This window comes from Pyxidicoccus caerfyrddinensis, assembly GCF_010894405.1.
GTDB lineage: Bacteria > Myxococcota > Myxococcia > Myxococcales > Myxococcaceae > Myxococcus > Myxococcus caerfyrddinensis.
This window is the reverse complement of sequence record NZ_JAAIYA010000013.1, coordinates 171891-227771: the sequence shown is the minus strand read 5'-3', so window position 1 is coordinate 227771 and position 55881 is coordinate 171891. Positions and strand designations below refer to the sequence as shown.

Genomic DNA, 55881 nt, shown 5'->3' with positions numbered 1-55881 from the left:
GCCATACCACCGAGGAGCAACCGCATGATGGAATTCCACACGGGCCGCCTGTTCGACCACGTCCACTTCCGCGTGAAGGACTTCGACGCGAGCAAGCGCTTCTACCGCGCGGTGATGGACGTGCTCGGCGTCCCCGTTTCCGACGACAACGAGCACACCTTCTCCGCCGACGAGCTCTACATCTCCCCCCTGGAGGCGGGAACCCCGCCCTCCGGGCACGGCCTCCACCTGGCCTTCCAGGCGAAGGACCGCGAGACGGTGCACCGCTTCCACTCGGCGGCGCTCGCGGCGGGCGGCCGCGACAACGGCGCCCCCGGCCTGCGCCACTACCATGCGAACTACTATGCCGCCTTCGTGCTGGACCCGGACGGCAACAACATCGAGGCCGTGTTCCAGGGCCCGACGCGTCGCACCGCGGCCTCCGTGCTCATTTCCCCTGCGGACTGACGGCGCCTGTTTCCCGCTGGCACTTCCGCCCGTGAAGAGGTCGACGCTTCGGCGCACCGGGCGTCCAGAGCTGGACGTGCCGGATGCGCGCTGACGCGGCGGTGACATGCAGTGACTACTCACAGGTCATGGCGGCGTCACCCCGAGGCATCGAAGCGCTGTTGATGGAAGAGTCCGTGAAGCCCCGGCTGCGGGGCCTCTCGCACCTGCTGGCGGCCGGGGCGGCGCTCTACGGCTGCATCCGGCTCGCGCTGGCGCCGGCGCAAGGGGCCCAGTACACCGCCGCCCTGGTGTTCGGTATCAGCCTGGTCCTGATGTTCGGCGTCAGTGGGACGTACCACTGGCCCACCTGGAGCCCCGCCGCCTACGCGCGCCTCCGGCGGTGCGACCACGCGGCCATCTACTTCCTCATCGCCGGCAGCTTCACGCCCATGGCCGCGCTCGAGACGCGGAGCGGCTGGAGCACACCGCTGCTCTTCCTGATGTGGGGCTGCGCGCTCACCGGCGCGACGCTCGCCCTGCTGGGCATCTCCGCGTCGCGGGGCCTGCGCTCCGCGCTCTACGTCGCGCTGGGCCTGCTGGCCTCCCCGGTGGTGGCGCAGCTGCCGGCCATCATCGGCCCGACACGCGTCGCGGGGCTCGTCCTCGGGGGCGTCCTCTATGCCCTGGGCGCCGTGGTCTACGCGAAGCGCTGGCCGGACCCCAAGCCCACCTTCTTCGGCTACCACGAGGTGTTCCACCTCATGGTCATCGCCGCGGCGGGCGCGCACTACGCCGTCCTCACCAGCTTTCTCTGGAGCCGCTGAAGGCCGCCTACAGCGCGCGCACCATCACCGCGGGCAGACCCGGCACCTTGAGGTACTCCACGCGCACGGAGCGCACGGCCGCCTCCGGCCAGCCCGGCTGCGCGAGCGCCGCCAGCACCTCCGTCACCGGGTACTGGAAGGACTCCACGTGGGTGGGCCCGGCCATGGGCTCCAGGCCCCACGCGAGGGAAATCCGCAGCCGCTCGCAGCGGGCCAGGTCCGACAGGTACGGGGGCAGCGTCCCGCGCGGGGCCGCCTCCAGGTAGCGGCAGAAGGCGATGGCCTCCTCGCGGTTGAGCAGCTCCGGGAGCGCATCCTGGAGGAAGTCCCGCAGCACCGGCAGCAGGCCCGGCCGCACCGCGGGGTCCGCCCACGGCAGGTGCTCGTGCACGCGCGACAGGCGGTGGCCGTCCAGCATCCGCCCCGCCCGCTCCACCACATTCGCGTCCGCGCCCGCCAGCGCCTCGCGCTCGCGCGGCGTCAGCGCGTACGGCGCCATGGCCGCCTGCGCGTCCTGCAACCAGGCCTGGCGGAAGCGTGCGTCCACATGCAGCCGCGCCAGCACCTCCAGCGTCTCGGGGTAGCCCATGATGTCGTCTCCTTCAGGCCGCGCTCGCCCCGCAGCGCTTCAGGATGGTGCGCGCACGAGCGAGCTCCTCCACCAGCCGCGGGAAGGGCGGAAAGCCGCTGTCCATCTCGAAGTTCACCCCGCGCACCGGGCAGCGCGGCGCCACGTACTCCAGCAGGCGCCAGACCTCATCCGGTGACACGTTGGAGTGGCTGTCCACGTAGACGCCCTCCATCGTCACCCCACCCGCCAGGTGAATCTGGACCACCCTGTCCAGCGGGAGCCGGTCCACGAAGGCGTACGGGTCGAACTTGTGATTCACCGCGTTGGCGTGGACGTTGTGCAAATCCAACAGCAGGCCGCAGTCCGACTCCTTCACCACGCGCGTGAGGAAGTCCGCCTCGTCCAGCGTGCTGAGCGGCGTGTCGAACAGCCAGGCGATGTTCTCCACGATGAAGGGCATGCCCAGCTCCGCCTGGATGCGGCGGATGTTGCGCGTGCACATCTCCAGCGCCTCCTCCGTGAAGGGCACCGGCGTGAGCGAGCGCACCGGCAGCTCGCCCGCGCGCGTGAAGCACAGGTGGTCCCCGTGCCAGACGGAGCGCGTGGTGCCGAGGAAGCGCTTCAAGCTCTCGCGGTAGCCCGGGCCGTCCACGCCGTCCGAGCCCACGGACAGCTCCAGCCCGTGCCCCGCCAGCGGGAAGCGCTTCGCCAGCACCTCCAGCCGCCGCACCGTGTCCTCCGTCAGCGGGAAGAAGTGCTCGGGCATCACCTCCAGCCAGTCCACACCCGGGTTGCCCCGGGCGAGGTGCGGCTGGAAGTCCCAGCGGTAGCTGAGCCCCACTCCGAGGAACGGAATCGACGACACGGCCCGCCTCCCTACTTCTTCCTGCGCGCCATCACCTGGAAGTGCTGGCCCTGGAGCGCGAAGCCCTCGTGCGCGAGCTTCTCCTGCATGGCGATGATTTCCTCGCGCGCCGCCCAGACGTCGAACTCCGGCCCGCGCTCGGCCTGCATCGCCTCCAGCATCTCGAAGTACATGACGGGCTTGCCGAAGATCTCCTCCACGTCCGCGCCCGCGGCCTTCACGCCGTCCTGCAGCTCCTTCACGGTGAACAGGTGCACGGGCAGCCCGTACGGGCACTTGCCGCGCCCGGTGAGCAGCATCTTCAGCGCCTCGGCCTTCTTGCCGTGCTTCAGCTCGAACATGAAGTGCTCGTGCCGGTTGTCCACGCCCATGATGACGGGGCCGCCCGGCTTCACCACGCGCACCAGCTCGCTCATCGCCTTGGGGTACTGGTCCAGGCAGTAGGACACCGGGTCGCCCTCGCTGAAGACGAGGTCGAACTCCGCGTCCTTGAAGGGCAGGTCCGCCACCGTGCCCTCGATGAAGGAACAGCGCTCCAGCAGCCCCTTCGATGCGAGGTACTCCTTCGCCTTGACCAGCATGCCCGCGGAGATGTCCAGCACGGTGACCTGGTGGCCGGCCTCCGCGAAGCGCGCGCTGAACTTGCCGCCGCCGCCGCCCGCGTCCAGCACGCGCCAGGACGTGCCGGCCGGGGGTAGCACCTTCGCCACGGCCGTCCAGGTGAGCTCGTCGTAGACCACCCAGAACAGCTTGTGCGCCGCCTTGGTGTACTTGCTGTCGTTGTACGTCGAAGACACCTGGTCGTAGCGGCTGGAGATGTCCTGCGGCTGGGGCTGCGAGGCGTTGGCGGTGCTCATGACGGGTTCACTCCGGCTCTTCAGTACGTGAAGGAGATCTTCGAGAGGATACGGCGCTCCTGCGAGCCGTTGAAGGGCTGGTCCGAGTAGACCAGGAACAGGTCACTCCACTCGCGGTAGTGCCAGCCGAAGACGGCGTCCAGCAGCGTGCCCTTCACGTTGCTGTAGTCCGCCAGCTCGGACACCGCGCCCTGCTGGAACGTCACGCGGGTGTAGAGGTTCGGGTTGAACTGGTAGCGCAGCTGCGCATAGCCGCTCCACGAGTGGCCGGTGCCGGAGGTGCCGAACAGCTCGCTGTTCTCCGGCACGTCCTTGCTCTCCGTGTAGAAGCCGCTGAACTTCGCCTGGAGCCGGTGCCCCATCTTCAGGTTGATCGCGGCGTTGATGCCGCGCGTGGGGCCACCCAGGAAGTTACCCGTGAAGGCCGTCAGCGTCAGGCTCTGCCAGTCGTTGGGGAAGAGGATGAAGCCGCCGGTGGCGATGCGGTCCTTGAAGCCCTCGTTGTCGTCGTAGACGTAGTCCGCGTAGAGGGCGAAGTTGTGGTTCAGGTACGGCTGCACGTTGACGCGGTTGCGCAGACGGGTGCGCACGTGCTCGTGGTTGCGCCGCCAGAGGCTGTCCCAGGTGAGGTTGATCTGCGGCAGGAAGCGCAGCTTGGGGAACGGCGTCAGGTACAGGTGCGTGTTGTAGCCCTGCTTGTCGAGCACCGGCGTGTAGCCCAGCGGGTTGGCGTACCGCGCGCCAATGTCCTCCAGGTGGATCCAGAACTCGGAGTTGGTGTCGAAGCGGTGGATGGCGAGCTTGTACGCCTCCGAGTTCTTGTGGCCCGCCACGTCGCTCCAGCTCTTCAAGATCTGCGCCTGGATGAAGAGCTCCTCCCAGATGTGGATGTTGGCGTCGAGGCCCGTGGTGCGGAACCAGCCGTACTTGTCGCCGTTGCGGCTCACCGCCACCAGGTTGATGGCCGAGCGCTTGCCGATGTCCTGCTGGAGGCGAAGGACGCCGGAGTTGAGGTTCTCCCTGTCGTTGGAGCCGTCACCCGGGTCGTCCCGGTGCTGCACGTCGAGCAGCGAGAAGCCCAACCCGCCCACCTTGCCGGTGAACTGCGCGCCGCCGAGCACCTGGTCATGCGGCCTCATGGCGATGCGGCGGGAGGTGAAGATCTTGATGGGCGCCAGGAAGAGGTGCTCGCTCTCCACGAAGAAGGGACGGCGCTCGGGGAGCAGCGGCTCCTCGGTGTCCAGCAGCAGCCGGTCCTGGTCCGCCTCCACGTCGGAGAAGTCCGGGTTGACGGTCAGCTTCAGGGCCAGGTTCGACGTCGGGTCGACGCGCGCATCGAAGCCGAAGTTGGGCTTGAACACCTTCCGGTCCGCGGTGGTCTGCAGCGCGATGTCCGTGGCCACGTACGGGGTGATGCCCCACTTGCGGCGCCCCTCGATTCCCTTCAGCCCCTCGAGGTGCGGGAAGCGGCTCACCTTGGCGCTGTTGACGCCGTCCGGCGTCCAGTTGCTCCACTCCTGGGTGCGGGCCTGCTCCCGGTCCAGCATCAGGCCGAACGTCACCTCCTCGCCCTCCGGGACATCCGGGAACTGGAAGTTGGCGAAGGGGATGCGGACCTCGGAGTACCACCCGTCCTTGGTGACGGAGCCCATGGTCTCCCACTCGCCCGCCCAGGACGTGGTGAAGGCCTCGCCGTCCGCGACGATGCGGCCGTCGGTGCGCACACCCAGCGGGTTGGTCCAGAAGTAGTACGCGTTGCGGTGGTCCTTGTACGTGTCCAGCATCACCGTGACGTTGTCCTCCTGGTGGAGGAAGGACTCGTTCTGGACGCTGTAGGCGGTGATCTTCGAGGCGTCCTTGTCCAGGCAGTAGAACAGCACGTACAGGTTGTGCTTGTCGTAGAGGATGCGGACCTTGGTGTCGTCACGCGCGGGGTTGCCGTAGTCGATGCGCGTGAGGTGCCAGCCGGAGACCTCCGGGGCCGTCAACCACACGGCCTCGTCCGGCTTTCCGTCGATCTTGATGGGCTCGCTGGTGAAGGTGGCCTTGTAATTGTAGTGCTGCTTGTCAGCGGGCGAATCGGCAAGGGCCAGAGCGGGCAGACACGCGACGAACAGCGCGGCGCCCCAGGCACAGGTAGACGGTTTCATCCGGGCTCCTGGGATGGGGTGAGGACGGGGGTGTGGGCGACAGCGGCCGGTGCGGCGCGCTCGGGAGCCCAGGCCATGCCGGCCAGGGACAAGAGCAATGCACCGGAGGACAACAGGAAGGCACTGGAGAGCCCGGCGTGCCGGGCGACGAAGCCATAGGTGAGCGGGGCGAGCACCTGCGCGAGCGCCGCGCAGCCGCCGAGCGCGCCCATGAAGCGGCCGCGCTCCGAGGCCGGGGCCACCTCCACCACCACCGCCTGCGCGGAGGGGCGGTGCAGGCCGTCCGGCACCGCCAGCAGCGCCCAGGCCACCACCATGACAATCAGCCCGTACGGCGCCGGAATCCAGCCGGCGAAGCCGAGCACGGCGCTCATTACCACCATGCCCGCCAGCCCCGCGAGGATGAGGCCGTTGCGCTTGGGCAGCGCGTCCGACAGCCGCCCGCCGAAGGGCTGGGCGAAGGCATAGACGAGCCAGGAGACGGCGACCAGCGGCCCCACGGCCTCGGACGGCGCGCCCAGCTTCATGGCGTAGAGCGGGATGTAGATGGGGAACAGGTTGAGCGCGAAGGCGAAGAAGAACTGCCAGGCGAACAGGCCCGCCAGCCGCGGCGAGCCACGCACGTAGTCCAGCGGGGCGCGCACGGCGTCCAGCGCCAGCTTCCACTCCCCTCCAGAGGCGCGGGCCTTGGACGGCTCGCGCGCGGGCTCCTCCAGCCGCAGGAGCAGCAGGCTGCTGATGAGGAACAGCCCGCCGGCCAGGAAGAAGGTGTACTGCGTGGACAGCCACCGGATGACGAAGGCGGAGGCGCCCAGCGCCAGCACGAACATGAAGCTGGTGCTCGCGTCCAGGAGGGCGAAGATGGTGGCGCGCTTCTTCACCGGCGCGAAGTCCGCCACCAGCGCGCCATTCACCGGCTGCGCGCTGCGCGCCAGGAGCAGCTTGAGCGAGAGCGCCGCGGCCAGGGGCAGCGGGTGCGCGAAGAGCGCCATCACCGGCACCAGCAGTGACGTCACCAGCGACAGGCCCACCACGAAGCCCTTGCGGCTGTAGCGGTCCGACAGCGAGCCCATCACCGGCTGCAGGAAGATGGGCACCAGCGAGCCCACCGAGTACACGAAGCCGATGCCCTGCAGGTCCAGCCCGCGCGACTGGAGGTAGAGCGGCATCACCGGGTTGAGCAGCCCTCCGGCCACCGTCCCCACCAGGCCGGACACGAGCAGCACCCGCAGGTTGCCCAGTCCGCGCGTCAGCTCGTACATCTCGCGCACCGCGCGAAGGCCTCGGGTCAACATGCCGCCACCCCTCCAGATTCCGTCGTGGCCGCGGGAGCGGCCACCGTGGTGCCCGCGGGAGCGGCCTGACGCAGCGGCAGCGCGCCGAGCACGGACTCGGCGGCCACGGTGAGGCTGGCGACGGGGCGCACGTCCAGCGCCGTCAGGGGCGCGGCGTCCCACTGGCTTCCGGCGGGCACCCACACCGGTACGCGCCCGGCGGCCGCGTGGATCTGGCGCACGTAGCCGTCCGCCACGGCCAGCTTGCCCTGGAGCTTCTCGAGCGGCGCGGACACCAGCGCATCGCTGGCGTCGAGCGCCACCCCGGTGGCGAGGAAGGGCGCGGGCAATTCACGCCCGGCGAGCAGCGCCACCCACGCGACGAACAGCGGCAGGGACGCGCTGCGTCCGTCCAGCAGGACCTTGCGGCCGCGAACGGAGAAGAAGAAGTCGCTCTCGTCCCAGGGCAGCGCGTAGCGCCCGCGGCCCACGGCCGCCAGGTGGCGCAGGTGCTGCTGCCAGGCCGGCGCGTAGCCGGTGTCACGCGACAGGTCCACCCAGAGCCGGCCTTCGCCCGGGCGCACCGCCACGTCGACGGACACGACGCGGAACAGCGGCGCGCCATGGAGGTCCGCCTGGGTGAGCAGTAGCAGTTGCGTGGACGAGGAGGGCACGGTGGGGTGTGGAGCGCGAAAAGGGGTGTGGAAGGGACGGGCGGGACGCGCCCTCCGAAGAGGCCGCTACCCGCCCGTGAGCTGCAACTACTCCGCGACTTCGCGGGTGCTGATCGTCATGGTGCCGCCGCACGAGCACTTGTCGGACGAAGCGGAAACGCGAACGATCTGGGCCTTGACGTACATGGTGGACCTCTTTCGGGTGTGGGGTGAAACCAGCCGCGGGCCGGCGAACCGGACCGCGGCCGGGGTGCTACCGGGGAGAACTACTCCGCGGTCTGCGTGAGGACGGTCATCGTGCCGCCGCAGGAGCACTTGTCGGACGAAGCGGCAACGCGGACGATCTGGGCCTTGACGTACATGGTGAACCTCTTTCGATGGTGTGTGTTGGGTGCTGCAAGACGGCGGGAACGGGAAGGTCACCCTCCCCGCCCCCACCGGTGAGGACTACTCCGCCTTGACGGTGGTCAGAGCGGCGGACATGGTCCCGCCGCAGGAGCACTTGTCGGACGAAGCGGCAACGCGAACGATCTGGGCCTTGACGTACATGGTGAACCTCTTGAGTTGTTGCGGGTGGAAGGGCTTGCGCCCGACTACTGGATGACCGCGGTGGTGCTGGTGTCGAGCGACATGGTGCCGCCGCACGAGCACTTGTCAGACGACGCGGAAACGCGAACGATCTCAGCCTTGACGTACATGGTCAGTCTCCTTCGAGTTGTGAGTAGACCTGCGCCGGTACTACTCGGCGACGGTGGCCTGGCTCAGCACCTGCATGGTGCCGCCGCAGGAGCACTTGTCGGACGACGCGGCAACGCGGACGATCTGGGCCTTCACGTACATGGTGACCTCATAGGGGTGTTGCGGGTTGAACCCGTCCCCGCTCCCATGCAACCGGGTGCGTGGCCGGGGCACTGCGAACGACACGAGCGGGAAGAAAGCCCTCCCGTCCGCATCGTCACTACTACTCGACCCCCCTGACACGGGTCAGGGTGCCGCCGCGGGAGCACCTGTCGGGCGACGCGGCCGAAACGAAAACGGGCGGGGAGGAACCCTCCCCGCCCGAGCCATCGAATTACTCGATGGACGTGCGCACGGTCATCGTGCCACCACAGGAACACTTGTCGCTGACAGCGGCAACGCGGACGATCTGGGCCTTGACGTACATGGTGGACCTCTTTCGGTGAGTTCGATGAACCGCGGTGGAACTACTCGGCGACGGTGAGGACCGACATGGTCCCGCCGCAGGAGCACTTGTCGGAGGAAGCGGCGACGCGAACGATCTGGGCCTTGACGTACATGGTGAACCTCTTCGTGTTGGGGTTGGGGCCTGTGCAATGAAACACAGCGTTCCGCGTCACAGGCGTCGTGTGCGTTTTATCGAAAAACAAAACACACACAGCTGGCGGCTCTTCGTGCGCAAGGCGCGGCCATGGCCAGACAGGCCAAGGGAAGAACCCAATAGGTCATCTCAGAGGGGGGTGAGACGCGTTTCGTCTCTCAGGAAGCCGAAGTGGGCTCGCAGAGCCCGAGTTCCTGGAACTGCGTTACAGTACTCCGGACGTCTTCAGCGATTTCATTTTGCGGCGCATTGCCGCCCAGTCCGCTGGAGAGGGCCTGCACCGCGTCGTCGAGCGTGCTTCCACTGCGGCACAGCTCGAAGATACGGGCAGCGGTCTCATTCACCCGGAAGACCTCTCCGCCCTCGGTATCCATGAGGAAGAACGCATCCTGCTGCTGCTGGACGATGACGCCGGCCGCTGCTCGTGGAAGGACCAAGGTGCGCTCTCCTGGTGATCGCAGCTTTCTCAGACCCTACTAAAAACCCCCTGAGATCCTGACAAGCTGCGCTTCGCTATTTCCGTGTTTCTAAATCCTTCCACTCACATAGTCAATACCTCACGGACCCAGAGGTGAAAAATGACCTCAACCTCATGAAATCACAGGCTGAAACACGAAGGCCCCCCGAGATGACTCATCGCATGCATGCGATGTGTCACCTCGGAGGGCCTTATGCCGCGGGCCGCCAGTATCAGTAAGACCAGGGGAAGCGCTTGAAGTCGCGCTTGCGCTTCTGGACGAAGGCGTCGCGTCCCTCCTGGGCCTCGTCGGTTCCGTAGGCCAGGCGCGTGGCCTCACCAGCGAAGAGCTGCTGCCCCACCATGCCGTCGTCGGGGAGGTTGAAGGCATACTTCAGCATCTTGATGGCGGTGGGGCTCTTGGTGTTGATCTCCGCGGCCCAGTCGAGCGCGAAGTCCTCCAATTGCGCGTGCGGCACCACGGCGTTGACCATGCCCATCTGGAACGCCTCCTCCGCGGAGTAGTTGGCGCCGACGAAGAAGATTTCCCGCGCGCGCTTCTGGCCCACCTGGCGCGCCAGCAGCGCGGAGCCATAGCCGCCGTCGAAGCTGGCCACGTCCGCGTCGGTCTGCTTGAAGACCGCGTGCTCCTTGCTGGCGATGGTCATGTCGCAGACGACGTGGAGGCTGTGCCCGCCGCCCACCGCCCAGCCCGGCACCACGGCGACGACGGCCTTGGGCAGGAAGCGAATCTGCCGCTGCACCTCGAGGATGTGCAGGCGCCCCAGACGTGCCGGGTCGGACTCGCCCTCCTCGCCTTCGTACTTGTAGCCGTCCTTGCCGCGGATGCGCTGGTCCCCACCGGAGCAGAATGCCCAGCCTCCGTCCTTGGGCGACGGGCCGTTGCCGGTGATGAGCACGCAGCCCACGTCCGTCATGAAGCGCGTGGCCTCCAGCGCGCGGGACAATTCATCCACGGTGCGGGGACGGAAGGCGTTGCGTACCTCGGGCCGGTTGAAGGCGATGCGGACGGTGCCCTGGTCCACCGCGCGGTGGAAGGTGATGTCCTTGAACTTGAAGCCCTCGACTTGCTTCCAGCGAGCCGGGTTGAAGATGGCCGAAACCATGGATTCGTCTCTTGGGGAGAGGGGTTGAACGGCCGCAGACGCTAGGCCCCGTGGCAGCGTCCGTCCAGGGAAGCGAGTGCTGCCCCCGGGGCGGGGGATGCGCACGCTTCACGGTGGCGGGACGACTCGCCGCGCAGGGGGTGGCAGCAGATGAAGCGGACGACCCTGGGGTTGCTCGCCGGGCTCATGTTGGGCGCCCCGGCGCTGGCGCAGGCTCCGACTCCGGCACGGGCTCCCGAGCCGGACACGGAGAGCGTGCAGGGCGAGGAGCACGCGCTCTCCGGCCGGGTGGTCCGCGCGGGCGCGGGCATCCTCTATATAGAGAGCGCCCAGGGCCCGGTGGTCCCCCTGCGCGTGACGCACGCGACCCAGGTGCAGGGCCAGCGCATCCCCCGGGCGCAGGGCGTCGAAGCACACCTCCGAAAGGCGCTCCCACCCGGCACATCGGTGCGCGTCACGTTCGACGTACGCACCTTCGAGGACGGGACGCCGGCGAACGTCGTGAGGACGCTGGAAGTTCAGTAGCCGCCAGCGCGCGCTCTGGAAGCCCGCGCACGGAATCCGACAACGCAGTGTGAGCAATCTGTCCTGCGCTCGCGCCCGGGCTCCGTCCCGGGGGCCTGTGGGCGTCGGTTGCCGTCCAAAGGCACGAAAGGCCGTCTTGGCTCGGCTTACCGGGGCCGCCGAGAGTCGCTGGATGGCGCGCGGGGGAAGGGAGGCCGGAGCCTCCCGGAGCGCGCCGCAAGCGAGGACGGAACATGGCTGTGGGACCTCGGTTCCTGTTGCACCGGCGCACCGTGCTGGCCGCGATGCTGGGTGGCGCGGCGGCGTCCCTCCTGGGCTGCGGAGAGGACTCGGTCACCCACCCTCCTCCGGGCCCGCCGCCCGAGGGCGTGTCCATTCCCGAGGTCCGCGCCGGTGAGGACGTGTTCGCCTACGTCCAGCGCATCAAGGGCGGCTTCGACGAGACGCTCTACAAGCAGGTGCTGGGCGCCGCCAATGCCTTCAAGGAAGGCGACGCGCTGGTGGGCGTGGCCGCCGCGGACGACACGTCCCGGAAGAACGCGCGCCAGCTGCTGGAGAACACGCGCCTGGTGGACCTGGGGACCCACCCACTGCGCGAGGACCAGCTCCACGCGCTGCTCGTGGAGTCCGAGGACCGGGTGGCCGCGTCGGCCTCACAGGACTGGACTCTGGGCCGGCTGAAGCAGTTCCTGCTGGAGAGCGGCGAGGCGGACATCCACGCCCTCGTCCCGGGGCTGGGCAGCGACGTCATCGCCTGCGTCGTCAAGCTGATGAGCGACGAGGAGCTCATCGCGGTGGGACGCAAGGTGTTCAACCCGCTGCCGGGCAGCCACGTCGGCGCGCGGGGCTACCTGGGCGCGCGAATCCAGCCCAACTCGCCCACCGACAACGTGGACGACATCCGCTGGCAGGTGTTCGACGGCTGGGCCTACGCGGTGGGCGACGTGGTGCTCGGCTGCAACCCGGTGTCGTCCTCGCCGGAGTCGGTGGCCGCCATCGAGTCCGCGCTGCACGAGCTCTTGGTGACGTTCGGCCTGGAGGGGGTGCTGCCCCACTGCGTGCTGGCCCACATCGACGTGCAGGCGGAGGTGGAGCGCCTGCACCCCGGCACCACCGGCATCTGGTTCCAGAGCATCGCCGGCAGCGACACGGCCAATGCCACCTTCGACATCTCCGTGGAGAAGATGCTGGGGTACGCGGCCGGCCGCACCGGCCAGTACGGCCTCTACTTCGAGACGGGCCAGGGCGCGGACTTCACCAACGGCTCCGGCCACGGCTACGACATGGTCGTCCACGAGTCGCGCAAGTACGGCTTCGCGCGCGCGCTGACGCAGCAGGTGGCCAAAGCGCAGGAGGGCGCGGGCCGCGCCGCCGCGCCGTGGGTCCACCTCAACGACGTGGCGGGCTTCATCGGCCCGGAGGTGTTCCGCACCCGGGAGCAGCTCGTGCGCTGCTGCCTGGAGGACATCGTCATGGGCAAGCTGCACGGGCTGACCATCGGCCTGGATGTCTGCTCCACGCTGCACATGGATGTGTCGCTGGATGACCTGGACTGGTGCCTGGAGCGCATCATGCCGGCGAACCCGGCGTACCTCATGGGCCTGCCCACCAAGAACGACCCGATGCTGGGCTACCTCACCACTGGCTTCCAGGACCACGTCCGCCTGCGCGAGAAGTTCGGCTACAAGGTGGAGGACCGGATGTGGGCCTTCTTCCAGCGCCTCGAAGTCATCGACGCGCAGGGCCGGCCCACCGAGCACTTCGGCGACCCCGTCTGGGTCTACCTCCAGTACCTGCGCGCGAAGGGAGACACGCGACCCGAGCCGGAGATTCGCGCGGAGGCCGCGCAGCGCCTGGACGAGATTCGCGCCCGCGGCGTGCCCATGGCGGTGGGCCACGGGGCGAACGCGTGGGATCTGGAGCCCGCGCTGGAGCAGGAGATGCGCCGCGTCTACGCCGACGCCAAGACGAGCCTGTGGACCGAGCTGTCCGAGCCCTTCATCGCCGCCATGCCGGACGCCGTGCGGCTGGTGACGAAGTCGAAGGACCGCAAGGAATACATCCTCCATCCGGAGACGGGCGAGCAGCTCGACCCCGCGTCGCTGGACGCACTGCGCTCGCTGCGCGTGCGCCATGCGGGCAAGTATGACGTGCAGGTCCTCGTGTCCGACGGGCTCAACGCGCTGTCCATCATGGATGACGGCCAGCTCCGGCCGTACCTCGTCGCGCTGCGAGACCTGCTCACCCAGGCCGGCTACACCCCCGCGCCGGAGCACCTGGTGCTCACCGCGGGCCGCGTGCGCGCGGGCTACCGCGTGGGCGAGGCGCTCTTCGGAGGACTGGGCGACGCGACGAAGCACCGCGCCCTCATCCACCTCATCGGCGAGCGCCCCGGCACCGGCCACCACACCTTCTCCGCCTACATCACCGCGCCCCCGGTGGCGGTCTGGACTCAAGCCGGCCGCGTGGACCACAACATCACCCGCGTCGTCTCCGGAATCGCGCTCACGGCCCTGACACCGTCCCTGGCTGCTCCGGAGACGGTGCGCCTGCTCCAGCTGCTCACGCCATAGGGAAATGATGCGCTCGAGGGCGTGACTCACGTCAGACTCGCCGGGTAGGTTTCATGGCAAGCCCACGCCATGACACCTGCCCAGAAAGTCTCCGTCGTCCTCGAGCGCCTCCATGCAACCCACCCGGATGCGCGCTACGAGCTCAACTGGTCCACGCCCTTCGAGTTGCTCGTCGCCACCATCCTCGCGGCGCAGTGCACGGACGAGCGCGTCAACCGCGTCACCGCCACCGTCTTTCCGAAGTACCCCAGCCCTCGCGCGCTCGCGGACGCGGACACCGCCGCGCTGGAGGAGGACCTGAAGCCCACCGGCTTCTTCAAGCAGAAGACGAAGTCCGTGCAGGCCATGAGCCGCGCGCTGCTGGAGGACTTCGGCGGCGAGGTGCCCCGCACCGTGGACGAGCTGGTGACGCTGCCCGGCGTGGCGCGCAAGACGGCGAACGTGGTCCTCAACACCGCCTTCGACTTGCCCTCGGGCATCATCGTCGACACGCACGTCGCCCGCGTCAGCCAGCGCATGGGGCTGACGAAGCACGACAAGCCCGACGTCATCGAAGAAGACCTGATGAAGCTGGTGCCCCGCGAGCAGTGGACCTTCTTCGGGCCCGCCACCGTGCTGCACGGCCGGTACACCTGCACCGCGAAGAAGCCGAAGTGCGAGGAGTGTGTCTTCAAGGACTTCTGTCCTCGCATCGGCGTGTGAGTGCGCACGTCGCGCTGTCCGGACGTGGGACGCGAGGGCGTTTCACCGTCCGCCCATGGGACGCGCGGCGTCTTCGAGCGCTCCGGCTCCGTGGATGCGCGGACGCACGGAATACAGGCGGCCGGGCTCGGGTTCGGCCGCCTCTTGAAGGGACATGACCCCTGCCCCTTCCAACGTCGTGGCACCCATCGCCGAGGCCCGCCCGATTGATTCCAGCGAGCGGCTGGCGCTCCTCGACACGCTGCGCGGCTTCGCGCTCTGCGGCGTGTTCCTCTCCAACGTCTTCATGTGGTTCAGCGGCAGGGCGTTCATCCCGCGGGAGCAGATGCTCGCGATGATGGCGAGCGCCTCGGTGCTGGACACCGTCACCTCGCAGGCCTTCATGCTGCTGGTGTTCGGGAAGTTCATCACCATCTTCTCCTTCCTCTTCGGCCTGGGCTTCGCGGTGCAGCTGGGCCGGGCCGAGGAGCGCGGCGCCTCCATCACCCCGCTCTACTCGCGGCGCCTGGGGGTGATGCTGATGATGGGGCTCACCCACCTGTTCCTGCTCTGGTACGGCGACATCCTCAGCACGTACGCGGTGCTGGGCTTCGGGCTGCTGGTGTTCCGGCGGCGCTCGGACCGGACGCTGCTCATCGGCGCCGCGCTGCTGGCCCTCGTGTGGCCCGTCATCGGCACGCTCATCGTCAAGCTGCCGCAGCTGCTCGCCGACACGCCGGAGGCCGGGGCTGCCATCGCGAAGGCGTCAGGGGAGCACTCCGCGGCCCTCAAGGCGCAGGCCCTGGCCTCCTTCTCCGGTGGGAGCTGGCTGGATGTGGTCAGAGACGGCGGTCGCTTCTACGTGATCGACTTCCTGCCGATGATTCTCACCACCATGCTCGCCACCTTCGGCCGCTTCCTCCTGGGCCTGCTGGCGGGGCGGCGCCGCATCTTCCACGACGCGCCTCAGCACCTGGGCCTGTTCCGCCGGCTGCTCGGGTGGGGACTGGTGGCCGGGGTGGTGGGCAGCGGCGCCGGGCTGGTGCTGCAACAGCTGATGCTCCGCAAGATTCTCACCCCGGAGACGCTGCCCACGTGGGTGCCCTTCGCCATGGCGCCGCTGCGGCACCTGGGCGAGCTGGGCTTCGCGAGCGTCTACGTGTCGGGCATCACCCTGCTCTTCCAGCGCGCCGCGTGGCAGCGGCTGCTCGGGGTGCTCGCGCCGGTGGGCCGCATGGCGCTGACGAACTACCTGTCGCAGACGGTGATGAGCGTGCTGTTCTTCTACGGGTACGGCCTGGGGCAGATAACGAAGGTGGGCCCCGCGGCGTGCTTCGGGCTGTGCCTGGCCGTCTTCGCCGTCCAGGTGGCGTGGAGCCACCTCTGGCTGTCGCGCTTCCGCTTCGGCCCCGCGGAGTGGGTGTGGCGCTCGCTCACGTACGGGAAGGCGCAGCCGATGCGCCGTGATGACGTCGCGGGCCGCCGCGCCACCGTGCCCGCGTAGCGTGGGCCCGGCGCTCCGCTCCACGTGGCGCACCCCGCCGCGTGGAGCGGACCTTCGTTGCTACTGCCCGTCGCTCACGCCGTCGGGCGCCAGCTCGGGCTCGGGGTCGCCCACGGGCTCGTCCGGGACGTAGCCGTCGCCACCGCCCTCACCGTCGCCGTCCGCCAGGGTGTCGTCCATGGGCGAGCGGATTTCGGAGGGCTTGCGGAACTCGACCACGTTGCTCACGGCCGTCCGCGCGCTGCTGGCGCAGCCGTAGGTGGACGCATACGCCCTCAGCAGGACGGTGGAGTCCCAGTTCTTGTCGTCATCCAGCGTGAGCTCGGAGATGACCGTCTTGGTGGCGCCCGGCGCGAGGTTGAAGTTGCTGGAGCTGGCCTCGTCGATGTCGCCCGTGCTCTCCGCGCTGTCGTAGAGGCGCAGGCACACGCTCGAGCCGAGGCGGGCCGTGCCCGTGTTCGTCACGGTGAACGTCACCACGACGGAGTCCGACGGGGATTCCTGGCTCAGGCCCACGTCCTTCAGCTCGAAGACGGCGACGCCATCCTCGGGGTCCGTGAGCTTCAACCACTCGGGAGCCTCCGCGGGCGCAGGTCTGCCCGTCAGGTCCAGGTGGCTCACCGGGCTGAGGACGGTGTCCCCCGTGAGGCTGTAGCAGGCCGACCCGGCGTAGAGCCGGACGGTGCGGACCTCACCCCAGACGTCCTCGGCGATGCTCGTCACGTCCTCGAAGCCGTCCGACTCCCCACCCCGCAGGCTGATGGGGCCCAGGTTGGTGTAGGAGAGCTGATAGCCGTCCTTGTCATGCAGCGAGAGGCAGCTGTTCCCGCGCGCCCGCTTCGCGCCCACGTTCTCCAGCGTGTACGCGAGCTTCACGCTCGCCGCGGTCCGGGTAATCGTCACGTCCTTGAAGCGGAACGGCGTGCGCGTGTCCGTCAGCGTCACCGTGCCCGCGTCCTTCGCGGCCTGAGCCGCCGTGGCCTGCCCGGCATCCGGCGTGGAGGCTTCCGCGGGCGCGGGCTCCTGCTTCTTGCAACCACCCAGTGCCACGGCACACAGCAACGCGACGGCCCGGCCCGGGCGAACGCGAGAACCTTGTCTGCGCATGAGGAGTCCCCCTCGTGAGGTGCCCACGCTCTTAGCGCGAGTGTCCCGCACCCGACAATGCCCCCGCCCGGTCTCCGGGGCTGCAGACGAGGGTCCGCATGGCGCCACTGCGGGGCGGCCGGCTTCGGGTTAGGTACGCCCGGTGACGAACCTCGACCTGTTCGCCCCGCCCCCTCCCCCCACCGGCCCGGGTGCACTGGACTCGCTGCTGAAGGTGTCCCGCATCTACCTGGAGCCGGCCGTGGAGGAGCACCTTCGCGGCAGGGAAATCCTCGCGCGCTTCCCGGACGCGGAGCGGGTGCCGGTGGCGTCGCACCAGAACATCCCCGGCCTGTTCGGCAACGAGGGCAACGCCGAGGCGTGGAACCGCATCAAGGGCAGCACCCTGGTGCTGGGCGTGAAGAAGACGATGTCCTTCACCCCCAACGGGCGCAGCTGCGACTTCATCCCGCCGTCCACCGCCAATGGCTGTGTCATGAGCTGCGCGTACTGCTACGTGCCGCGCCACAAGGGCTACGCCAACCCCGTCACCGTCTTCGTCAACATCGACCGAATCATGGCCTCCGTCCGCCGGCACGCGCAGCGGCTGGGGCCGAAGACGGAAGCCAACAGCGTGGACCCGCGCTACTGGGCCTATGACATCGGCTGCAACAGCGACTGCGCGGCGGACGCGGCCCTCAGTGACAACGTGAGGGACCTGGTCCGCCTCTTCACCACGCTGCCCAACGCCATGGGCACCTTCGCCACCAAGCTCGTCAACCGCGAGCTGCTGGACTACGCGCCCAAGGGCAAGACGCGCATCCGCTTCAGCCTGATGCCGCACGCGAAGGCGAAGATGCTGGACGTGCGCACCAGCCCCATCTCCGAGCGCATCGCCGCCATCAACGACTTCGTGGCCGCCGGCTACGAGGTCCACCTCAACTTCTCTCCCGTCGTCGTCTACGACGGCTGGCAGGCCGAGTACGACGCGCTCTTCCAGCAGGTGGACGACGTGCTCTCCCCCGAGGCGAAGGCCCAGCTCGCCGCCGAGGTCATCTTCCTCACCCACCACGCCGGCCTCCATGAGGTGAATCTGCGCTGGCACCCCAGGGCGGAAGCCCTGCTGTGGACGCCCGAGACGCAGGAGGCCAAGGTGTCCCAGGGCGGCGGTGCCAACGTGCGCTACCGCACCGGGCTGAAGGGCCGCCTGGTGGCCGAGCTCGAGGAGCTGCTGGCCCGCCGCATGCCCTACTGCCGGGTGAGATACGCGTTCTGACCCGCACGCCGTGTCCGGGCCGTGACTAACGGGGCCCCGGCTGTGGCAGACTCGGTCGGACCATGTGGGATTGGGTCCGCCAGCTGGCGGAGTGGTCTCGTGAAGATGCGCCCTTCGCCGTCGCGACGGTGACTGTGTGCCAGGGCAGCACCCCCGCCGAGCCCGGCGCGAAGCTGCTCGTGCGCGCGGATGGGACGTTCCACGGCACCGTGGGCGGCGGCCACCTGGAGCAATTGGTGCTCGCGGACGCGCGCGCCTGCCTGGAGAAGGGCGAGGCCCGCTCCTACCGCTATCCGCTGGGCGCCAAGCTGGGCCAGTGCTGCGGCGGCGTGGTGGACGTCTTCGTGGAGCTCGTGAATCACGGGCCGCGCCTCTACCTCTTCGGCGCCGGCCACGTGGGCCAGGCGCTGTGCCGCACGCTGGAGGGCACCCCCTTCCAGGTCCACCTCGTGGACGAGCGCCCCGAGTGGCTGCACGGCGAGCGCATCCCCGCGTCGGTGGTGCGCCACGACGAGCCGTGGGACGCGTTCGCCGCCCGCGCCTCGTGGGATGCGCGCCGCACGTACGTGGCGGTGATGACGCACCGGCACGATTTGGACCAGGACATCATCGCCCTCGCGGTGGAGCGGCCGGCGCGCTACCTGGGACTCATCGGCAGCCGCACGAAGTGGGCCCGCTTCCGCCAGCGGCTGGAAGCGCGGGGAGTGCCCACGCGGAACATCGACCGGGTGCACTGCCCCATGGGCGTGGAGATTGGCGGCAAGTCGCCGCAAGAGGTCGCGGTGAGCATCGCCGCCGGCCTGCTGCAGGTGCACCACGGCCTCAGCGTTGACACACGCTCCGAAGCTTCGCTTCCGGAGCAGCCCCGCGTGCGCGGGGTATCTGCTGGAGAATGAGCACCATGTTCGAGTTCCTGCTCAACGGAACGACGGTTCGCGTCGACGGCGTCTCCCCCAACACCACCCTGCTGGACTTCCTGCGCACGCGCGGCTCCACCGGGACGAAGCAGGGCTGCGCCGAGGGAGACTGCGGCGCGTGCACCGTGGCCATGGTGGACCGCGACGCCCAGGGCAACCGCTGCCTGCGCGCCTTCAACGCGTGCATCACCCTGCTCCCCATGGTCGCCGGTCGCGAAGTCGTCACCGTCGAGGGCGTGGGCCGCCGCGAGCAGCCCCACCCCGTGCAGCAGGCCATGGTGAAGCACTACGGCTCGCAGTGCGGCTTCTGCACGCCGGGCTTCATCGTCTCCATGGCGGAGGCGTACTCGCGCAAGGAGGTCTGTACTCCCGAGGCCGTGGCGGACCAGCTCTGCGGCAACATCTGCCGCTGCACCGGCTACCGCCCCATCCGCGACGCGATGATGGAGGCGCTCGCCACGCGTGACGCCGGCACCGCGCGCGAGGCGCTCCCGGGTGTCACCCTCGGCAACCCCGCCGCGCCGCTGCCCGCGCTGCGCTACGAGGCGCGGGGACAGACGTTCCTCCGCCCCACCTCGTGGGAGGAGTTGCTCGCGCTCAAGGTCGCGCATCCCGAGGCGCTCCTCGTGGCCGGCGCCACCGAGCTGGGCGTGGACATCACCAAGAAGGCCCGCCGCTTCCCGTTCCTCATCTCCACCGAGGGCGTGGAGTCGCTGCGCGCCATCCGCCGCGAGGCGGACGGGTGGTACGTGGGCGGCGCATCGTCCCTCGTGGAACTGGAGGACGCGCTCGGCACCGAGCTCCCCGAGGTGACGAAGATGCTGAACGTCTTCGCCTCCCGGCAGATTCGCCAGCGCGCCACGCTGGCCGGCAATCTGGTGACGGCCTCGCCCATTGGCGACATGGCGCCCGTGCTGCTCGCGCTGGACGCGCGGCTCGTCCTCGCCTCCGTGCAGGGGGAGCGCGTCGTGCCGCTGGCCGACTTCTTCCTCGCGTACCGGAAGACGGCGCTGCGGCCGGATGAAGTCGTGCGCCACATCGTCATCCCGCATGCGTCCACTCCGGCTGGCGGACGGCGGCTGTCGGACTCCTTCAAGGTGTCCAAGCGCCGCGAGCTGGACATCAGCATCGTCGCCGCGGGCTTCCGCGTGGAGCTGGACGCGGAGGGCGTGGTGCGGCTCGCGCGGCTGGCCTACGGCGGCGTCGCGGCCACGCCCGTGCGCGCGCGCCGCGCGGAGGAGCTGCTCACCGGCCAGCCCTGGACGCGTGAGACGGTGGCGCGGGTGCTGCCCGTGCTGTCGGAGGAAATCACCCCCATCAGTGATTTGCGCGGCAGCGCGGAATACCGGCGCGGGCTGGTGGTGAGCCTGTTCCAGAAGTTCTTCTCCGGCGAGCGCAGCCCCTCGCTGGACGCCGCCCCGCGCTTCACCCTGGGCGAGCCGGGGGCCTCCGCGGATGCGGGCCGCGAGCTGCGGCACGAGAGCGCGCTGGGCCACGTGACGGGCAGCGCGCAGTACGTGGATGACCTCGCGCAGCGTCAGCCCATGCTGGAGGTCTGGCCGGTGTGCGCGCCGCATGCGCACGCCCGCATCCTCCGCAGGGACCCCATCGCCGCGCGGAAGATGCCGGGCGTGGTGGCGGTGCTGATGGCCGAGGACATCCCCGGCACGAACGACACCGGCCCCATCCGCCACGACGAGCCACTGCTCGCGGACCGGGAGGTGCTCTTCCACGGGCAGGTGGTGGCCCTGGTGGTGGGCGAGTCCGTCGACGCCTGCCGCGCCGCCGCGCGCGCCGTGGTGGTGGAGTACGAGCCACTGCCCGCCGTCCTCACCGTGGAGGACGCCATCGCGCAGGGCAGCTACCACACCGAGCCGCACGTCATCCGCCGGGGGGACGTGGACGCCGCGCTGGCCAGCAGCCCCCACCGCCTCACCGGCACGCTGTCCATCGGCGGCCAGGAGCACTTCTACCTGGAGACGCACGCCGCCTTCGCCGAGCGCGGCGACGACGGCGACGTCACCGTGACGTCCTCCACCCAGCACCCGTCGGAGGTGCAGGCCGTCATCTCCCACGTGCTGGATTTGCCGCGCAGCCGCGTGGTGGTGCAGGCCCCGCGCATGGGCGGTGGCTTCGGCGGCAAGGAGACGCAGGGCAACGCCCCCGCGGCCCTGGTGGCCCTGGCCGCGTGGCACACGGGCCGGCCGGTGCGGTGGATGATGGACCGCGACGTGGACATGACCGTCACCGGGAAGCGCCACCCGTTCCACGCCACCTTCGAGGCCGGCTTCGACGGCCAGGGGAAGCTGCTCGCCCTGCGCGCGCAATTGGTGTCCAACGGCGGCTGGTCGCTGGACCTGTCCGAGTCCATCCTCGACCGCGCCCTCTTCCACCTGGACAACGCCTACTACGTGCCGGCCCTGGCGTACTCGGGCCGCGTGGCGAAGACGCACCTGGTGTCCAACACGGCCTTCCGTGGCTTCGGTGGCCCGCAGGGCATGCTCGTGTGTGAAGAGGTCCTCGCCCGCGTGGCCCGCGCCGTGGGCCTGCCCCCGGAAGAAGTGCGGGAGCGCAACCTCTACGCCGGCTCGGGTGAGACGAACACCACGCACTACGGGCAGGAACTCGAAGACGAGCGCATGCCCCGGCTCTGGCGCGAGCTGAAGGAGTCCTCGGACTTCGCGCGGCGGCGGCAGGAGGTCGACGACTTCAACGCCCGCTCGCCCCGCATCAAGCGCGGCCTGGCGCTCACGCCGATGAAGTTCGGCATCTCCTTCACCGCCACGTTCCTCAACCAGGCCGGCGCGCTCGTGCACGTGTACCGCGATGGCTCGGTCATGGTGTCGCACGGCGGCACGGAGATGGGGCAGGGCCTGCACACCAAGGTGCAGGGCGTGGCCATGCGCGAGCTGGGCCTTCCCGCCAGCGCCGTGCGGATGGCGAAGACGGCCACTGACAAGGTGCCCAACACGTCCGCCACCGCGGCCTCCAGTGGCTCGGACCTGAATGGCGCGGCCGTGCGCAATGCCTGCGTCACCCTGCGCGAGCGGCTGGCCCCCGTGGCCGCGCGGCTGCTCGCCGAGAAGCACGGGCGCGGCGTCGCCCCCGAGGCGCTGGTGTTCCAGGACGGACGCGTGGGTCCTCCGGGCGAGCCCGAGGTGGCCCTGCCCTTCGCGGCGGTGGTGGAGGCCGCGTACCTGGCGCGCGTGGGGCTGTCGGTGACGGGCTACTACCAGACGCCGGGCATCGGCTACGACAAGGCACGCGGCCGGGGCCGGCCGTTCCTCTACTTCGCCTACGGCGCCGCCGTGTGCGAGGTGGAGGTGGACGGCTACACCGGCATGAAGCGCGTGCTGCGCGTGGACCTGCTGGAGGACGTGGGCGACTCGCTCAACCCCGGCGTGGACCGCGGGCAGATTGAGGGCGGCTTCGTGCAGGGGCTCGGGTGGCTCACCGGGGAAGACCTGAAGTGGGACGCCACCGGGCGGCTGCTCACGCACTCGGCCAGCACGTACGCGGTGCCCGCGTTCAGCGACGCGCCCGTCGACTTCCGCGTGCGGCTGATGGAGAAGGCGCGGCAGCACAACACGATTCACGGGAGCAAGGCCGTGGGTGAGCCGCCGCTGATGCTCGCCATGTCCGCCCGCGAGGCGCTGCGCGACGCGGTGGCTGCCTTCGGCCAGGCCGGTGGCGAGGTGGAGCTGGCCTCGCCCGCCACGCACGAGGCGCTGTTCCTCGCCATCCAGAAGCGGTTGGCTCGCGGCGCCCGTGAGGACGGGCGCGAGGCGGCGTAGGCCCTCCAGGGGTCAGGACGCGGGCTCCTCCGGGACGTCGTCGCACGGGCTCTCCACCTCCGAGGGCCCCTCCAGTGGAAGCGTGACGGTGAAGGTCGCGCCCTGGCCCGGGGCGCTCTCGGCCCGCACGCAGCCGCCGTGGGCCTCCACAATCTGCCGGGTGATGTAGAGCCCCAGGCCCAGGCCCCCGTAGTGCCGCTCCGACACGGCGCGCTCGAAGCGCTGGAAGATGCGGTGGAGCGACTGCGGCTCGATGCCGATACCCTCGTCCCGCACCTCGAGCCGGGCCGTCCCCCCGCTGGCGGACACCCGCACGTGCACGGGCCTTCCCGCGCCGTACTTGAGGGCGTTGGAGAGCAGGTTGGAGACCACCTGCTCCAGCCGGGAGCGGTCCCACCTCCCGAGGATGGAAGGGTCGGCCTCGAGGAAGATGCGGGACTGGGCTCGTTGCGCCTGTGGCTCGTAGCGCTCCACCAGCTCACGGACGAGCGCCGACAGGTCCACCAGCTCCAGCTCCAGTTGGAGCCGGCCCGCGCGGATGCGTGACACGTCGAGCAGCCCGTCCACGAGCTCCGCCAACCGGCGGACCTGCCGCTGCGCCAGCTCCAGGTCCGCGCGCATCCGCTCCGCCGAGTCCCCCAGCGACTCCACGGGCAGCGTGCGCTTCATGCCCTGCAGCTTGAGCGCCAGGGGCGTGAGCGGCGTCTTCAGCTCATGGCTGGCGATGGAGAGGAACTCGTCGCGCAGCCGGATGGCACGCTGCGCCTGCGCGTAGAGGCGGGCAATGTCCACCGCCGCGGCCGCCCGGTAGGCCAGCTCCTCCGCCATGCCCCGGTCCTCATCGCCATACAGGCGGTCGGGGTCCCCCGAGGCGAAGACGATGATGCCCAGCACATGCCCGCGCGAGGTGAGGGCCACCGCCAGGACGGACACCGCCTCCATCGCCTCGAGCAGCGCGCGGTGCATGGGCCCGAGCGCCCGCGTCTCGCGGATGTCGACGAGCACGGCCTGCCCGGAGGTCGACAGCGCGTCGAAGAGCGCGGTCCAGGCGGGCGTCGGGGCCTCTCGCAGCGCCTGTTGGACATGCGAGGCCCTGGACGGGTCGCGATGCGCCACCTCCAGCCACCGGGGCGTCCCCTCCGGCTGAATCAGGCTCACCATGCAGCAGGTGGCCACCGAGGAGGCCGCCAGCTCCGCCACGCGCATCAGCAGGGTCGTCTCGTCAGCAAGGCTGCTGGCCAGCAGCCGGCTGGCCCGGGTGAGGAAGGTGAGACGCTCCTCGGAGCGCTTCCGCTCGGTGATGTCGCGGGAGATGCAGCCCAGCCCCGTCTTCTGGCCGCTCTCCGAGTCCCGGACCAGGAAGTACTGGGTGAAGACGGGGATGGCCTTCCCGGTGCGCAGGTTGACGGCCCGGAGGTCGCCCACCCACCGGCCCTCCCGCTCGATGGCGGGGAACACCTCCTGCTCGATGATGCGCCGGTCGTCCGGATGCACCGTGTCGAGCACCGAGAGGCCCTGGACCTCCGCGAGGCTCTCCAGGCCCAGCAGCCCGCGGCCCGCCTCGTTGATGTACAGGGCCCGCCCGTCCACGTCGTGGATGCAGATGACGTCGGGCGAGCTCTCCACCACCGACACCAGGCGGCCACGCTCCAGCTCCGCGTGCTTGCGCGCCGTGACGTCCTGGACGACCGCCAGCACGCGCAGGGGACGCCCGGACTCGTCGCGGAGGAGGGTGGCGGCAATCTCCACCCACATGTCTCCGCCATCCTTCCGGACCCAGCGGCGGGCGTTGATGGCGGGAATCGCGTCCCCCCCCACCAGCCGTGCGAGCCCCGCAGAGCCCTGGGGCCGCTCCTCGGGGTGGACGAGGTCGATGTAGTTCATTCCGACCAGCTCCTGGGCGCTGTAGCCCGTCACCTCGCACAGCTTCGCGTTCACGACCAGGAGCCGGCCGGCGACGGGGTCCACCTGCGCCATGCCCGCGGCGGCGAGGTTGAAGAAGGCGCGGAACTGCTCCTCGCTCTCGCGGAGCGCCAGCTCGTGCTTCCGCTGCTCGGTGATGTCCACCAGCCAGCCCACCCACTCCCGCACGCGGCCGTCCGGGCCGAGCACCGGGACTCCGCGCGACAGCATCCGCCGCCAGCGCTCGTCATGGCGCAGCAGGCGGTACTCGGAGGAATACGGCGTGGGCCTGCGCAGCACCTGGGCCCAGTCCTTCCAGACGCCCTCGCGGTCCTCGGGGTGGATGAGGTTCATGTAGCCGTGGCCGCGGTACTCCGCGAAGGTCTTCCCGGTGAAGGCCTCCCACGAGACGCTCGGCTCGACGGCGGAGCCCTCGGGCGTCAGCGTCCACATCACGCTCGTGGTCGCCTCCAGCAGGGCATGCAGGCGCTGCTCGCTGCGCAGCAATTCCCGCAGCCGGCCCTCCACGGTCGCCCGGACCTCCCGCTCGCGCCGGAGCTCCGCCTTCCATTCCGAGGCCAGCGAGGCTTCCGCGTCGTCCCGCCGCTCCGGGCCTTGCTCCAGGAGGGAGCGGAGCGTGCGGACCACCGCGTCCCGCGAGAGCGGCCGCACGGCGTACGCCAGGGTGCCCGACAGCGCTTCCGTGAGGAGCCGGCCCTCCGGGCGCTCGGAGGAGACGAGCAGCAGCAGTGCCGGCCCTCCCCGCTCTCGCATGGCCCGCTGGACGCTCCGGGTCCAGGCGGCCGAATCCTCCGCCTCCGTGTCGAGCACGAGCAGCCCGAAGGACTCTTCCCGGAGCAGCGTCGCGGCCTGCTCCGCCGTCTCCACCTCCACGGGCTCGCGGCCCAGGACGGTGAGCGCCGACCGCAGGCATGCACCATCCTCCGCGCCCAGCCGAGGCAGGAGGACCTTCTCTCGCACCAGCGCAGCCGCGGCCCTTCGCGAGGGCCCCTCACCCGCCCGGTGAACACGGTGCATGGTGAAAGTATGGAGATGCTCCCGCGCCGCTGACAGGGGCGGCGCGGGTGGCAGGCCTTCGACGAGACAGGCGGCAGACGGGAGGCCGTCAGGTCGGCCCCGTTGACGACTGCCTCAGCTCGCGCTTCGCAGCTCCGCGACCTGGGGCACGGCGACCACGGGCGTCGCGTCCTGGCCGAAGTGCTCCCCCGCCCAGCGGGACAGGTGGCCGATGCACGCGTCGATGGCGCCGCCGGTGGTGAAGATGTGGTTGGTGCCGCGCAGCCGCAGTCGCTCCAGCATGGCCACCTTCAAGTCGGAGAAGGCCGCCCGGTGGATGCGGTCGAAGAAGACGTCGCGCAGCTTGCCCTCGGCGGTGATGACGAGCACCGGCACGCCCCGCTGCACCACGCGCTGCCATGCGCGCACCAGTGGCACGTTGGCCACCGCCGGCAACCTGCCCCAGTCCATCAGCCAATCCAGCAGCAGCTGGCGCGGAAAGGGCACGTAGCGGAACAGCCGCGCGTACTCGTTCTCCCGCGTCAGCATCCGCATCCAGCCCCAGTACGAGAAGACCTTCGACGTCACGCGCCGCAGCGGCAGCCGCGAGCGCCACGTCCGCTTCTCCGCGTCCTCGAGAGGCGTCTCGCCGTCCGCGTTGGCCGCCTCCTGCTCGGACAGGTAGAACTCGGGCTCGAACAGGAACACGCCCGCGACGCCCTCCGGCGCGCGGTCCGCCAGGTAGAGCGACGTCGTCGCCGCGCCGCACAGCCCGCCCATCACCAGGCCGTCGAGCCCGTGGCGCTTCAGCAGCTCCGCGTGGATGGCCTCCGCCACCTCCACGAAGCCGCCGCCGCAGACGAGCTGGTACAGCTCCGCCGTCGTGTCCGGCAGCGGGCCGTCCGAGTCTCCCAGGCCCGGCAGGTCCACGCGGAAGCACGGGAAGCCCTGCGCGGCGAGCCGGTCCGCGGCCCGCGCCGACAGCCCGCCATGGCCCGAGCGCGGCACATGCCCCGGGTTGAGGAAGAGGAAGCCCACCCGCCCCGGCTTCGCCGCCGCCGCGGGGTGGTACGTGCCCCAGAGCCGGTGGCCCTTCACGTCCAACTGGAACAGCTCCCTCATGACGACGCCCCCTTGCTCACTTCCACCGCGCCAACTCCGGCCGCGAAGCTCGCGCCGTCGTCGAACAGCTCGCCCAGCTCCGGCAGCAGCCGGTTGCTCGTCGTCCAGAAGAAGGGACGCGGCGCGCGCACCGAGCGGCCATGGCCCGGCGCGAGGCAGCGCTCCGCCGGACGTCCATCCAGGTGCACCGCCCGCCACGGCCGCGCGTCATCCCGCGCCGGCAGCGCCAGGTCATACGCCTCCGCGCTCCGCCAGAAGCCGCGGGACCAGGGGAAGCCCTCCACCTCCATGAAGCCCCCCGCCTCCAGCTCCGCCACGTAGTCCTCGCGCGAGCGCGCCTGGCCGCCCGTGCCCTCCAGGTTGTCCGCCGCCACCTTTCGCCGCAGCACCTCCATCAGGTGCGCGCGGCCGGACTCCGGTGGGTCCCACAGCAGCAGGCCGTCCACCTTGTCCGTCTGGAATACGCGCGCGGCCAGCAGCGCTCCCAGGCGCAGGCCGTGCAGCACCACCGGCACGCCGGGACGCTCGCGGCGCAGGTACTCGAGCCCCGCGCGCAGGTCCGCCTCCCAGCACGGCAGCGTCATGTCCTCGAAGCGGCCCGTGCTCTCGCCGGTGCCCCGGTAGTCGAGCCGAAGCGCGTCCACGCCCCGGGCGGCCAGGTGCCGCGCCCACCGCGTCCAGACGATGTACGCGTGCGCGCGCTCCAGCCCCAGCGGCCCCGCCAGCACCACCGCGGCCCGGCAGGACCCTGGCGCCCGGTGGTGGACGAAATAGAGCGACTGCTCACCCTGGGAGAGATACCCGGGCGCTTCGGTCAATGCCTGCATGAGGTGGCTGTTCCCCCCGTAACGCAGCGGATGGTACGGATCCGCAACAGCCAGAGTCAAACAATCCCTATCGCGTGGTTGCCAATGCACGGGACGCCACCCCTCGGGGTGGGGTCGGCCCGCCCCCGCGCTGACGTCAGTGCAGCGCCGCGAGGAGGACGAGGAGGCCGTTGAGGCCCAACCCCATGGACATGTACGCGGGGCTGGAGCGCGAGCTGCCCACCGCGATGTTCAGGTGGCCGAGGGGACCGAGGCACAGCTTCGCCCCCAGCTCACCCCCGACGTTGGGGCCCTGGCCAGGGATTGCATCGAGGGCGCCGCCCACCATCAGCCGCGCGTAGGACAGCAGCCAGGACGACAGGAAGTGCTGGTAGCCGATGAAGCCGTTGAGCTCCGAGGCGCCCGAGCGCGCGAAGGCGATGTTGCCGCCAAAGGTCAGCCGCCGCTCGAAGAGCGCCAGGGGCTGGATGTTCAAGGAGATGTCATTGCCAACCCCGTTCGCCGCATCCACCCGGTACGCGAAGACGAACTCGAAGTCGGGCTTGTCCAGCGCGGGCGCCTCCCGCCTCAGGCGCGCGGCGGCCTCCAGGTCTTGCGTGCCACCCCGGGCCTCGCGCAGCTCCGCCAGTGCCAGCGCGCCCGGCTCGCCGTCCGCCTGGTAGGCCTTGGTGAGTGGAGGCTCGGCGCCGTCGAGGTCCCCGCCCTCCATCCGCAGCCGCCCCAAAGCCAGACAGGCCTGCGTGTCTCCGGCGTCGCACCCCAGGCCGAAGGCCCTGTCCGCGCCGGCGATGTCACCCTGCTGGAGCAGCTCATCACCCCACGGGCCACACCCCGACGTCCTGCCCTGCTCGCAGGCCGACATGGGAGACATCACCTGCGTGGTCGCGCACGCGGCGCAACCCAGGGACACCAGCACCGCCACGAGCCACACGCGCCTCATGAAGGTCATTCAAGCATGGAGTCGGGGGACGCCGCCTCCCGCCCCGCTGCTATGGACGGATGTCCAGAAACGCCAGGTCCTTCCGCTCGCGCAGTGGGACTCCAGGGCGGGATGACGGCTGCTAGATGACATCCAGGGCTTCGGGCCTCGCGGTGCTCCCCTGCCCGCCCTCCATCCTGGCGAGGCAGACCGGCCGGCCCTCAAAGGCCCGTGTGCCCCCTGGCCTCCGCGCGGATCAGCGCAGAACTTGAGTCCACACAGGAGGACCGGTGGCTCAAGTCGCTTTCCAGCACGACTGTTTCGTTCCTGCCCCGCATTCGCGGCTCCCCAGGGGGGAGCCTGTATGAAAGTGCCCGAGCTGCTGGAGCATCTTCCGGGAGTCGGCCCGTTGCTCGCTCGCATGCCGGGCGCGCACGAAGAGGCCCTGCCCCGCCGCGAGCCCACCGTGACGTTCCCCGACTTCGAGGCCGTGCCCCGGCCGACGACGGAGCGGGAGCTGGGTGACGGCCGCACGTACATCGTCCGCAACACGTCGGCGCTTCCGCCCCGGGGGCCCGGGCTGACGGTGATGAGCTACAACATCCTGCTCGGTGGCCAGCGCCGCGAGGCCCTGCTGGCGTACTTCGACGAGCTGGAGGCGCACGGCCGGATGCCGGACGTCATCGGCCTACAGGAAGCCAACGTCCCCATCACCGTGCTCCTGGCGACGCGGTATGGGTTCCACATGGCCTACCAGGGCCACGACGGTGGGGGCGGTGGGCGGCTCGTCAACGGCAAGGCCTTCCTCACGCGCCACCCGCTGGTGGACGCGGCCCACTTCACCTACGTCATCCCCGACTCCGTGCGCGAAGAGGCCATCCTCCGGCGCGGAGACCCGTGCGAGCTGCCGGAGGACCGGGGCGCGCTCTACGTGCGCCTGGAGGTGGAGGGCCACCCGGCGGTCTTCTACAACGTGCACCACGCGCTGGGAGACTCGGGCATCAACGCGCGCAACCTGCGCCAACTCAACGCACTCCTGCATCACCGCGAGGTGGCGCACGCCGTGGTGCTGGGGGACTTCAACGCCAACACCGCCATCAAGCGCGGCGGCTCGTGGCTGATGGCCCACCTGATGACCTACGACGACACCGATACGATTGAGGAGTACGCGGTGCGCTACGGCGACCCGCACGCGAGCGTGGGTGACAAGGGCGTGGGCAACATCGCCGACCCGCGCCTGCGGCACGAACTGCACGCACTGGAGCTGCAGCTGCCGGAGACCATCGCTCACGCCACGCTCGCGCAGGTGCGCCTGAATGACGGCCTGGTGATGACGCCGAAGCAGGCGTGTACGGAGCTGCGCTCCGGCTCGGTGCCGCGCGGGAGCGAGCACTGGCTGCGCCTGCAGGACATCGCCGACAGCGCCACCCTCACGTCGCTGCCGGACGAGCGCGGCGTGGTGCCCGCCACCGGAAAGCGCTTCGACAACCTCTACGCGTCGCCCGGGCTGGTGCCGGTCCTCTTCGAGGTGGACCGCAGCACCGAGTCCTCCGACCACCAGCCGGTGGTGGCGCACTACACCGTGCGCGGGGCGGGCACCCGCGAGGTGAAGCCTCCCTCCGGCAACAGCAAGCAGTCCTGAGCGGGCGGCCTGCTGTCAGAGCAGGACGAAGTCCATGCTCTCGAAGCCGCGCGTGCGGGCGCAGACCTCGTCGTTGCCTTCGATGGTCTGGAAGGTCTCCTCGTCCACCTCGGTGACGACGCCGGTGTGGGACCAGTCGGTGGCCGTGCGGCGGCGCAGGAAGAGGCTGCCGGGGCAGATGCGGGTCCTGTCGGGCGGCGCGGTCAGCGTGGAGACGAGCCGCCCCTTGTCGCGGGCGACGGCGCCCAGCGTGTCACACGACAGCAAGCGCCCCACCGGCATGGGCACGCCGAGCGCCCGCGCGGCATGCTGGAGGCAGAAGGTGGCGAAGCCCGCGGACCAGGCCCAGGTGCCGCCATCGTGGCCGTCCATGTAGAGGCGCACCCAGGGGCCGCGATTCTCGCCGCCGATATCGCGCGGGTGCTGGCGCAGGTGCTGTACGGCGTAGGCCACCACCAGCGAGCCCAGGGAGCGGCCCTGCGCGGGAATCGGCGCGACGGCGGCCTTCAGGGGCGCCACCAGCCGGTCGAACGTCACCGCATCACCGACGCCCGTCACCGTCAGCCCGGCCTTCGCCTGGAAGCGCTTCAGCGCCGCCTCCGTCGCGGCGCCGAAGTCGCCGTCGATGGCGACCGCGAAGCCCTGGAGCGACAACCACTCCTGGATGCGCCGCACGTCGTGGCCCCGCTCGCCTCGGCGGTAGACCCTATCCAGCTCGAGCTCGTTCAATGCAACCCCCCCACCGGCAACCGCGAGCGCCGGTCCGCGCAGCATCCTGGCACCGCGAGGAAGCACGCGCCAAGAGGGGGAGGCCGCGGCCCCTTCGCGCACGAAGGGGCTCGCGTCCCAGGTCAGCGGTCCTTCTGCTCCTCGAGCGGGCCGCGTCCGTTCTCCAGTGGACCTTCGCCGTCGTTGATGACGCCGGGCTTGTCGCCGATGGGCGCCTTGCCGGAGCCGCCCACGCCTTCCTTGAAGCCCTCGGAGGCCTCCTCGGCCGCGCCCTTGACCTGCTCGGCCGCCTTGCTCGCGCCGTGCTCCACGTCCTTCGCCGCCTCGCCTACTTCCCTGCCGACCTCACGGGCGTTCTCTCGCGCGGCCCCCTCCTGCCGCTCGTTACAGCCCGCCGCCAGGCCGAGCACTCCACACAGGCCCGCCATCGTGAGCCACTTCCATCCCTGTCGTGCCATTGCGCGCCTCCTCGCTCCTGCTGCGTCCGTGTCCGGACGCAAAGGTAGGCACGCCTGCCCTCATCGGCCTCCAGGGCAATGGGCGAGTGAGGCAATCCACGCGTCCACCAGGGCCGTCCCGGCGGTGTCCACCTCGCGCGTGGCGAGTGGCGGCATCTGGAAGGTGTCCCGCGCGTGCATGCGCAGCGACACGAGCGACGACTCCGGGTGGCCCGGGGCCACCAGCTTCGCCCCGGGCACGCCCAGGTCGCCCAGCTCCGGAGGCATGTCGCAGATGCCGGCCTGCGCCAGCGGCGTGGTGAAGCGCAGGTCCGCGGTGCCACGGCCGAGCCCGCTCGGGCGGTGGCACATGGCGCAGTTGGCGTGGAGGTACGCGCGGGCCCGCGCCTCCGGGGACGTCTCGCCGTCATAGGTGGACAACCGGGGCAGCGTGTCCGGCGCTCCCGGCAGCATCAGCACGCCGATGTGCTCCAGCGTGCGGAGCTGGTTCGCCCGCCGGTCTCCCGGATAGACGAAGTCGCCATTGAGTTGCGCCACCTCCAGGCCCAGCACGTGGCCGGCGGTGGCGTTGTGGCACTGCATGCAGTCCGCGCGGCTGGGGAAGGTCCACGTCCTGCCCGCCACCTGCTTCACCTTGCCCGCATCCAGCAGCACCGCGTCCGTGCCCTCCGCGTTCCACTCGTAGGTGTAGCCGGCCCAGCTCCCGTCCGGATGGCGCATGAAGAGACGCGTCTCCACACGCCGGCCCTCCAGGAGGAAGCTCTTCACCGCCACGCTGCCCGGCGGCGGCTCCAGGACTCCATCCGAGCCCACCGTCACCGTCGTCCCGTCCGGCACCGCGAGGAAGCGCTCCTTGTCCGCGCTGTCCGACCAGAGCGGGGCATTCACCCCGTACGGGATGAGCCCGGCCGCGGGCTTCGTGGCGTCCTTCGGGTCCACACATCCCGTCGCGGACAGGCGCGTGGGGAACGGGCCGCCCGGCGCGGGCTTCTCGGGGACGAGCCGGTGCAGTCCGCCTCCGCCGAAGTCCACCGCCAGCAGCTCTCCGTCGTTCAGCTCCGCGAAGGAGGAGATGTTGAGCGACGTGGAGAGCACGCGCTTCGGCTTCGCCCCACCGCCGGGCATCGCGTCCCCGGGAAGCGTCCAGATGCGGCCCGTACCGAAGTCTCCGAAGACATACTGGCCCGCGAGCGCCGGCACCGCGGTGCCCCGGTACACGTAGCCGCCGGTGACGGACACGCCCTCGTCGCGGCCGTACACGGCCACCGGAGGCGTCAGGCCCTGCGTGGCGCAGGGGGTGCCGCGCACGCACGCGGTGCCCTCGAGGATGCTCCACCCGTAGTTGCCCCCGAGCACCACGCGGTTGACCTCCTCGAAGCGCTTCTCCCCCACGTCGGCCAGCCACAGCGCGCCGGTGCGCCGGTCGAAGCTCCAGCGCCACGGGTTGCGGAAGCCGAGCGCGTAGATTTCCTTCCGCCCGCCGCCCTTCGCGAACGGGTTCGTGGAGGGAATGGCGTAGGGCCGGGCCGAGTCCACGTCCAGGCGCAGCATCTTCCCCAGCAGCTGCTGCGGATTCTGCGAGGTGCGGTTCGGGTCGATGCGGCCACCACCGTCGCCGAAGCCGACGTACAGGTAGCCGTCCCGCCCGAAGGCCAGGTGTCCTCCGTTGTGGTACGAGTACGGCTGCGCGAGCTGCAGGACGAGCTCCCCGGTGCTCGGGTCCAACGTGGCGCCGCCGTCCGTGCTGCGATAGCGGACGATGTACGAGTTGAGCTTCCCCTCGTCGTCATCGCCGATGAAGGAGAGGAACACCTCGCCATTGGTGGCGAAGCGCGGGTGGAAGGCCATGCCCAGAAGCCCCGACTCGTCGTGCGAGGCATTCACCCGCCCGGAGAGGTCGATGACCAGCGCGCTGCTCGCGGGGTCCTCCTCGTTGGCGAAGACGCGCACGTAGCCCTGCTTCTCCACCACGTAGACACGATGGCTGTCGTCGGGGGCCTGGAGCGCGAACAGGGGCTGGGTGAATGACAGCTTCGGGTAGACGCGCTGGAGGGAGACGCCGGTGGCCTCGGCGGGGCGCGCGGGCGCCACGCACGTGGGGTTCGCCGGCCGCGTGTCCAGGCCGTACGGGACGACCGGGATGGGGTCTCCGGAATCCGGCACGTCCTCCGGGCCGGCGTCGGGGTTGGACGCATCATGTGGGCCCGCGTCCTCCTCGTCTGACGGCTCGGTGTCGGGAGGGTGTGCGTCAGGCGTGTCCGTCCTCCCCGGGGGCGAGCCCGGACAGGCCGCGGGCGAGAGGAGCAGACCGGTAGCGAGGGCGAGGGTGCAGAGCAGGGCCAGCACCGGCGGGCGTCGGAGCATGGGGCCATCTGCCATCGCGTCTCAGGCTTGGGGATGGCCCGAATGGACGTCTGCCCGGTGCTGGACGCTCGGGCGTCTCGGGTGCCTGCTTCCGAGTGGTCCGGTGGACAGAGCTGGCGCACAGTCCAGCGGGCGTGCCGAACAACGAGGTGAACGACCTGGAGCGCCGAGCCACGGGCACCCGCTCGGGTGGAAGCCCGCACGACTCCAGGCGTAGGCTGCGGGGCCATGGACCTCATCGTCGAGAACGGACTGGTGTTCGATGGGCTGGGGACTCCGCCGCGCCAGGCCCACGTGGGCATCCGCGATGGCACCGTCGCCGCCATCTCCGAGGCCCCCCTTCCCCGTGCGCCGCACACGCGCGTCATCGACGCCACCGGCCACTGGGTGACACCCGGCTTCATCGACTTCCACACGCACTACGACGCGGAGGTGGAGCTGGCCCCGTCCCTCTCCGAGTCCGTCCGCCACGGCGTCACCACCGTGGTGGTGGGAAGCTGCTCGCTCAGCCTCGCGGTGGGCACGCCGGAAGACCTGGCCGACATGTTCTGCCGCGTGGAGGCCATCCCCTACGCCACCGTCCGCTCGCTGCTGGAGGAGCGCAAGCAGTGGGACACGCTGGGCGGCTACCTGGAGCACCTGGACGCGTTGCCGCTCGGGCCCAACGTGGCGTCGCTCCTCGGGCACTCGGCGCTGCGCGCGCACGTCATGGGCCTGCACCGCAGCCTGGACTCCGGCGTACGGCCCGCCGAGGACGAATTGCGCCGCATGGAGGCCCTGGTCCGCGAGGGCCTGGACCTGGGCTACCTGGGCCTCTCGGTGCAGACGCTCAAGTGGGACAAGATGGGCGGCTCGCGCGACATCCGCAGCCGGCCCCTGCCCTCCACCTACGCGCGCTGGAGCGAGTACCGCCGCCTCACCCGCCTGCTGCGCGAGCGCGGCCGCGTCTTCCAGGGCGTGCCCAACATCAGCACCAAGGTGAACGTGCTGCTGTTCCTCCTGGAGAGCATGGGCCTGGGACGCAAGACGCTGAAGACGTCGGTCATCTCCATGATGGACCCCCGCGCCAGCCGCGGCATCCACCGCACCATCGGCGTGCTCTCGCGCGTGGCCAACAGGCTGCTGGGCGCGGACTTCCGCTGGCAGGCGCTGCCCGAGGTGTTCGATTTGTGGGCGGACGGCATCGACCTCGTCGTCTTCGAGGAGTTCGGCGCGGGCGCCGCGGCCCTGCACCTCCAGGACGCGGCGTCGCGCGCGGACCTGCTGAAGGACCCGGAGTACCGCGCCCGCTTCCGGCGCCAGTGGACCAACCGCTTCCTCCCGCGCGCCTTCCACCGCGACTTCAACGAGTCCCGCATCCTCCAGTGTCCGGACGCAAGCGTGGTGGGCAGGTCCTTCGCCCAGGTGGCGCAGGAGCAGGGCCGGCACGCGGTGGACGTCTTCCTGGACCTGGTGGCCACGCACGGGGACGCGCTGCGCTGGTACACCGTCATGGCCAATGACAGGCGCGAGGAATTGGAGCGCATCTGCCGGCACCCGGACATCCTGGTGGGCTTCTCCGACGCGGGCGCGCACCTGCGCAACATGGCGCACTACAACTTCCCGCTCCGGCTCCTGCGCCTGGTGCGCGAGGCCCAGAAGCGCGGCGAGCCCTTCATGACCACCGAGCGCGCCGTGCACCGGCTCACCGGAGAGATTGGCGAGTGGTTCGGGCTGGACGCGGGCGTGCTCGCACAGGGCCGCCGCGCGGACCTGACCGTCATCAACCCCGAGGGCCTGGACGCGAAGCTGGACGAGGTCGCCGAGGCGCCGATGGAGAACTTCGGCGGCTTCGTGCGGCTGGTGCGCCGCAACGACGCGGCCGTGAAGGCCGTGCTCATCTCCGGCCGCGAGGCCGTCCAGGACGGCGGCCTGTCCCCGGCCCTGGGACGGGAGCGCGGCTTCGGACGCGTGCTGCGCGCCCAGGCCACCTGACGCCGCGGGCCAACCTTCCCCCGGCGGGACTATGTCGTCTGAACGACAGCGACTGGAGCGCGTCCCGCAGAGGGACGCTGGAGCCGGGGCCGCCGCGCCCCTGCTGTCAAGTGGCCCGCCGGACAGGGAAAGGGCGTCGCGGTTTGTTCCCGCAGGTCGGCTTGCCCCAAGATGCAGCCGGGTGGCGGCGCCTGGGCGCGGGCACCCCGGAGGTCCAGCGCATGGCCGGTGAGCTGGGAACACCACGAGTCCCCGAGGCTGCCCGACGGCGTGGCCCGCCGCGCATGCGTTTCTGGTACCCGCTCCCCCTGCTCGTGCTCGCCGCGTTCGTCCTCTCCGGGGCCGACCCGACGGCGGACCGTGTCACGCAGCGCGTCTGGCTCACCGCGTCCCCCACCCGCCCCATCGAGCCGCGACTCAGCGTGGCCCAGGCGGACGGCTACCGTCCCTACGTCCCGGCCCGCACCCAGGAGGCCACCCCGGTGCCGCTGCGTGAGCTGGCGCGGCTGGAGGCGCTTGGAGACCGAGCGGGCATCGCGGCGTCGTACCTCGTCCACGGGGATCCGCAGCAGGCGCTGGCCCACCTCCACCACGCGTCCGCGTCGCCGGGCCGCGAGTGTGACCGCGCCGCCGCCGCCTTCCTCCTCCAGCGCTACGACGACGCGCTGACGCTGCTCGACGGCGCACTGGACGCGCAGCCCCGCCACCCGCAGGCGCTCTGGAACCGCGCGCTCGTGCTGCGCGAGCTGGGGCTGACGATGCTGGCGGCGGCGACCTTCGACGAAGTCGCGGCGCTGGGCGAGCCCGGCTGGAGCACCGAGGCCCAGGAGCAGGCCCACGTGCTGCGGGCGAGCGAACAGGAGCGCGCCACGCTGTGGCGAAGCACACGGGACGCCGTCGACGCGCTCGCCAGCGACTCCGACGCGCCGATTCCCGTGGAGGCCGCGCGCCGCCTCCCCGGCACCGCGCGGGCCCACTTCTACGACGCCGTGCGCGGCGCGCCGACGGCCGCGCGGGTGCGGGCCCTGCTTCCGCTCGCGGAGGTGCTGGACCGCGCCTTCGGAGGCACCGCGCTGGCGGACTACACCCGGCGCGTGGCGGCCCGCGACTTCAAGCGCCGCGCGCCGCTGGCCCTCGAGTACGTGCGGCTCGTCCGGCGCAACCACGCGGACCCGGCCGCCTTCATCCAGCGGCTGCGCGCGTCGGGCGAGGAGGACCTGCGCCTGGGCGCGCTGCTGCTCAGCCCCTCCGTGCCTCGCGCGGCTTCGGAGGTGGAGGAGCTCGCCCGGCGGTGGGACGACCCGTGGGTGGGCGTGCTGGTGCAGGAGGAGCTGGCGCGGCTGGAGGACCTCGCGGGCCAGTCGTGGCGGGCCGGACAGCGCCTGCGGGACGCGCTGCGCACGTGCCGCGAGCGGGAGCTGGGCCTGCGGTGTCTGGACCTGCAACGGAGGATGAGCTTCAACGCCACGTCGGCCAACCGGCTCGCGGAGGCGGAGGAGCTGGCCCGCTCGGCCTGGCGCGACGCGCGGATGCTGGGAGAGTGGGGACAGGAGGGCTTCGCCATCCGGGCGCTCGGCCAGGCCGCGCGCTACCAGTTCCGCGTCGCGCCCGCGCGGGCCTACCTGGACGAGTTCCTCCAGCGAAGCCCGGGTGACTGCGACGCGCGCAACTACGTCCACCGCAACCTGGCCTCGCTGGAGCTGATGCGGCTGCGGCCGGAAGAGGCCCGACACGCGCTGGACGAGGCCCAGGAGTGCAACCCCTCCGTGGGGCTGGTGGGCGCGTGGATTCTCGCGGACCTCAGCCGGATGGCCCCGCGCCCCACGGACGAAGAGGTGGTGCGCCGCGAGCTGGCGCAGGTCAACCCCGTCCTGGACGCGCCCGGGCGCCGGGTGCTGGCCACGCTCATCGCCGCCCGCCTGGTGGTGGAGCTCAACCGCGAGGAGGGCCAGGCGCTGCTGCGCAAAGCCATCGCCGAGGCCGAGCCTTGGCTCGCCACCGACGCGGACGCGCGCGACGCCCGGGCCGTGGCGTACAAGTCGCTGGCCGTCAGCGCCGGCAAGGCGGGGGCCTTCGACGAGGTGCCCGCGCTGGTGGCGGAGCAGCTCGGCGTCACCGCCCCGGAGCGGTGCGTGCTGGCCGCCGCCATGGAAGCCGAGCGCACGGTGGTGGTGGCACTCGGCCCGTCCGGCGAGGTGCGCGGCTACCATGATGCCTCGCGCCGGGAGCCGCTCGGAGACGACCTCTCGGGCGAGGTGCCGCGCGAGCTGGTGGCGCTGCTGCGTCGCTGCCCCCAGGTGGACGTGCTCGCCGCTCCCCCGCTGGACAGCCGCGCCGGCCTGCTGCCGCCGGACCTGGCGTGGCGCTACCGCGTGGGGAGCGCGTCGTCGCTTCCGCCCGCGCCGCCCCTGCCCCCGCTGCACGTGGTGGTGTCCAACGTGGAGACTCCGCAGTCGCTGCGGCTGGCGCGCCTGCCCTCGTGGCAGTCCCCACTCGCGCCGCAAGACCAGCCCCTGGAGCTGACGGGAATGCAGGCCACGCCGTCGCGCGTGCTGAAGGCCATGGAGCGGGCCACCGACATCGAGTTCCACGCACACGGCATGGTGGACCGCAGCCTGTCGGACGCCACGGTGATTGCGCTGGCGCCGGAGTACGACGGCCGCTTCGCCCTCACCGCCGAGGAGATTCGTGGGGTGCGCCTGGAAGGGGCGCCCATGGTACTGCTCGGCGCGTGCAGCGCGGCGCGGCTGCCGTCCCTGCTCCACCAGACGTCCTCGCTGCCACAGGCCTTCATCGGCTCGGGCGCGCGCGCGGTGTTCGCGGCGACGGTGGACATCCCCAACTCGGCGGGCCGCTTCTTCCAGGCCGTGCGCGAGCGCATCCAGGCCGGTGCCCTTCCGGCCCAGGCCCTGCGCGAGGAGCGCCAGCGCAAGCTGCGCGAGGACCCCTCCGCGTACTGGGTGAGCCGGGTACTCTTGTACGAGTAGGGCGCGCCTCTTTCCGCCCGGCGCGTGAGAGGGGGACGGTGGAATGCACACTGAGGAACCGCTGGCCGTCTACAGCCTGAACTTCGACCGCGGAGACACGTCCAGCGGCGCGATTCCCCTGTGGGACCCCGTCACGGACACGCGGCTGGGCGCGCTGCCCGAGTGGATTCGCGGCCACCGCGAGGAGCCCGTCGCGTACGTCCGGGGCTCGCGGCCGTCCGTGGGCGTGACGCTGCTGGCGAACCACTTCGTGCCCACGACGTTCGACCTGAGCGCCTTCGGCCCGGGGCTCGGCGAGGGCGGCACGGTGCGCTGGGTGGGGCCGCATCCGGTGACGCTGGAACGGACCGCCGGGTGGAGCACGCTCCCGGAGCCGGTGGCCTTCAACCGGCCGCTGCCCAACCGCATCGGCGTGCACACGCTGGAGCTCCAGTGGTTCGCGGAGTGGACGGACGGGCACGGCACCGCGCGCCGGCTGTTCCTCGGAGACACGCGGCATGAGCTCCACACCAGCGGCGCGCCCATGGAGCACGGCGTGCCCGGGGCTCCGCCCGTTGGAGCGTATGCGCCGCTGATGCGCTGGTCCTCGCGGTGGTGCGCGGGGCTGGAGGGACGCAAGGCCGTCTGCGACGCCCTCCTCCAGGGACTGGCGGAGACGCGGCTGCGGTACGGCCTGCCCGCGTGGTCGGTGCGGCACATGCTGCTGGCGGGCGGCGGCATGTGCGGCGGCTGGTACCAGTTGTTCCAACAGCTCGCCAACTGCCAGGGCGTCGCGGTGGAGGGGCGCACGCTGCACCTGGTGCCGCTGCATGACCCGAGCACGGACGAGGTGCGCTGGGAGGCGATGGTGGCCGCGGCGCCGGGGATCAACCAGGTGGAGCCGGCGCGGCAGACGCGCTTTCTCGGCTGGTTCAACGACTGCGCGCGGTATCCCTTCACCCCGGACGAGCCCGTGGAGCTGCTCGGCCGGCAGGACTCGCGCTACTGCTTCTTCGCGGGTTGGGATGACGGCCACTCGGTGAACTTTCTGGAGGACGGAGGCCGGCTCTACCTGTACGACCCGAGCTTCCGCACCCAGGCCGTCGCGCTCGACATGCCAATGCCCGAGCCCGACGGGCAGCCGGTGGCGCTCGGACAGGAGTCGCCGTTGCGGAGGGACTATCTGAATCAGGCGATGCCCTGGGTCATGGGCACGCTGCGGGCGAATGGGCGACTCTGGGAGGTGGACGTGGCGCGGGGGGCGTTCGGTCTCACCGTGAGGACGGAGCAGGTACCGGAGCTCGGCATCCTGTGGACACGCTAGGAGGCGCCATGCCGTCGACACGCGAACAGCTCAGACGCATGGTGACGGAGCGCGAGGCTCCGCCGCGAGGCTTCTCGTGGGACGCCCTGATGGAGGTGCTCGCCCAGCTGGAGGCGGCGGCCGTCAGCGGAGCCCTTCCCCTGGAGGCGGAGGATGTCCGTGTGCTCGCGGACCTGGTGGCACGGCGTGGGCGCGTGCCGCTGCATGGGGCCGTGGCCGTCCCCCATTGCATGCCCCCCGAGGAGGTCATCCAGTACCGGGCGCTGAAGGCCCTGGAGGCGGCGGAACGGCTGGACTGCGTGCGGGAGTTGCTGCCGCGCGTGGGGCGCGAGGCGGACTCCCCTGCCCTGCGGGACTTGGTGCGGCAGCTCCAGTCCTCCTGACGCGCCGGGCTTCAGCCGTGCTTCCGCCACGGCGGAGGCGTCGGCTCGGGAGGCGCCGGCTCCCGCTCCCACCCCACATTGGGCTCGGAGGCGGCGAACGCGAACATGTTCACCGCGACATTCGCCTCGAGCGCCCGCCAGGCGTACCACCAGCCCACGGGCAGCAGTGCCAGGTCCCCGGGCTCCAGCTCCACTTCCAATCGCGACACGGCCGCCTGCTCCTCGGCCCCCCCGGTCATGCGACGCAGCTCGAACGCGGGAATGAGCTGAAGCCGCAGCCGCCCGTGGACCTGGCAGAGCAGGATGTTTCGAGTGACAGGATGCGCCTCTTGCCGGACCCCTTCCTTCAGCGGCACGCCTCCAGAGTCCTTCTCGAAACACTCCAGCCACGGAATGAGCTGCTCCGGTCGCCAGTCCTCCACCGACGCCGGGTCCACCACCGAGCCCCGCATCACCACCGGCCGGTTCTGGAAGTAGTAGCGGTCGAAGAACTCCTCCCTGGAGAGGGACTCACGACGGTCCACGCGCTCATGTCCCTCCGCCTGCCGGTACAACTCCCCGTACATGTCCAGCAGCCCTTCGAGCTTCCGATTCAGCGCGAGCGCCTTCCGGGTCCCCTCGAAGCACGGGTCCTCCAGCTCGGCCTCCACGGCCTCACGGGCCACTGCCGCGTCCACGCCCGCGCCCACCAGCACCTCGACGAGGTCCGGAGCCTCCGCACCGCGCAGCAGGTTCTCCACCACCCAGCGCCGCCACTCGGGAGCGAGCCGCGCTCCGTCACTGCCTTCCTTCATCGCTCCACCTTCTCTGGCTGAGGCCCGATCCAGTAGTCCCGCCACTCCGCATTCCGCGCGGCCTGGTCGAAACAGACGAACGTCACCGACAGGCTCACGTCCAGCGCCTGCACCGCGTGCCACCAGCCCACGGGGATGAGCAGCGCCTCACCCGGGCCCACCTCGCACGTGTGCACCGTGGCGCGGGCGAAGTCCGGGAAGCGCGTGACGTCCGGCGCGAGGATGTCCACCGCGCTGTAGAGGCCGCGGTCGTTGTAGAGCCACGGCGTCTCCCACGACGGAATCAGCCAGAAGCGCTTGCGCCCGAACACCTGACAGAAGAGGACGTTGAGGTGGTCATGGTGCAGGTTGGACAGCGTGCCCGCCGGCCCGAACCACAGGTGCACGCTGTCCGGCGCGGTGATGTCCGGCTGGATGTAGCCGGCCGGAGCCCGGAGATCCGCCAGCAGCGGCCGGAAGGCCTCGCGCAGCAACAGGCTGTTGCGCGCCACGAGGTACACGTCGTTCGTCTCGCCGCCCTCGCGCATGCGGGCCACCAACTCGCGCAGCGGCAGGGAGCGCCGCAGCCGCTCCGCGTTGAAGTCCGGGTCCGCGTCCGACTCGCGCCCCGCCATCACCTCCACCGGCTCATCGCCGAAGCGCTCGGCGAGCCACTCCGGCGACCAGCGTGACATCGCGGGCCAGTCCGCCATCAGCCCCTCGATGATGACGGGGCGGTTGCGGTGGTAGTAGCGCGCGAAGAACTCGTCCGGCGACAGGCCCCGCCTGCGCTCCACGCGAGGCGCTCCGTCTCCGGAGTGCTCCTGACGGTAGAGCGCGGCCCGCGCCGCCAGCAGCGCCTCCAGCTCGCGGTGCCGGGGTGTCCGTGCTCGCGCCTGGACGACGGCGGGATGCGCGGCGACGGACTCCACCTCCGCGAGGGCCTGCTCCGGCGCGAGTCCGGACTCACACAGGCGCGCGACGAGGCGGCGCGGGGGAACGCCGCGCGTCAGGTTCTCCGCGATCCACGCACGCCGTTGGTGCGAGGAGCTCTCATCCGGCCGCATCACGCGCGGGGTGCGGTATACCATCGGGGCGACCCCCTCGGTCGCGCTGGAGACCCCGATGGCCCCCCCCGATCAGAAGATCGTGCCCAACCCTCCCCCCAACCCGCCCACCACCCTGCGCCCGGAGGTGATTGTCCCCAACCCGGCCACCCTGCGCCCGGAGGTGATTGTCCCCAACCCGGCCAGCCACTCGAGCCCGGACACCGAGCGGACCCGCCCGACGGCGCCGCCCACCACGCCGCCGCTGAAGAAGTAGGCACCGCGCCCCGGCGCATCACCGCAGCCTCCACCAGGTGTTGCCTCCGGGGACGTCGAACTCCTGGAAGGTGACGGACACGCTGACGTCGAGCGAGAGCACCTGGTGCCACCAGCCCGCGGGGATGAGCAACATCTCCCCGGGCCCCACCACCGCCTCCAGCACGTCCGCCTCCCGGTACGCGGGGAAGCGCTCCAGGTCCGGAGCGTCCGCGTCCACCTGGCTCCACACGCTCCGGTGGCTGTACAGGTGGTGCGTCTGGAACGAGGGGATGAGCCGGAAGCGCTTGCGGCCGTGAAGCTGCCCGAAGAGCACGGTGCCCAGGTCGTGATGCAGCGCCGTCCGCGTGCCCTCCGGCCCCACCCAGAGCTTCACCGCCCCGACGAGGTCCGTCTGGCGCAGCACGCCCGGGGGGTAGCGCACGTCCTCCAGCAGCGCGCGCAGTTCCTGACGCTCCAGCGCGAAGTTGCGTGCCGTGAGGTACAGGTCGTTGGAGGGGCCGCCCTCCAGCAGCCGGCGGATGAACTCCCCGAAGCGCATCACGGTGCGGCAGGCGTCCGGCTCCAGGTCGTGGTCCGCGCGAGACTCGCGGTCCGCCATCACCTCCACCTCCACGTCACCGAAGCGCTGTGCCAGCGCCTCGGGCCGCCAGCGCTCCAGGACGGGCCAGCCGTCCATGAAGTCCTCCAGGATGACGGGCCGGTGCGCGAGGTAGTAGCGCTCCATCAACTCGCGGGGGGACACGCCGCGCCGACGCTCCAGGCGCTGGTGCCATCCTGACTGTCGGTGCAGCGCCCCGCGCGCGTCGAGGAGCGCACGCAGCCTTCCGTGCCCTTCCGCGCGACGCCTCCCCTGCTCCACCGCCGGGTGCTGGAGGACGGACGCCACCCCGGACCGCGCGTGCTCCGGGGCGATGCCGGCCTGGAGCAACGTGCGCTCCAGCGTCTCCGGCTCCACGCCCAGCACCAGGTTCTCCGCCAGCCAGGCCCGCCACTCGGGGGCCAGGTCCGATACCACGTCGCCCATGTGTCCTCTCCGCTCCCGCCAGGCAGGAGGAGCGCGAGAACTCTACAGCCCCGTCCCGGAAGCGACAGAGCAGACAGGGAGCGGCGGTGGCGGCTTCCATCCCGAAGACGAAGTACGTCGTCGAGGCGACGGCCCCCTGCTGTCCAGCAACATCCCCTGCACGTTCACCCGCGGGGTGTCCGCCGTCATCTCGCCGTGACATGGGCTTCGGGGGAGGCGGACGGCCGGGCCCCGCGCTGGCTGTCCCACCGGGAACCGGGCCCGCACCGCCACCTCGGTTCATTGGCGGACGGACACCTAGATTTCCGGCGGAGGCCCCGAATGAAGACAGGCAGCGGCACGTCCCGGCACTTCCGTCATGCGGCTGGCGCGGCGGTGCTCGCCGCCCTCCTTGGAGCCGGCGTCCCGGGGAGCGCCCGGGCACAGGAGCAGGCGCCGCAGCTCACCTGCTACCAGCTGGCGTTGGACCAGGGGCTGACGGACGAGCACCTGGCCACCCAGCTCTGCCGGGGTGCCCGCTCGACTGCTCCCGCCCGGTGCTTCCTGAAGGTGCAGGACGAGGGCTCGCTGACGCAGGGGCAGTCCCTGCAGCTCTGCCGGTTCGCCACCCCCGAGGACGACCCCGCCGCGTGCTACCTCCAGGCGCGGCAGCAGTCGTTCATCGAGACCTGGCGCGGGGTACAGCTCTGCCAGCCGCCCGTGCAGGAAATCCTGCGCTACTGCCCCGTCTACGTCCAATGAGCGCCGCGCCTCACTTCACGCGCTTCAGCGGCACCTGCAGCTCCGAGGGCAGGTGCTTCGCGTCCGGGTTGCAGCCGCCTTCCGCCGGGCGGGCGCCGAAGAACAGCTCGTTGCCCACCACCTTCACCACGTCCAGCTCCCACGGGCACTGGTTGAACGAGAACACCGCCGAGCAGCCGTTGGTGTCCGTCACGTCCTGCTCCTTCCCGGCCTCCCACTTCTTCGTGCCGCAGGTGCCGGGCGCCGCGCTGTTGAGGTACTGCGTGAAGCCCTCCGCGTAGGGAGTGATTTTCAGCGTGGTGAAGATGAAGTGCGCGGGGTGCGCGCCCTTCGTCGGGCCGTCCTGGTCGATGCGCGCATGGCGGACGACGTACGGGCTGGTGAAGACGACGCGGGAGACCTTCTTCGCCTCGTCACACGTGTCGTCCGCGTAGAAGTAGAGGATGCCGCGCGAGTTGTCCTTCGTGTAGGTGAAGTCCCGCTTCACGTAGAACTTCTGCCCGTTGCCGCCGGGGCGGACCTCGCACTGCGTGGACTTCCACTGGCCGACGATGCTGGGCGGCTCGGCGGCGAGGGCCTGCGTGGCGAGGCAGAGGGTGGCGAGGACGGCGGTGCGGATGGCGTTCATGGTGTCTCCGGGGTGGTGTGTCGCGGAAGCAAGGTAGGCTCGGGCACCGGCATGAATCGACTGAAACGCCGTCACTGCTCCGATGAACAATCTTCACATCGACCTGCGCGACCTGAACCTGCTCGCCGTCCTCGACGCGGTGCTCACCGAGGGCAGCAACCGCGCCGCCGCGGCGAAGCTCGGCGTCACCCAGTCCGCCGTGAGCCACGCCCTGGGCCGGCTGCGGCAGCGGCTGGGGGACCCGCTGGTGGTGCCCACCGGAGGGCGCATGGTGCCCACGCCGCTGGCGGAGTCGCTCGCCCCGGCGCTGCGCGAGTCCCTGGAGCGCCTGGGCAGCGCGCTGCGCGGGGCCCGGGGCTTCGACCCCGAGCGCTCCACGCGGACCTTCTGGGTGTCCTCGGCGGACCTGGCGGGAATGGTGGTGCTACCGCCGCTGGTGCGCGAGCTGACCCGCTCGGCCTCCGGCGTGTCCGTGCGCATGCGGCCGCCCAACGACAGCACGCTGGCGGACCTGGAGCGCGGCGGAATCGACGTGGCGCTCGGCATCTTCGGCGAGGTGCCCGCGGCCTTCCGCGTCCAGGCCCTGTTCCGCGAGCGCTTCGTCTGCGTGGCCCGGCGAGGCCACCCGGTGACGGGCGGGCGGCTCACCCTGGCGCGCTACCTGGAGCACGGCCACGTCAGCGTGGCCCCGTGGGGCGGCACCGGCAGCATCGTGGACGAGACCCTGGGCCGGCTGGGCAAGGCGCGCAGGGTGGTGGTGGCCGTCCCGCACTTCCTCCTCGCGCCCTTCGTCGTGGCCTCCACGGACCTGCTCCTGATGGCGCCGGAGCGCGTGGCGCGGCTGCTGGCCCCCGCCTTCGGACTGGAGCTGCTGCGCGCGCCGATTGAAGTCGCGGGCTTCACGGTGAGCCAGCTGTGGCACGAGCGGATGCAGCACGACGCCGCGCACCAGTGGCTGCGGCGGATGATTACCGAGGCGGCGGGCTCCAGCGCGCCCGGCCTGCGCACGCGCGGGGGACGGGCTAGAGTTGCGGAATGAAGGACCTTCCGACGGCCCGTGATTTGGAGCTGAGCGCGGCGGAAGCGCCGCCCCCTCCCCGGCAACTGCTGGCACCGGGGAGTGAGGCGCTCGCCATGCTGGTGCGCCGGGGCTTCCAGCCCACGGTGGCCCCGCTGGACCTCCCCTTCCCCACGGACCTGGAGCCGGAGCGCATGGAGCGGCTGGTCGAGCGGCTCGGCCACTACGCGTTCCGCCTCTTCCTGCGCGGCGCCATCCTACGGCGCGGCCCCTTCCAGCCCGCCGAGGCGACGAAGTACCTGGAGGAGTCCCAGGCGGCCGCGTTCGCGGAGGACCTGGTGGCGCTGGGGCTCGCGGCGCGGGAGGACGCGGGGCGCTACAGCCTGAGCTACCCCGCCGCCAGCTTCGGCGGCACGCTGGAGTGGTACGTGGCGCGCGAGCTGCGCGTGCGGCTCGGCTTCGACGTGGCCGCGGGCGTGAAGTTCCACGCACCCGACGTGGGCGGGGACCTGGACGTGGTGGCGGCCGCCGAGGGCCGACTGTTGTACCTGGAGATGAAGTCCTCGCCGCCCAAGCACCTGGCGCCCGACGAGGTGGGCGCGTTCTTCCGGCGCGTGCGCGCGCTGCGTCCGCACCTGGCCATCTTCGTCATGGACACCGCACTGCGGCTCTCCGACAAGGTGCTGCCGCTGCTCCAGGCGGAGCTGAGCACCCAGCCTCCTCCCCCGCCCCGGCGCGTGCTGCGCGAGGTCTGGGCACTCACGCCGCACCTCTATGTGGTCAACGCGCGGCAGGACTTGTTGACCAACATCGGAATCGCCATCGCGGAGGGCTTCCGCGCTCTCGCGCCTCCGCCGCCGTGAGCGCGGAGGGTGACGCCCCCACGCTCCTCGATTGGGAAATAGAAAGGTCCGCGACTCATCGTCGCAGGATTGCCGATGTCGAAACTGCCGGACTTCGAAGGGCTGGCGATGTTCGCCAAGGTGGCCGAGGAGCGTTCCTTCGCGGGGGCCGCGCGAGCCATGGGCCTGTCCGTCGCGACCGTATCGCGTGGCGTCAGTCGGCTGGAGAAACGGCTCGGCGCGCGGCTCTTCAACCGCACCTCGCGGCAGTTGGCGCTGACGGCGTTCGGGCGGACGTTGGTGGAGAGCGCCAGCCGCCTCTATCACGATGCGGAGGCCATGGAGCACGCGGCGCGGGAACAGTCCGCTCAGCCGCGCGGCCTCATCCGCCTGGCAGTGCCCATGTCCTTCGGGCTGCGCTGGGTGGCGCCGCTGATGCCGAAGTTCCTCCGCGCCTATCCGGAGGTGTCGGTGGATCTCCACCTCTCGGACGCGGTCGTGGACCTGGTGGGACAGGGCTTCGACGCGGCGCTGCGGATCTCCGCGCAGCTGGACCCGTCGCTGGTCGCGCGACGGCTCTGTCCCGTCTCACGCTTCATCGTCGCGGCGCCGCGCTACCTGGAGCGGCACGGTCGGCCGAAGCACCCTCGCGACCTGATGGACCGGGACTGCCTTGGCTACGTCTACCGTGCGCGGAGCGAAGCCTGGCGGTTCGTCAATGCCGCGGGCAAGGAGGAAAGCCTCACCCCTTCCGGCCGGCTTCGCGTCACCAATGCGGATGCCCTGGTGCCCACCGTGCTCGCGGGTCTCGCCATTGCGGAGCTGCCCGAATTCATCGCGAGCGAGTACCTCCTCGACGGAAGGATGGAGGTGCTCCTGAAGGACTGGCCGCTGCCCCCCGGCGGCCTCTACTTCGTGACGCCCGCCGCGGGTGTACGCCCGGCCAAGGTCGAAGCGCTCGCCACCTTCTTCGCGGAGCACCTCTCCAAGCCCACGTGGCGCTGGCCGCGTTGAGCCGGCCTCCGCGGCCTTTGCATTCCTGCAATGATGGTTTGCAGTTCTTGCGGTTTCGGAGGCCTGCGCGTGCCGGTACATGAATCTCCACACCTCAGGAGATTCACATGTCACGCAAGCTCGAAGGAAAAGTGGCCGTCATCACCGGCGCGAACAGCGGCATCGGCCTCGCAGCCGCCCGGCGGTTCATCGCCGAGGGCGCGCACGTGTACATCACCGGTCGCCGCCAGGCGGAGCTCGACGCGGCCGTCGCGGCACTCGGCAAGAGCGCCACGGGCGTGCGCGCCGACGCATCGAGCCTTCCGGACCTCGACCGGCTGTTCGCCCAAGTGCGCGAGGAGAAGGGCCGCATCGACGTGCTCTTCGCCAACGCGGGTGGCGGCTCGATGCTGCCGCTCGGCGCCATCACCGAGGAGCAGTTCGACGACACGTTCGGCCGCAACGTGAAGGGCGTGCTCTTCACGGTCCAGAAGGCGCTGCCGCTGCTGGCCAAGGGGGCCTCGGTCATCCTGACCGGCTCGACCGCGGGCACCGTGGGAACCCCGGCCTTCAGCGTCTATGCCGCGACCAAGGCGGCGGTCCGCAGCTTCGCGCGCAACTGGATTCTGGACCTCAAGGACCGGAGCATCCGCATCAACGTGCTGAGCCCTGGCTCGACGCGCACGCCAGGCCTGGTCAACCTCGCCGGGCCAGACGCCGCGCAGCAGCAGGGCCTGCTCGACATGCTCGCCTCCCAGGTTCCAATGGGCCGGGTGGGTGAGGCCGATGAAATCGCCAAGGCAGCGGTCTTCCTGGCCTCCGACGACTCGAGCTTCGTCAACGGCTCCGAGCTCTTCGCCGATGGCGGGCAAGCCCAGGTCTGAAATCCAAAGCGGGGCTCATGGCCGCAGGTCTCGTGCGACGGTCACTGATGCGCCGCAGCCCATCACAGCTCCTCGTGAAGGGCTTCCGTGCGCTCGGGCCGCCGCCGTGAGCATGGAGATGGCAGAAAACGTGGGAACGGCGTCATTGTCTCCAACGCCGCGTGGTCGCATGGTGTCACCATGTCCACGCGCGCCCCACGGCCCAAGGCCGCCCGCACCGCCGCCCTGCCCCCGAAGACCCGCCGGGTGGCAATGCTGGCCTACCCGGACGTGCAGATGCTGGACGTCATGGGGCCCCTCGAGGTCTTCGCGCGCGCGTCGCGCTGGCTCAAGGACAGTGGCCTGCGCGGCGACGATGCCTACCAGGTCGAAATCATCGGGCTGAAGCGCGGAGCGTTCCCCGCGTCCTCGGGGCTGCGGCTGCACGCCGACCGCCGCTTCGACGAGGTGCGCCGCGGCATCGACACCCTGCTCATCGCGGGAGGGCGGGGCGCGGAGCGCTATTGCACGCATCCGCCGCTCCTGCGCTGGATTCGCCTTCAGGCGGGTGGAGTGCGGAGGCTCGCTTCCGTCTGCACCGGGGCCTTCTTCCTCGCCGAGGCGGGGCTGCTCGAGGGCCGCCGCGCCACCACCCATTGGGCCTCGTGCGACGCGCTCGCCCGCAAGTACCCCGGCATCCAGGTGGAGTCCGACCGCATCTTCGTGCGGGAGGGAGCGCTCTACACCACCGCGGGCGTCACCGCGGGCATGGACCTGGCCCTCGCGCTCGTGGAGGAGGACCATGGCCGCGAGGCGGCGCTGGAGACGGCCCGGGCCCTGGTGATGTACCTGCGCCGCCCCGGGGGCCAGGCGCAGTTCAGCGCGCAGCTCTCCGTGCAGCTCGCGGAGCAGGAGCCGCTGCGTGAGCTGCAGGCGTACATCCAGGACCACCCGCGCGCGGACCTCTCGGTGCCCACCCTCGCCCGGCGCGTGGCGATGAGCCCGCGCAACTTCGCCCGGGTATTCACGCGCGAGGTGGGGATGACCCCGGCGCGCTTCGTGACCTCCACCCGCGTGGAGACCGCGCGCCGCCTGCTCGAGGAGTCCTCGGAGGACCTCGAGGCCGTGTGCGCGATGAGCGGGCTCGGCACCCCGGAGGCCATGCGCCGCGCCTTCCTCCACAAGGTGGGCATCCCGCCCGGCCAGTACCGCGAACGCTTCAACCGGCACTCCGTTGCCCCAACCGCCTGAACCCGGAGCCTCGAATGAAACCGAACCGCCTCTTCCACCGAGCTGCCCTCCTCCTGCTCGCCCTCGTCCTCGTCCTCGTCTCGGGCGGGGCCTCCGCCGTGGAGCCCGCGGCGACGCATGCGAAGCACTACGTCTGCCCTCCCTGTGCGCAGCCCTGTGATGCGAAGGTGCACGACAAGCCGGGCACCTGCCCGCTGTGCGGGATGAAGCTGGTCGAGCAGCAGGAGGCGGCAGCGCCCGCCCCGCCGCGCAAGAAGGTCGCCATCCTCATCTTCAACGGCGTGGAGATCATCGACTACACGGGCCCCTACGAGGTGTTCGGCGGCGCGAACTACGACGTGTTCACGGTCGCCGAGACGCGGGCGCCGGTGACCACCGCGATGGGGATGACCGTCGTGCCGAAGCATGCGTTCGCCGATGCCCCGCAGGCCGACGTCGTCGTGGTGCCCGGCGGCGGGGTGACGGAGGCGCAGCACAGCGCGCCGACGCTCGCGTGGGTGAAGCAGCAGAGCACCCGTGTGCAGCAGCTGATGTCCGTCTGCAACGGCGCCTTCATCCTGGCGAATGCAGGCCTGCTCGACGGACTGAGCGCGACGACCACGTACATCAACCTCGAGAAGTTCCAGGCCGCCTTCCCAAAGGTCAAGGTCGTGGACGACCAGCGCTTCGTGGACAACGGCCGCATCATCACCACCGCGGGGCTCGCCGCGGGCATCGACGGAGCGCTGCACGTGGTGTCCAAGCTGGATGGCCTGGGGCTCGCGCAGCGGGTGGCGCTCGCGGGCGAGTACGACTGGCGCCCCCGCGCGAGCTTCGTGCGCGCCGCGCTCGCCGACCGGCTCATCCCCCAGGTGGACGTGGACGCGCTCGGCGACTGGGACATCGCGAGCACCGAGGGGGGCACCGACCGCTGGGAGCTGGTCCTCGAGGGGCGCTCCGCCCTGAGCGCGACGCAGTTGATGACGCAGCTGGGCCAGGGGCTCGCGGCAGGCAGGTGGACGCGCCTCGAGCCTGCATCCGCGAGCGCGGCCTCGCCGCTGCGCAGCGATTGGCGCTTCAGCGGGCGCAAGGGCGAACCCTGGACCGGCGTGCTGACGCTCCAGCCGCGGCCGGGTGCCGCGGGCCAGTACACGGCGAAGCTGGCCATCGCGCGCGCAGGGTAGGCGCTCGGCTGCGGACGACGGGCCACTCCCCGTGTGCCCGGAGGGTCAGCGCTTCAGCTTGTAGCGCAGCCAGAGCAGGTCGCCCCTGCGCTTCTCGAAGGAGACCAGCTTGAGGTGGCGCACAGGCCCCTTCCCTTCTCGCGCATCGAAGAGCGACGGGGTGCCGATGGAGCCATCCGCCACGGGCGCCACCAGCACGCTCAGCTCGTCGATGAGGTCCGCGGCCAGGAAGGAGCCGTTGATCTTCCCGCCTCCCTCCAGGAGCAGCCGCTTGATGCCGAACTCCTTCCGGAGCTTCTCGAGCACCTGCTTCAGGTTGAGGTCCCGCTTCCCACCGAACAGGTACGAGACGCCCTTGGCCTGGAGGAAGGCCAGGTAGTCGTCCGAAACGTCCTCGGTCAGGACCGAGATGACGTGCTCTTCATCGATGGAGCTCGAAGTCCAACGGAGCTTGCCGGAGGGGTCGAGCGCGATGGCGTAGGACTCCGCGTCGCGCCGCGCGATGAAGTCCGTCCGTGGAATGGGCTGCCGCGCCTTGCGCGCCGGCACCTTCGCCTTCCCGGCGTAGGGCTCCATGGAGATGCGGCCAATCATCCACGCATCCGCGTGGAACGTCTGCGCCGTGCGCTCGTACTCGGCGGTGACGCCAGGCGGGAGCTTCCAGCCCGAGGTGACGATGCGCCCATCGAGCGACGGCACCATGTGGCAAATCACGTACGGGCGTTGCGTTCTCTTCATCTGCTGGAACCTCCGTGGAAGGGCGTCGATAGACCACGCCCGGTCGTGCCGGTATCACCTGCCTTGGAGAAGGTCGAGCAGGAGCGCGGCGACGCCTGTTCAAGGGCGAATGAGGACCTTGAGGACCTCGCGGTCGTTCATCGCACGGTAGCCCTGGGGCACTTCGTCGAGGCTGGCGGTGCGGTCGAAGACGCGGCCGGGTTGGACCTTGCCCTCCAGCACGCCGGGCAGCAGCCTTTCGATGTACGCGCGGACCGGTGCCGGGCCGCCAATAGGCCGTCAACCCCCGCTTGATAATCCGGTGCGCCCTCCTCACCCGGGCTGGTGAGTGTGAAGGAGGTGCCCGACCTCTACCCGGGTCTGCTCACTCCCAGGCTGCGACGGACTTCCAGCTCTGGCGATTGAGCCAATTTGACAACCAGGGCCGCAACACTCTTCCGGGATACCTGGTGCCCTTTGAAAGGCTGACCTCGACGCTCAGCGACCGACCCGGGCCTGGAGGTGCGCGGGATAACGGTCTCCCTGCACCGTGATCTTGGAGAGGGCGCCTTCGATGTCGCGGAGCTCCTCGGGCGTCAGCTTCACGGCCGCCGCTCCGACGTTCTCCTCCAGGCGATGCAGCTTGGTGGTACCCGGGATGGGCACGATCCACGGCTTCTGGGCCAGCAGCCACGCGAGTGCGAGCTGGGCGCGCGTCGCCTTCTTCCGGGCCGCGATTTCGCCGAGCAGCTCCACCAGGGCCTGGTTCGCCGTTCGGGCCTCCGGCGTGAAGCGCGGGACGATGTTGCGGAAGTCCTTGCTGTCGAACGTCGTGCTCTCGTCGATGGCACCCGTGAGGAAGCCCTTGCCCAGCGGGGAGAAGGGCACGAAGCCAATCCCGAGCTCCTCGCAGGCCGGCAGGACCTCCTTCTCGGGTTCCCGCCACCACAGGGAGTATTCGCTCTGGAGGGCGGTGACCGGCTGCACCGCATGCGCGCGCCGGAGCGTCTGCACGCTGGCTTCGGACATGCCGAAGTGCTTGACCTTGCCTTGCTTGATCAGCTCCTTCACCGTGCCAGCGACTTCCTCGATGGGCACGTTCGGGTCGACGCGGTGCTGATAGAAGAGATCGATGCGGTCGGTCTTGAGCCGCTTGAGCGCCGCCTCGGCGACTTCCCGGATGTGCTCCGGCCGGCTGTTCATGCCGCTCTGTCCGCCACTCGAATCGAACTCGAAGCCGAACTTGGTGGCGATGACCACCTGGTCCCGGAAGGGGGCAAGGGCCTCGCCCACGACCTCTTCGTTCTTGTAGGGACCGTACGCTTCGGCGGTGTCGAAGAAGGTGACGCCGCGCTCGAAGGCCGACCGGATGAGCTTGATGGCCTCCTGCGTGTCCGTTGCCGGGCCATAGCCAAAGCTCAGTCCCATGCAGCCGAGACCGATGGCCGAAACCTCCAGATTGCTCTTTCCAAGTTTGCGCTTCTGCATGGCCTCTTCTCCTGGGTGACTTCCTGATGCGTCGGAAGTGATGTGGAGCGACGTGAATAGAGGTAGCTCCCGGTGCCGTGGAGGACTAGGCGCCAGGACCGCAAAGGGCTGTTAAGCCCTGCTTGAAAATGGGGAGCGAACGTTCCGGTGCCGACGGGCGCCGTGCGAGGAGGCAGCCGGTCATTCCCCAGGCACCCTGGCCGAGCCGTGCGCAGCGCACCCCGGCGCTACGCCTCTTCGTGTGCACGGCCAGGGAGCTGGCCGCGGACACGGTATGAAGGAAGGGTTCCCGCGAGCTACCGAGAAGGCGTCGCGCCCAGGCTCGGAGTCCCCGTGCCCTGAGCCCCCACGCTCGCGCCGCGCCGCGCTTGCAGCACCTGGGCGAGGTACATGCCGGCGACCATGGCGGGCACGAAGACGAGCACTTGCGACGCGCCGCTGGCCAGTGAGGTGAGCGCGGGGCCGGGGCAGTAGCCACCGAGCCCCCAGCCCACGCCGAAGAGGGCCGCGCCCACGAGGAGCTTCGCGTCCAGCTTGCTGGCGGAGAGGGTGGGGAACTTCGCGGCGAACAGGGGCCGCTCGCGCCGGTGGATGAGGGGCCGCAGCGCCGCGTGCACGGCGATGGCACCGCCCATCACGAACGCGAGCCGGAAGTCCCAGGCGCCCGCGACATCGAGGAAGCCGAGGACGTTGGCCGGGTCCGTCATGCCGCTGAGGCCCAGGCCCAGGGCGAAGATGAGGCCACTGAGGAACGCACTGATGGAAGGACGCATGGGGAGCTTTCTCTAGAGGACGTGGCGGACCAGGAAGACAGTGAGGACGCCGGTGGCCATGAAGGTGAGCGTGGCCGCGATGGAGCGCGCGGAGCCGCGGCTGATGCCGCAGACGCCGTGCCCGCTGGTGCAGCCGTTGCCCAGCCGCGAGCCGAACCCCACCAGCAGTCCGGCCCCCACCAGCAGCGAGACGCCGCCCGCGCTCGGGGACGAGGGGGCCGCGAAGGAGCCGGGGCGCAACCACGCCAGCAGCAGGCCCCCGGTGAGCAGCCCACCGAAGAAGAGCACGCGCCAGGCGATGTCACCGCGCACGGGGGCCAGCAGCGAGCCCACCACGCCGCTGATGCCGGCCACCCGGCCGTTGGCCAGGAGCAGAAAGGAGGCGCTCAGTCCGATGAGCGCCCCGCCCAGGAGAGGAAGGAGGATGGAGGAAGTCATGTCCTGGTAGAGCCAGACGCCCCACCCGGGGATTCACGGGAGATTTTCCGCGCGAGGTGGCACCGGCGGCGGAGGTCCCCATGGCAGCAGGCGCCCCCCTGCTTCCCTGCCTGCCCGGACCCGCCTCCTGAATCCTTTTTGCCGCCACCCGGCTCTCACAGTCAGGAGGCTTCGACATGATTTTCCGCCAGCTTTTCGATTCCGAGTCCTCGACGTACACCTATCTCCTCGGCGACGAGGCCACACGCCAGGCCGTCCTCATCGACCCCGTGCTGGAGCAGGTCGACCGCGACCTGCAGCTGGTGAGCGAGCTGGACCTCACCCTCACCCACGTCTTCGACACCCACGTGCACGCCGACCACGTCACCGCGTCGGGCGTGCTGCGTGAGCGCACGCAAGCCACGGTGGTGGGGGGAGCGGGAGGCGCCTCGTGCGCCAACGTCCAGGTGCGCCACGGGGACGAGGTGCGCGTCGGGCAGCTCGTCTTCCAGGTGCTCGCGACACCGGGGCACACGGACGACAGCGTCAGCTACTTCATCGGCGACCGGGTCTTCACCGGGGACGCGCTCCTCATCCGGGGCAACGGCCGCACCGACTTCCAGAATGGAAATGCGGACCAGCTCTACGACAGCCTCACCCGCGTCCTCTTCAGCCTGCCGGACGACACGCTCGTGTACCCGGGCCACGACTACAAAGGCCGCACGGTGACGAGCATCGCCGAGGAGAAGCGGCACAACCCGCGCGTGGCCGGCAAGAGCCGGGAGGAGTTCATCCAAATCATGGACAACCTCCACCTGCCCAAGCCCAGGAAGATTGACATCGCAGTCCCCGCAAACCGCGCCTGCGGCCACCTGACGCCTTCACCGCAAGGGGCCTGAGGCCCCTGCCCCCGCCAGGGAGGAACAACCATGACTCCACACCCCTACCAGGACATCACTGTCTTCCGGCTCGACACGCTCGGCCCCGAGGTGCGACGCATCGACGTGCGCGAGCCGGATGAATACACCGGTCCGCTGGGCCATCTGCCCGGGGCGGAGCTCGTCCCGCTGGGCACGCTGGAGGCGGCCTCCGCCGCGTGGCCACGCGAGGCGCCGCTGCTGCTCATCTGCCGCTCGGGCGGACGCTCCGCGAAGGCGGCGCAGGCGCTTGCCCAACGTGGCTTCAGACACCTCTACAACCTGGCGGGCGGAATGCTCGCCGTGCGCGAGATGCCCGCGAAGCCCCAGGGCTGAGCGCGCGCTCGCGCAAGAACGGACGCCATGCCCATCCTCGGCTTCTCACTCGCGGCGCTCAT

General features: G+C 70.6%; 50 protein-coding genes (1 of these 50 cut by a window edge). 25 read left to right on the top strand and 25 right to left on the bottom strand.

Annotated features, from left to right (window positions below; all coding sequences use genetic code 11):
* Window positions 1–27 precede the first annotated feature (27 nt).
* Both G4D86_RS30130 and trhA read left to right on the top strand, forming a co-directional pair.
* Window positions 28–447 (top strand): VOC family protein, encoded by a 420-nt coding sequence (locus tag G4D86_RS30130; RefSeq protein ID WP_163997586.1) that lies wholly within the window; start codon window positions 28–30, stop codon window positions 445–447.
* A gap of 83 nt (window positions 448–530) precedes the next feature.
* Window positions 531–1253 (top strand): PAQR family membrane homeostasis protein TrhA, encoded by a 723-nt coding sequence (gene trhA / locus G4D86_RS30125; RefSeq protein ID WP_163997518.1) that lies wholly within the window; start codon window positions 531–533, stop codon window positions 1251–1253.
* Between the two features lie 7 nt (window positions 1254–1260).
* On the opposite strand, the gene G4D86_RS30120 is transcribed toward trhA, so the two are convergent.
* The 8 genes from G4D86_RS30120 to G4D86_RS30085 form a co-directional block, all read right to left on the bottom strand.
* On the bottom strand, window positions 1261–1842 hold the full coding sequence (locus tag G4D86_RS30120; protein WP_163997517.1) for a hypothetical protein: 582 nt from the start codon (window positions 1840–1842) through the stop codon (window positions 1261–1263).
* A gap of 13 nt (window positions 1843–1855) precedes the next feature.
* Complete coding sequence (locus G4D86_RS30115) at window positions 1856–2689, bottom strand: MbnB/TglH/ChrH family RiPP precursor modification enzyme (protein WP_163997516.1); 834 nt, start codon at window positions 2687–2689, stop codon at window positions 1856–1858.
* A gap of 11 nt (window positions 2690–2700) precedes the next feature.
* A complete protein-coding gene (locus tag G4D86_RS30110) occupies window positions 2701–3546 on the bottom strand; it encodes a class I SAM-dependent methyltransferase (protein ID WP_163997515.1) in 846 nt (281 codons plus the stop codon).
* 20 nt (window positions 3547–3566) lie between these two features.
* The gene (locus G4D86_RS30105; protein WP_163997514.1) at window positions 3567–5696 is read right to left on the bottom strand and encodes a carbohydrate binding family 9 domain-containing protein; all 2130 of its coding nucleotides are present in this window, start codon (window positions 5694–5696) and stop codon (window positions 3567–3569) included.
* Window positions 5693–6991, bottom strand: coding sequence for an MFS transporter (locus tag G4D86_RS30100; protein WP_163997513.1), 1299 nt, complete (start codon window positions 6989–6991; stop codon window positions 5693–5695). The genes G4D86_RS30105 and G4D86_RS30100 overlap by 4 nt, the downstream gene beginning before the upstream one ends.
* On the bottom strand, window positions 6985–7644 hold the full coding sequence (locus G4D86_RS30095) for a hypothetical protein (protein ID WP_163997512.1): 660 nt from the start codon (window positions 7642–7644) through the stop codon (window positions 6985–6987). The genes G4D86_RS30100 and G4D86_RS30095 overlap by 7 nt, the downstream gene beginning before the upstream one ends.
* A gap of 1497 nt (window positions 7645–9141) precedes the next feature.
* Window positions 9142–9420 (bottom strand): PqqD family protein, encoded by a 279-nt coding sequence (locus G4D86_RS30090; RefSeq protein WP_163997511.1) that lies wholly within the window; start codon window positions 9418–9420, stop codon window positions 9142–9144.
* Window positions 9421–9673: 253 nt separating this feature from the next.
* A complete protein-coding gene (locus G4D86_RS30085; protein ID WP_163997510.1) occupies window positions 9674–10567 on the bottom strand; it encodes a 1,4-dihydroxy-2-naphthoyl-CoA synthase in 894 nt (297 codons plus the stop codon).
* A 150-nt stretch (window positions 10568–10717) separates the two neighbouring features.
* On the opposite strand from G4D86_RS30085, the gene G4D86_RS30080 reads away from it, so the two are divergent.
* From G4D86_RS30080 to G4D86_RS30065, 4 genes are all read left to right on the top strand, one after another.
* The gene (locus tag G4D86_RS30080; RefSeq protein ID WP_163997509.1) at window positions 10718–11092 is read left to right on the top strand and encodes a hypothetical protein; all 375 of its coding nucleotides are present in this window, start codon (window positions 10718–10720) and stop codon (window positions 11090–11092) included.
* Window positions 11093–11325: 233 nt separating this feature from the next.
* A complete protein-coding gene (gene eutB, locus G4D86_RS30075) occupies window positions 11326–13665 on the top strand; it encodes an ethanolamine ammonia-lyase subunit EutB (protein ID WP_163997508.1) in 2340 nt (779 codons plus the stop codon).
* A gap of 69 nt (window positions 13666–13734) precedes the next feature.
* Window positions 13735–14367: an endonuclease III gene (gene nth / locus G4D86_RS30070; RefSeq protein WP_163997507.1), complete on the top strand. Its 633-nt coding sequence runs from the start codon at window positions 13735–13737 to the stop codon at window positions 14365–14367.
* A 154-nt stretch (window positions 14368–14521) separates the two neighbouring features.
* Window positions 14522–15850, top strand: a complete 1329-nt coding sequence (locus G4D86_RS30065; RefSeq protein WP_163997506.1) for a DUF418 domain-containing protein — start codon at window positions 14522–14524, stop codon at window positions 15848–15850.
* 60 nt (window positions 15851–15910) lie between these two features.
* Here G4D86_RS30065 and G4D86_RS30060 read toward each other — a convergent pair whose 3' ends face one another.
* The gene (locus tag G4D86_RS30060; protein ID WP_163997505.1) at window positions 15911–16957 is read right to left on the bottom strand and encodes a hypothetical protein; all 1047 of its coding nucleotides are present in this window, start codon (window positions 16955–16957) and stop codon (window positions 15911–15913) included.
* A gap of 142 nt (window positions 16958–17099) precedes the next feature.
* On the opposite strand from G4D86_RS30060, the gene G4D86_RS30055 reads away from it, so the two are divergent.
* The 3 genes from G4D86_RS30055 to xdhB all read left to right on the top strand — a co-directional run bounded on the left by G4D86_RS30055 (window position 17100) and on the right by xdhB (window position 22923).
* Window positions 17100–18212, top strand: a complete 1113-nt coding sequence (locus G4D86_RS30055) for a spore photoproduct lyase family protein (protein ID WP_163997504.1) — start codon at window positions 17100–17102, stop codon at window positions 18210–18212.
* A 62-nt stretch (window positions 18213–18274) separates the two neighbouring features.
* Window positions 18275–19108, top strand: a complete 834-nt coding sequence (gene xdhC, locus G4D86_RS30050) for a xanthine dehydrogenase accessory protein XdhC (protein WP_163997503.1) — start codon at window positions 18275–18277, stop codon at window positions 19106–19108.
* A gap of 5 nt (window positions 19109–19113) precedes the next feature.
* On the top strand, window positions 19114–22923 hold the full coding sequence (xdhB, locus tag G4D86_RS30045; protein WP_205519831.1) for a xanthine dehydrogenase molybdopterin binding subunit: 3810 nt from the start codon (window positions 19114–19116) through the stop codon (window positions 22921–22923).
* Window positions 22924–22935: 12 nt separating this feature from the next.
* Here the strand turns inward: xdhB and G4D86_RS30040 are convergent, their stop codons facing one another.
* The 4 genes from G4D86_RS30040 to G4D86_RS30025 form a co-directional block, all read right to left on the bottom strand.
* The gene (locus tag G4D86_RS30040; protein ID WP_163997501.1) at window positions 22936–25806 is read right to left on the bottom strand and encodes a PAS domain S-box protein; all 2871 of its coding nucleotides are present in this window, start codon (window positions 25804–25806) and stop codon (window positions 22936–22938) included.
* 171 nt (window positions 25807–25977) lie between these two features.
* Window positions 25978–26964, bottom strand: coding sequence for an alpha/beta fold hydrolase (locus tag G4D86_RS30035; protein ID WP_163997500.1), 987 nt, complete (start codon window positions 26962–26964; stop codon window positions 25978–25980).
* Complete coding sequence (locus G4D86_RS30030; RefSeq protein ID WP_163997499.1) at window positions 26961–27791, bottom strand: serine aminopeptidase domain-containing protein; 831 nt, start codon at window positions 27789–27791, stop codon at window positions 26961–26963. Before G4D86_RS30030 ends, G4D86_RS30035 begins: the two co-directional genes overlap by 4 nt.
* A 136-nt stretch (window positions 27792–27927) precedes the next feature.
* Window positions 27928–28731 carry a tetratricopeptide repeat protein gene (locus G4D86_RS30025; RefSeq protein WP_163997498.1) on the bottom strand — a complete coding sequence of 268 codons (804 nt, stop codon included), beginning with the start codon at window positions 28729–28731 and terminating at the stop codon, window positions 27928–27930.
* Window positions 28732–29074: 343 nt separating this feature from the next.
* Here G4D86_RS30025 and G4D86_RS30020 point away from each other — a divergent pair, with 343 nt between their 5' ends.
* Window positions 29075–30352, top strand: coding sequence for an endonuclease/exonuclease/phosphatase family protein (locus G4D86_RS30020; RefSeq protein WP_163997497.1), 1278 nt, complete (start codon window positions 29075–29077; stop codon window positions 30350–30352).
* 15 nt (window positions 30353–30367) lie between these two features.
* Here G4D86_RS30020 and G4D86_RS30015 read toward each other — a convergent pair whose 3' ends face one another.
* From G4D86_RS30015 to G4D86_RS30005, 3 genes are all read right to left on the bottom strand, one after another.
* Entirely contained in the window at window positions 30368–31081 is a 714-nt protein-coding gene (locus tag G4D86_RS30015; protein WP_163997496.1) for a peptidoglycan-binding domain-containing protein, read from the bottom strand.
* A gap of 122 nt (window positions 31082–31203) precedes the next feature.
* Window positions 31204–31539 carry a hypothetical protein gene (locus G4D86_RS30010; protein ID WP_240360543.1) on the bottom strand — a complete coding sequence of 112 codons (336 nt, stop codon included), beginning with the start codon at window positions 31537–31539 and terminating at the stop codon, window positions 31204–31206.
* Window positions 31540–31599: 60 nt separating this feature from the next.
* On the bottom strand, window positions 31600–33903 hold the full coding sequence (locus tag G4D86_RS30005; protein WP_240360542.1) for a PQQ-dependent sugar dehydrogenase: 2304 nt from the start codon (window positions 33901–33903) through the stop codon (window positions 31600–31602).
* Between the two features lie 228 nt (window positions 33904–34131).
* Between G4D86_RS30005 and G4D86_RS30000 the strand changes: the two genes are divergently transcribed.
* The 4 genes from G4D86_RS30000 to G4D86_RS29985 all read left to right on the top strand — a co-directional run bounded on the left by G4D86_RS30000 (window position 34132) and on the right by G4D86_RS29985 (window position 40550).
* Window positions 34132–35877, top strand: coding sequence for an N-acyl-D-amino-acid deacylase family protein (locus tag G4D86_RS30000; RefSeq protein WP_163997494.1), 1746 nt, complete (start codon window positions 34132–34134; stop codon window positions 35875–35877).
* A gap of 284 nt (window positions 35878–36161) precedes the next feature.
* Window positions 36162–38864 (top strand): CHAT domain-containing protein, encoded by a 2703-nt coding sequence (locus tag G4D86_RS29995; RefSeq protein ID WP_163997493.1) that lies wholly within the window; start codon window positions 36162–36164, stop codon window positions 38862–38864.
* Window positions 38865–38907: 43 nt separating this feature from the next.
* Window positions 38908–40167, top strand: a complete 1260-nt coding sequence (locus G4D86_RS29990) for a hypothetical protein (protein ID WP_163997492.1) — start codon at window positions 38908–38910, stop codon at window positions 40165–40167.
* Between the two features lie 8 nt (window positions 40168–40175).
* Window positions 40176–40550: a hypothetical protein gene (locus tag G4D86_RS29985; protein ID WP_163997491.1), complete on the top strand. Its 375-nt coding sequence runs from the start codon at window positions 40176–40178 to the stop codon at window positions 40548–40550.
* Between the two features lie 11 nt (window positions 40551–40561).
* Here G4D86_RS29985 and G4D86_RS29980 read toward each other — a convergent pair whose 3' ends face one another.
* Window positions 40562–41344, bottom strand: a complete 783-nt coding sequence (locus tag G4D86_RS29980) for a cupin domain-containing protein (protein ID WP_163997490.1) — start codon at window positions 41342–41344, stop codon at window positions 40562–40564.
* A complete protein-coding gene (locus G4D86_RS29975) occupies window positions 41341–42414 on the bottom strand; it encodes a cupin-like domain-containing protein (protein ID WP_240360541.1) in 1074 nt (357 codons plus the stop codon). The genes G4D86_RS29980 and G4D86_RS29975 overlap by 4 nt, the downstream gene beginning before the upstream one ends.
* Window positions 42415–42448: 34 nt before the next feature.
* Here G4D86_RS29975 and G4D86_RS29970 point away from each other — a divergent pair, with 34 nt between their 5' ends.
* Window positions 42449–42646, top strand: a complete 198-nt coding sequence (locus tag G4D86_RS29970; RefSeq protein ID WP_163997489.1) for a hypothetical protein — start codon at window positions 42449–42451, stop codon at window positions 42644–42646.
* An 18-nt stretch (window positions 42647–42664) separates the two neighbouring features.
* Here G4D86_RS29970 and G4D86_RS29965 read toward each other — a convergent pair whose 3' ends face one another.
* On the bottom strand, window positions 42665–43672 hold the full coding sequence (locus tag G4D86_RS29965) for a cupin-like domain-containing protein (protein WP_163997488.1): 1008 nt from the start codon (window positions 43670–43672) through the stop codon (window positions 42665–42667).
* A 321-nt stretch (window positions 43673–43993) separates the two neighbouring features.
* On the opposite strand from G4D86_RS29965, the gene G4D86_RS29960 reads away from it, so the two are divergent.
* Window positions 43994–44413, top strand: coding sequence for a hypothetical protein (locus G4D86_RS29960; protein ID WP_163997487.1), 420 nt, complete (start codon window positions 43994–43996; stop codon window positions 44411–44413).
* 10 nt (window positions 44414–44423) lie between these two features.
* Here G4D86_RS29960 and G4D86_RS29955 read toward each other — a convergent pair whose 3' ends face one another.
* The gene (locus G4D86_RS29955) at window positions 44424–45041 is read right to left on the bottom strand and encodes a hypothetical protein (RefSeq protein WP_163997486.1); all 618 of its coding nucleotides are present in this window, start codon (window positions 45039–45041) and stop codon (window positions 44424–44426) included.
* Window positions 45042–45123: 82 nt separating this feature from the next.
* Between G4D86_RS29955 and G4D86_RS29950 the strand changes: the two genes are divergently transcribed.
* The 6 genes from G4D86_RS29950 to G4D86_RS29925 all read left to right on the top strand — a co-directional run bounded on the left by G4D86_RS29950 (window position 45124) and on the right by G4D86_RS29925 (window position 51171).
* Window positions 45124–46080, top strand: a complete 957-nt coding sequence (locus G4D86_RS29950; RefSeq protein ID WP_163997485.1) for a LysR family transcriptional regulator — start codon at window positions 45124–45126, stop codon at window positions 46078–46080.
* Entirely contained in the window at window positions 46077–46922 is an 846-nt protein-coding gene (locus G4D86_RS29945; protein WP_163997484.1) for a hypothetical protein, read from the top strand. The genes G4D86_RS29950 and G4D86_RS29945 overlap by 4 nt, the downstream gene beginning before the upstream one ends.
* A gap of 75 nt (window positions 46923–46997) precedes the next feature.
* A complete protein-coding gene (locus G4D86_RS29940; protein ID WP_163997483.1) occupies window positions 46998–47915 on the top strand; it encodes a LysR family transcriptional regulator in 918 nt (305 codons plus the stop codon).
* A 107-nt stretch (window positions 47916–48022) separates the two neighbouring features.
* Window positions 48023–48778 (top strand): SDR family oxidoreductase, encoded by a 756-nt coding sequence (locus G4D86_RS29935; RefSeq protein ID WP_163997482.1) that lies wholly within the window; start codon window positions 48023–48025, stop codon window positions 48776–48778.
* Between the two features lie 180 nt (window positions 48779–48958).
* Window positions 48959–50008, top strand: a complete 1050-nt coding sequence (locus G4D86_RS29930; RefSeq protein ID WP_163997481.1) for a GlxA family transcriptional regulator — start codon at window positions 48959–48961, stop codon at window positions 50006–50008.
* 14 nt (window positions 50009–50022) lie between these two features.
* Window positions 50023–51171: a DJ-1/PfpI family protein gene (locus tag G4D86_RS29925; RefSeq protein ID WP_205519830.1), complete on the top strand. Its 1149-nt coding sequence runs from the start codon at window positions 50023–50025 to the stop codon at window positions 51169–51171.
* A gap of 45 nt (window positions 51172–51216) precedes the next feature.
* Here G4D86_RS29925 and G4D86_RS29920 read toward each other — a convergent pair whose 3' ends face one another.
* From G4D86_RS29920 to G4D86_RS29900, 5 genes are all read right to left on the bottom strand, one after another.
* Window positions 51217–51909: a RibD family protein gene (locus G4D86_RS29920; RefSeq protein ID WP_163997480.1), complete on the bottom strand. Its 693-nt coding sequence runs from the start codon at window positions 51907–51909 to the stop codon at window positions 51217–51219.
* A gap of 99 nt (window positions 51910–52008) precedes the next feature.
* Entirely contained in the window at window positions 52009–52131 is a 123-nt protein-coding gene (locus G4D86_RS53910) for a hypothetical protein (protein ID WP_275899160.1), read from the bottom strand.
* Between the two features lie 255 nt (window positions 52132–52386).
* Window positions 52387–53376 (bottom strand): aldo/keto reductase, encoded by a 990-nt coding sequence (locus G4D86_RS29910; RefSeq protein ID WP_163997479.1) that lies wholly within the window; start codon window positions 53374–53376, stop codon window positions 52387–52389.
* A gap of 296 nt (window positions 53377–53672) precedes the next feature.
* Window positions 53673–54149 carry a DUF6691 family protein gene (locus G4D86_RS29905; RefSeq protein ID WP_163997478.1) on the bottom strand — a complete coding sequence of 159 codons (477 nt, stop codon included), beginning with the start codon at window positions 54147–54149 and terminating at the stop codon, window positions 53673–53675.
* A gap of 12 nt (window positions 54150–54161) precedes the next feature.
* On the bottom strand, window positions 54162–54587 hold the full coding sequence (locus G4D86_RS29900; protein ID WP_163997477.1) for a YeeE/YedE family protein: 426 nt from the start codon (window positions 54585–54587) through the stop codon (window positions 54162–54164).
* Window positions 54588–54763: 176 nt separating this feature from the next.
* On the opposite strand from G4D86_RS29900, the gene G4D86_RS29895 reads away from it, so the two are divergent.
* The 3 genes in view from G4D86_RS29895 to G4D86_RS29890 are tightly spaced (at most 30 nt apart) and all read left to right on the top strand, a layout consistent with a single transcriptional unit that may run on beyond the window.
* Complete coding sequence (locus G4D86_RS29895) at window positions 54764–55465, top strand: MBL fold metallo-hydrolase (RefSeq protein ID WP_205519829.1); 702 nt, start codon at window positions 54764–54766, stop codon at window positions 55463–55465.
* A 30-nt stretch (window positions 55466–55495) separates the two neighbouring features.
* A complete protein-coding gene (locus tag G4D86_RS52250; RefSeq protein ID WP_205519821.1) occupies window positions 55496–55819 on the top strand; it encodes a rhodanese-like domain-containing protein in 324 nt (107 codons plus the stop codon).
* 27 nt (window positions 55820–55846) lie between these two features.
* On the top strand, window positions 55847–55881 hold the start of the coding sequence (locus tag G4D86_RS29890) for a sulfite exporter TauE/SafE family protein (RefSeq protein ID WP_163997476.1). 835 nt of this gene lie beyond the right edge of the window; the window shows 35 of its 870 coding nt (coding positions 1–35); the start codon lies at window positions 55847–55849; its stop codon lies off the right edge, out of view.

Excerpts from the sequence above, each read along its gene's own strand:
- G4D86_RS30130 (WP_163997586.1), top strand. The coding sequence starts at position 28 with ATGGAATTCCACACGGGCCGCCTGTTCGACCACGTCCACTTCCGCGTG.
- trhA (WP_163997518.1), top strand. The coding sequence starts at position 531 with ATGCGCGCTGACGCGGCGGTGACATGCAGTGACTACTCACAGGTCATG.
- G4D86_RS30120 (WP_163997517.1), bottom strand. The coding sequence starts at position 1,842 with ATGGGCTACCCCGAGACGCTGGAGGTGCTGGCGCGGCTGCATGTGGAC.
- G4D86_RS30110 (WP_163997515.1), bottom strand. The coding sequence starts at position 3,546 with ATGAGCACCGCCAACGCCTCGCAGCCCCAGCCGCAGGACATCTCCAGC.
- G4D86_RS30105 (WP_163997514.1), bottom strand. The coding sequence starts at position 5,696 with ATGAAACCGTCTACCTGTGCCTGGGGCGCCGCGCTGTTCGTCGCGTGT.
- G4D86_RS30100 (WP_163997513.1), bottom strand. The coding sequence starts at position 6,991 with ATGTTGACCCGAGGCCTTCGCGCGGTGCGCGAGATGTACGAGCTGACG.
- G4D86_RS30085 (WP_163997510.1), bottom strand. The coding sequence starts at position 10,567 with ATGGTTTCGGCCATCTTCAACCCGGCTCGCTGGAAGCAAGTCGAGGGC.
- G4D86_RS30080 (WP_163997509.1), top strand. The coding sequence starts at position 10,718 with ATGAAGCGGACGACCCTGGGGTTGCTCGCCGGGCTCATGTTGGGCGCC.
- eutB (WP_163997508.1), top strand. The coding sequence starts at position 11,326 with ATGGCTGTGGGACCTCGGTTCCTGTTGCACCGGCGCACCGTGCTGGCC.
- nth (WP_163997507.1), top strand. The coding sequence starts at position 13,735 with ATGACACCTGCCCAGAAAGTCTCCGTCGTCCTCGAGCGCCTCCATGCA.
- G4D86_RS30065 (WP_163997506.1), top strand. The coding sequence starts at position 14,522 with ATGACCCCTGCCCCTTCCAACGTCGTGGCACCCATCGCCGAGGCCCGC.
- G4D86_RS30060 (WP_163997505.1), bottom strand. The coding sequence starts at position 16,957 with ATGCGCAGACAAGGTTCTCGCGTTCGCCCGGGCCGGGCCGTCGCGTTG.
- xdhC (WP_163997503.1), top strand. The coding sequence starts at position 18,275 with ATGTGGGATTGGGTCCGCCAGCTGGCGGAGTGGTCTCGTGAAGATGCG.
- xdhB (WP_205519831.1), top strand. The coding sequence starts at position 19,114 with ATGTTCGAGTTCCTGCTCAACGGAACGACGGTTCGCGTCGACGGCGTC.
- G4D86_RS30035 (WP_163997500.1), bottom strand. The coding sequence starts at position 26,964 with ATGAGGGAGCTGTTCCAGTTGGACGTGAAGGGCCACCGGCTCTGGGGC.
- G4D86_RS30030 (WP_163997499.1), bottom strand. The coding sequence starts at position 27,791 with ATGCAGGCATTGACCGAAGCGCCCGGGTATCTCTCCCAGGGTGAGCAG.
- G4D86_RS30025 (WP_163997498.1), bottom strand. The coding sequence starts at position 28,731 with ATGAGGCGCGTGTGGCTCGTGGCGGTGCTGGTGTCCCTGGGTTGCGCC.
- G4D86_RS30020 (WP_163997497.1), top strand. The coding sequence starts at position 29,075 with ATGAAAGTGCCCGAGCTGCTGGAGCATCTTCCGGGAGTCGGCCCGTTG.
- G4D86_RS30010 (WP_240360543.1), bottom strand. The coding sequence starts at position 31,539 with ATGGCACGACAGGGATGGAAGTGGCTCACGATGGCGGGCCTGTGTGGA.
- G4D86_RS30005 (WP_240360542.1), bottom strand. The coding sequence starts at position 33,903 with ATGCTCCGACGCCCGCCGGTGCTGGCCCTGCTCTGCACCCTCGCCCTC.
- G4D86_RS30000 (WP_163997494.1), top strand. The coding sequence starts at position 34,132 with ATGGACCTCATCGTCGAGAACGGACTGGTGTTCGATGGGCTGGGGACT.
- G4D86_RS29995 (WP_163997493.1), top strand. The coding sequence starts at position 36,162 with ATGCGTTTCTGGTACCCGCTCCCCCTGCTCGTGCTCGCCGCGTTCGTC.
- G4D86_RS29990 (WP_163997492.1), top strand. The coding sequence starts at position 38,908 with ATGCACACTGAGGAACCGCTGGCCGTCTACAGCCTGAACTTCGACCGC.
- G4D86_RS29985 (WP_163997491.1), top strand. The coding sequence starts at position 40,176 with ATGCCGTCGACACGCGAACAGCTCAGACGCATGGTGACGGAGCGCGAG.
- G4D86_RS29980 (WP_163997490.1), bottom strand. The coding sequence starts at position 41,344 with ATGAAGGAAGGCAGTGACGGAGCGCGGCTCGCTCCCGAGTGGCGGCGC.
- G4D86_RS29975 (WP_240360541.1), bottom strand. The coding sequence starts at position 42,414 with ATGGTATACCGCACCCCGCGCGTGATGCGGCCGGATGAGAGCTCCTCG.
- G4D86_RS29970 (WP_163997489.1), top strand. The coding sequence starts at position 42,449 with ATGGCCCCCCCCGATCAGAAGATCGTGCCCAACCCTCCCCCCAACCCG.
- G4D86_RS29965 (WP_163997488.1), bottom strand. The coding sequence starts at position 43,672 with ATGGGCGACGTGGTATCGGACCTGGCCCCCGAGTGGCGGGCCTGGCTG.
- G4D86_RS29960 (WP_163997487.1), top strand. The coding sequence starts at position 43,994 with ATGAAGACAGGCAGCGGCACGTCCCGGCACTTCCGTCATGCGGCTGGC.
- G4D86_RS29955 (WP_163997486.1), bottom strand. The coding sequence starts at position 45,041 with ATGAACGCCATCCGCACCGCCGTCCTCGCCACCCTCTGCCTCGCCACG.
- G4D86_RS29950 (WP_163997485.1), top strand. The coding sequence starts at position 45,124 with ATGAACAATCTTCACATCGACCTGCGCGACCTGAACCTGCTCGCCGTC.
- G4D86_RS29945 (WP_163997484.1), top strand. The coding sequence starts at position 46,077 with ATGAAGGACCTTCCGACGGCCCGTGATTTGGAGCTGAGCGCGGCGGAA.
- G4D86_RS29940 (WP_163997483.1), top strand. The coding sequence starts at position 46,998 with ATGTCGAAACTGCCGGACTTCGAAGGGCTGGCGATGTTCGCCAAGGTG.
- G4D86_RS29935 (WP_163997482.1), top strand. The coding sequence starts at position 48,023 with ATGTCACGCAAGCTCGAAGGAAAAGTGGCCGTCATCACCGGCGCGAAC.
- G4D86_RS29930 (WP_163997481.1), top strand. The coding sequence starts at position 48,959 with ATGTCCACGCGCGCCCCACGGCCCAAGGCCGCCCGCACCGCCGCCCTG.
- G4D86_RS29925 (WP_205519830.1), top strand. The coding sequence starts at position 50,023 with ATGAAACCGAACCGCCTCTTCCACCGAGCTGCCCTCCTCCTGCTCGCC.
- G4D86_RS29920 (WP_163997480.1), bottom strand. The coding sequence starts at position 51,909 with ATGAAGAGAACGCAACGCCCGTACGTGATTTGCCACATGGTGCCGTCG.
- G4D86_RS29910 (WP_163997479.1), bottom strand. The coding sequence starts at position 53,376 with ATGCAGAAGCGCAAACTTGGAAAGAGCAATCTGGAGGTTTCGGCCATC.
- G4D86_RS29905 (WP_163997478.1), bottom strand. The coding sequence starts at position 54,149 with ATGCGTCCTTCCATCAGTGCGTTCCTCAGTGGCCTCATCTTCGCCCTG.
- G4D86_RS29900 (WP_163997477.1), bottom strand. The coding sequence starts at position 54,587 with ATGACTTCCTCCATCCTCCTTCCTCTCCTGGGCGGGGCGCTCATCGGA.
- G4D86_RS29895 (WP_205519829.1), top strand. The coding sequence starts at position 54,764 with ATGATTTTCCGCCAGCTTTTCGATTCCGAGTCCTCGACGTACACCTAT.
- G4D86_RS52250 (WP_205519821.1), top strand. The coding sequence starts at position 55,496 with ATGACTCCACACCCCTACCAGGACATCACTGTCTTCCGGCTCGACACG.